This is a genomic window from Curtobacterium sp. MWU13-2055 (genome assembly GCF_023242305.1).
Classification (GTDB): domain Bacteria; phylum Actinomycetota; class Actinomycetes; order Actinomycetales; family Microbacteriaceae; genus Curtobacterium.
The window spans coordinates 114,982-172,652 of sequence record NZ_JALLIO010000006.1 but is presented as its reverse complement, the minus strand read 5'-3'; the positions used below and the strand labels follow the sequence as shown (position 1 = coordinate 172,652).

53 protein-coding genes (2 of these 53 only partly in view) are annotated in these 57,671 nt (G+C 71.7%); 22 read left to right on the top strand and 31 right to left on the bottom strand.

The annotated features are described in order from the left end of the window. Together M4960_RS13640 and M4960_RS13635 are read right to left on the bottom strand one after the other, a co-directional pair. Positions 1-1,462: the 5' portion of a hypothetical protein gene (locus tag M4960_RS13640; protein ID WP_248704519.1), read on the bottom strand. 1,088 nt of this gene lie to the left of the window's left edge; only the first 1,462 of its 2,550 coding nucleotides appear in the window; it begins with the start codon at positions 1,460-1,462; the stop codon falls past the left edge of the window. After that, the gene (locus tag M4960_RS13635) at positions 1,462-2,055 is read right to left on the bottom strand and encodes a hypothetical protein (protein WP_248704518.1); all 594 of its coding nucleotides are present in this window, start codon (positions 2,053-2,055) and stop codon (positions 1,462-1,464) included. Before M4960_RS13635 ends, M4960_RS13640 begins: the two co-directional genes overlap by 1 nt. Positions 2,056-2,245: 190 nt before the next feature. On the opposite strand from M4960_RS13635, the gene M4960_RS13630 reads away from it, so the two are divergent. The 6 genes from M4960_RS13630 (at position 2,246) to M4960_RS13605 (ending at position 8,145) form a co-directional block, all read left to right on the top strand. Next, positions 2,246-3,148, top strand: a complete 903-nt coding sequence (locus M4960_RS13630) for an ABC transporter permease (RefSeq protein ID WP_123292227.1) — start codon at positions 2,246-2,248, stop codon at positions 3,146-3,148. A 3-nt stretch (positions 3,149-3,151) separates the two neighbouring features. Next, the gene (locus tag M4960_RS13625; RefSeq protein WP_123292226.1) at positions 3,152-4,381 is read left to right on the top strand and encodes an ABC transporter ATP-binding protein; all 1,230 of its coding nucleotides are present in this window, start codon (positions 3,152-3,154) and stop codon (positions 4,379-4,381) included. Next, a complete protein-coding gene (locus M4960_RS13620; protein ID WP_132100121.1) occupies positions 4,300-5,439 on the top strand; it encodes a glycosyltransferase family 2 protein in 1,140 nt (379 codons plus the stop codon). Before M4960_RS13625 ends, M4960_RS13620 begins: the two co-directional genes overlap by 82 nt. Positions 5,440-5,513: 74 nt before the next feature. Beyond that, positions 5,514-6,704: a glycosyltransferase family 1 protein gene (locus tag M4960_RS13615; RefSeq protein WP_248704517.1), complete on the top strand. Its 1,191-nt coding sequence runs from the start codon at positions 5,514-5,516 to the stop codon at positions 6,702-6,704. After that, a complete protein-coding gene (locus M4960_RS13610) occupies positions 6,701-7,555 on the top strand; it encodes a glycosyltransferase family 2 protein (protein WP_248704516.1) in 855 nt (284 codons plus the stop codon). Before M4960_RS13615 ends, M4960_RS13610 begins: the two co-directional genes overlap by 4 nt. Before the next feature lie 50 nt (positions 7,556-7,605). After that, the gene (locus M4960_RS13605) at positions 7,606-8,145 is read left to right on the top strand and encodes a DUF805 domain-containing protein (RefSeq protein ID WP_248704515.1); all 540 of its coding nucleotides are present in this window, start codon (positions 7,606-7,608) and stop codon (positions 8,143-8,145) included. A gap of 127 nt (positions 8,146-8,272) precedes the next feature. On the opposite strand, the gene M4960_RS13600 is transcribed toward M4960_RS13605, so the two are convergent. Genes M4960_RS13600 through M4960_RS13590 form a run of 3 tightly spaced genes read right to left on the bottom strand, consistent with a single transcriptional unit; the run spans position 8,273 to position 11,595 of the window. Then, positions 8,273-10,093: a glycosyltransferase gene (locus tag M4960_RS13600; protein WP_248704514.1), complete on the bottom strand. Its 1,821-nt coding sequence runs from the start codon at positions 10,091-10,093 to the stop codon at positions 8,273-8,275. 8 nt (positions 10,094-10,101) lie between these two features. Beyond that, on the bottom strand, positions 10,102-10,965 hold the full coding sequence (gene rfbA, locus M4960_RS13595; protein WP_248704513.1) for a glucose-1-phosphate thymidylyltransferase RfbA: 864 nt from the start codon (positions 10,963-10,965) through the stop codon (positions 10,102-10,104). A gap of 21 nt (positions 10,966-10,986) precedes the next feature. Beyond that, positions 10,987-11,595: a dTDP-4-dehydrorhamnose 3,5-epimerase family protein gene (locus tag M4960_RS13590; RefSeq protein WP_248704512.1), complete on the bottom strand. Its 609-nt coding sequence runs from the start codon at positions 11,593-11,595 to the stop codon at positions 10,987-10,989. Positions 11,596-11,693: 98 nt separating this feature from the next. On the opposite strand from M4960_RS13590, the gene M4960_RS13585 reads away from it, so the two are divergent. From M4960_RS13585 to M4960_RS13560, 6 genes are all read left to right on the top strand, one after another. After that, complete coding sequence (locus M4960_RS13585) at positions 11,694-12,635, top strand: glycosyltransferase family 2 protein (RefSeq protein ID WP_111086000.1); 942 nt, start codon at positions 11,694-11,696, stop codon at positions 12,633-12,635. Beyond that, positions 12,625-14,184: a glycosyltransferase family 39 protein gene (locus M4960_RS13580; protein ID WP_248704511.1), complete on the top strand. Its 1,560-nt coding sequence runs from the start codon at positions 12,625-12,627 to the stop codon at positions 14,182-14,184. The genes M4960_RS13585 and M4960_RS13580 overlap by 11 nt, the downstream gene beginning before the upstream one ends. Beyond that, positions 14,181-15,791 carry a glycosyltransferase family 39 protein gene (locus M4960_RS13575; protein ID WP_248704510.1) on the top strand — a complete coding sequence of 537 codons (1,611 nt, stop codon included), beginning with the start codon at positions 14,181-14,183 and terminating at the stop codon, positions 15,789-15,791. Before M4960_RS13580 ends, M4960_RS13575 begins: the two co-directional genes overlap by 4 nt. Beyond that, positions 15,788-16,774 (top strand): dTDP-glucose 4,6-dehydratase, encoded by a 987-nt coding sequence (gene rfbB / locus M4960_RS13570; RefSeq protein WP_111086003.1) that lies wholly within the window; start codon positions 15,788-15,790, stop codon positions 16,772-16,774. The genes M4960_RS13575 and rfbB overlap by 4 nt, the downstream gene beginning before the upstream one ends. Further along, on the top strand, positions 16,771-17,622 hold the full coding sequence (gene rfbD / locus M4960_RS13565; protein ID WP_248704509.1) for a dTDP-4-dehydrorhamnose reductase: 852 nt from the start codon (positions 16,771-16,773) through the stop codon (positions 17,620-17,622). The genes rfbB and rfbD overlap by 4 nt, the downstream gene beginning before the upstream one ends. 179 nt (positions 17,623-17,801) lie before the next feature. Then, positions 17,802-18,944 (top strand): glycosyltransferase family 1 protein, encoded by a 1,143-nt coding sequence (locus tag M4960_RS13560; RefSeq protein WP_123292216.1) that lies wholly within the window; start codon positions 17,802-17,804, stop codon positions 18,942-18,944. Positions 18,945-18,982: 38 nt separating this feature from the next. Here M4960_RS13560 and M4960_RS13555 read toward each other — a convergent pair whose 3' ends face one another. Both M4960_RS13555 and M4960_RS13550 read right to left on the bottom strand, forming a co-directional pair. Beyond that, the gene (locus M4960_RS13555) at positions 18,983-19,738 is read right to left on the bottom strand and encodes a glycoside hydrolase family 16 protein (RefSeq protein WP_123292215.1); all 756 of its coding nucleotides are present in this window, start codon (positions 19,736-19,738) and stop codon (positions 18,983-18,985) included. Positions 19,739-19,988: 250 nt separating this feature from the next. Then, on the bottom strand, positions 19,989-20,276 hold the full coding sequence (locus M4960_RS13550; protein WP_248704508.1) for a hypothetical protein: 288 nt from the start codon (positions 20,274-20,276) through the stop codon (positions 19,989-19,991). 18 nt (positions 20,277-20,294) lie between these two features. Here M4960_RS13550 and M4960_RS13545 point away from each other — a divergent pair, with 18 nt between their 5' ends. Then, complete coding sequence (locus tag M4960_RS13545) at positions 20,295-20,492, top strand: hypothetical protein (RefSeq protein ID WP_173169394.1); 198 nt, start codon at positions 20,295-20,297, stop codon at positions 20,490-20,492. Here the strand turns inward: M4960_RS13545 and purE are convergent. From purE to M4960_RS13525, 4 genes are all read right to left on the bottom strand, one after another. After that, the gene (gene purE, locus M4960_RS13540) at positions 20,489-20,956 is read right to left on the bottom strand and encodes a 5-(carboxyamino)imidazole ribonucleotide mutase (protein WP_216834593.1); all 468 of its coding nucleotides are present in this window, start codon (positions 20,954-20,956) and stop codon (positions 20,489-20,491) included. The two genes, M4960_RS13545 and purE, sit on opposite strands and share 4 nt — an antisense overlap. A 54-nt stretch (positions 20,957-21,010) precedes the next feature. Beyond that, entirely contained in the window at positions 21,011-22,108 is a 1,098-nt protein-coding gene (locus M4960_RS13535; RefSeq protein ID WP_248704507.1) for a hypothetical protein, read from the bottom strand. A 90-nt stretch (positions 22,109-22,198) separates the two neighbouring features. Beyond that, complete coding sequence (locus M4960_RS13530; RefSeq protein ID WP_248704506.1) at positions 22,199-23,869, bottom strand: glycoside hydrolase family 6 protein; 1,671 nt, start codon at positions 23,867-23,869, stop codon at positions 22,199-22,201. 123 nt (positions 23,870-23,992) lie between these two features. Beyond that, positions 23,993-25,129, bottom strand: a complete 1,137-nt coding sequence (locus M4960_RS13525) for a 5-(carboxyamino)imidazole ribonucleotide synthase (protein WP_248704505.1) — start codon at positions 25,127-25,129, stop codon at positions 23,993-23,995. A 113-nt stretch (positions 25,130-25,242) separates the two neighbouring features. Here M4960_RS13525 and M4960_RS13520 point away from each other — a divergent pair, with 113 nt between their 5' ends. Further along, positions 25,243-25,728, top strand: coding sequence for a GtrA family protein (locus M4960_RS13520; RefSeq protein ID WP_131881413.1), 486 nt, complete (start codon positions 25,243-25,245; stop codon positions 25,726-25,728). After that, the gene (locus M4960_RS13515) at positions 25,725-27,278 is read left to right on the top strand and encodes a DUF2142 domain-containing protein (RefSeq protein ID WP_248704504.1); all 1,554 of its coding nucleotides are present in this window, start codon (positions 25,725-25,727) and stop codon (positions 27,276-27,278) included. Before M4960_RS13520 ends, M4960_RS13515 begins: the two co-directional genes overlap by 4 nt. Before the next feature lie 179 nt (positions 27,279-27,457). On the opposite strand, the gene M4960_RS13510 is transcribed toward M4960_RS13515, so the two are convergent. Continuing rightward, entirely contained in the window at positions 27,458-28,489 is a 1,032-nt protein-coding gene (locus M4960_RS13510; RefSeq protein WP_248704503.1) for a lysylphosphatidylglycerol synthase domain-containing protein, read from the bottom strand. A gap of 72 nt (positions 28,490-28,561) precedes the next feature. Continuing rightward, the gene (locus M4960_RS13505) at positions 28,562-30,433 is read right to left on the bottom strand and encodes a glycosyltransferase family 39 protein (protein ID WP_248704502.1); all 1,872 of its coding nucleotides are present in this window, start codon (positions 30,431-30,433) and stop codon (positions 28,562-28,564) included. Positions 30,434-30,540: 107 nt separating this feature from the next. Between M4960_RS13505 and M4960_RS13500 the strand changes: the two genes are divergently transcribed. Together M4960_RS13500 and M4960_RS13495 are read left to right on the top strand one after the other, a co-directional pair. Next, complete coding sequence (locus M4960_RS13500; RefSeq protein ID WP_165918799.1) at positions 30,541-31,833, top strand: acyltransferase; 1,293 nt, start codon at positions 30,541-30,543, stop codon at positions 31,831-31,833. Between the two features lie 143 nt (positions 31,834-31,976). Continuing rightward, positions 31,977-32,999, top strand: coding sequence for a GH25 family lysozyme (locus tag M4960_RS13495; protein ID WP_248704501.1), 1,023 nt, complete (start codon positions 31,977-31,979; stop codon positions 32,997-32,999). Positions 33,000-33,296: 297 nt separating this feature from the next. Here M4960_RS13495 and M4960_RS13490 read toward each other — a convergent pair whose 3' ends face one another. Continuing rightward, positions 33,297-34,520, bottom strand: coding sequence for a polysaccharide pyruvyl transferase family protein (locus M4960_RS13490; RefSeq protein ID WP_165932442.1), 1,224 nt, complete (start codon positions 34,518-34,520; stop codon positions 33,297-33,299). A 48-nt stretch (positions 34,521-34,568) separates the two neighbouring features. Here M4960_RS13490 and M4960_RS13485 point away from each other — a divergent pair, with 48 nt between their 5' ends. Beyond that, the gene (locus M4960_RS13485; protein ID WP_123292203.1) at positions 34,569-35,756 is read left to right on the top strand and encodes a glycosyltransferase; all 1,188 of its coding nucleotides are present in this window, start codon (positions 34,569-34,571) and stop codon (positions 35,754-35,756) included. Here M4960_RS13485 and M4960_RS13480 read toward each other — a convergent pair. The 4 genes from M4960_RS13480 to M4960_RS13465 form a co-directional block, all read right to left on the bottom strand. After that, complete coding sequence (locus tag M4960_RS13480) at positions 35,723-37,057, bottom strand: hypothetical protein (protein ID WP_248704500.1); 1,335 nt, start codon at positions 37,055-37,057, stop codon at positions 35,723-35,725. The genes M4960_RS13485 and M4960_RS13480 overlap by 34 nt on opposite strands. 92 nt (positions 37,058-37,149) lie before the next feature. Beyond that, complete coding sequence (locus M4960_RS13475; protein WP_134195058.1) at positions 37,150-38,457, bottom strand: UDP-glucose/GDP-mannose dehydrogenase family protein; 1,308 nt, start codon at positions 38,455-38,457, stop codon at positions 37,150-37,152. Between the two features lie 66 nt (positions 38,458-38,523). Next, on the bottom strand, positions 38,524-39,072 hold the full coding sequence (locus M4960_RS13470; protein ID WP_123292200.1) for a PH domain-containing protein: 549 nt from the start codon (positions 39,070-39,072) through the stop codon (positions 38,524-38,526). A 4-nt stretch (positions 39,073-39,076) separates the two neighbouring features. Next, positions 39,077-39,877 carry a biotin--[acetyl-CoA-carboxylase] ligase gene (locus tag M4960_RS13465; RefSeq protein WP_248704499.1) on the bottom strand — a complete coding sequence of 267 codons (801 nt, stop codon included), beginning with the start codon at positions 39,875-39,877 and terminating at the stop codon, positions 39,077-39,079. Between the two features lie 74 nt (positions 39,878-39,951). On the opposite strand from M4960_RS13465, the gene M4960_RS13460 reads away from it, so the two are divergent. Further along, positions 39,952-41,547 (top strand): acyl-CoA carboxylase subunit beta, encoded by a 1,596-nt coding sequence (locus tag M4960_RS13460; protein ID WP_123292198.1) that lies wholly within the window; start codon positions 39,952-39,954, stop codon positions 41,545-41,547. 13 nt (positions 41,548-41,560) lie between these two features. Continuing rightward, positions 41,561-41,815, top strand: coding sequence for an acyl-CoA carboxylase subunit epsilon (locus tag M4960_RS13455; protein ID WP_248704498.1), 255 nt, complete (start codon positions 41,561-41,563; stop codon positions 41,813-41,815). Between the two features lie 770 nt (positions 41,816-42,585). Here M4960_RS13455 and M4960_RS13450 read toward each other — a convergent pair. The 4 genes from M4960_RS13450 to M4960_RS13435 all read right to left on the bottom strand — a co-directional run bounded on the left by M4960_RS13450 (position 42,586) and on the right by M4960_RS13435 (position 47,157). Continuing rightward, complete coding sequence (locus M4960_RS13450; RefSeq protein ID WP_123292196.1) at positions 42,586-43,635, bottom strand: hypothetical protein; 1,050 nt, start codon at positions 43,633-43,635, stop codon at positions 42,586-42,588. Continuing rightward, positions 43,632-45,044: a sensor histidine kinase gene (locus M4960_RS13445; protein WP_248704497.1), complete on the bottom strand. Its 1,413-nt coding sequence runs from the start codon at positions 45,042-45,044 to the stop codon at positions 43,632-43,634. The genes M4960_RS13450 and M4960_RS13445 overlap by 4 nt, the downstream gene beginning before the upstream one ends. A gap of 5 nt (positions 45,045-45,049) precedes the next feature. Continuing rightward, entirely contained in the window at positions 45,050-45,766 is a 717-nt protein-coding gene (locus M4960_RS13440) for a response regulator transcription factor (RefSeq protein ID WP_248704496.1), read from the bottom strand. Between the two features lie 131 nt (positions 45,767-45,897). Beyond that, entirely contained in the window at positions 45,898-47,157 is a 1,260-nt protein-coding gene (locus M4960_RS13435) for a class I SAM-dependent RNA methyltransferase (RefSeq protein WP_248704495.1), read from the bottom strand. 14 nt (positions 47,158-47,171) lie between these two features. Between M4960_RS13435 and M4960_RS13430 the strand changes: the two genes are divergently transcribed. After that, positions 47,172-47,966, top strand: coding sequence for a nucleoside triphosphate pyrophosphatase (locus M4960_RS13430; protein WP_248704494.1), 795 nt, complete (start codon positions 47,172-47,174; stop codon positions 47,964-47,966). 79 nt (positions 47,967-48,045) lie between these two features. Further along, the gene (locus tag M4960_RS13425; RefSeq protein WP_248704493.1) at positions 48,046-49,827 is read left to right on the top strand and encodes a biotin carboxylase N-terminal domain-containing protein; all 1,782 of its coding nucleotides are present in this window, start codon (positions 48,046-48,048) and stop codon (positions 49,825-49,827) included. A gap of 135 nt (positions 49,828-49,962) precedes the next feature. Here the strand turns inward: M4960_RS13425 and M4960_RS13420 are convergent, their stop codons facing one another. The 9 genes from M4960_RS13420 to M4960_RS13380 all read right to left on the bottom strand — a co-directional run. Next, positions 49,963-50,916 carry a hypothetical protein gene (locus M4960_RS13420; RefSeq protein ID WP_248704492.1) on the bottom strand — a complete coding sequence of 318 codons (954 nt, stop codon included), beginning with the start codon at positions 50,914-50,916 and terminating at the stop codon, positions 49,963-49,965. 195 nt (positions 50,917-51,111) lie between these two features. After that, on the bottom strand, positions 51,112-52,788 hold the full coding sequence (locus M4960_RS13415; RefSeq protein ID WP_248704491.1) for a phospho-sugar mutase: 1,677 nt from the start codon (positions 52,786-52,788) through the stop codon (positions 51,112-51,114). After that, a complete protein-coding gene (locus tag M4960_RS13410; RefSeq protein ID WP_248704490.1) occupies positions 52,785-53,627 on the bottom strand; it encodes a purine-nucleoside phosphorylase in 843 nt (280 codons plus the stop codon). Before M4960_RS13410 ends, M4960_RS13415 begins: the two co-directional genes overlap by 4 nt. Positions 53,628-53,692: 65 nt before the next feature. Beyond that, on the bottom strand, positions 53,693-53,971 hold the full coding sequence (locus M4960_RS13405) for a PTS sugar transporter subunit IIB (protein ID WP_123292189.1): 279 nt from the start codon (positions 53,969-53,971) through the stop codon (positions 53,693-53,695). Beyond that, positions 53,968-54,414 carry a PTS sugar transporter subunit IIA gene (locus M4960_RS13400; protein WP_248704489.1) on the bottom strand — a complete coding sequence of 149 codons (447 nt, stop codon included), beginning with the start codon at positions 54,412-54,414 and terminating at the stop codon, positions 53,968-53,970. Before M4960_RS13400 ends, M4960_RS13405 begins: the two co-directional genes overlap by 4 nt. 3 nt (positions 54,415-54,417) lie before the next feature. Continuing rightward, positions 54,418-55,530: an adenosine deaminase gene (locus M4960_RS13395; protein ID WP_111086617.1), complete on the bottom strand. Its 1,113-nt coding sequence runs from the start codon at positions 55,528-55,530 to the stop codon at positions 54,418-54,420. 178 nt (positions 55,531-55,708) lie between these two features. After that, complete coding sequence (locus M4960_RS13390; RefSeq protein WP_248704488.1) at positions 55,709-57,007, bottom strand: thymidine phosphorylase; 1,299 nt, start codon at positions 57,005-57,007, stop codon at positions 55,709-55,711. A 5-nt stretch (positions 57,008-57,012) separates the two neighbouring features. Further along, complete coding sequence (locus M4960_RS13385) at positions 57,013-57,411, bottom strand: cytidine deaminase (protein WP_123292351.1); 399 nt, start codon at positions 57,409-57,411, stop codon at positions 57,013-57,015. Between the two features lie 166 nt (positions 57,412-57,577). Beyond that, positions 57,578-57,671, bottom strand: the end of a protein-coding gene (locus M4960_RS13380; RefSeq protein ID WP_123338926.1) for an ABC transporter permease. It continues 1,196 nt past the right edge of the window; only the last 94 of its 1,290 coding nucleotides appear in the window; its start codon lies beyond the right edge, outside the window — the gene reads right to left on this strand; the stop codon is at positions 57,578-57,580.

Genomic DNA, 57,671 nt, shown 5'->3' with positions numbered 1-57,671 from the left:
TGACGTAGTCGGTGCCGGGCTTGTCCTGCGTGTACAGCGCCACGGTGCGGGTGCCCGGCGTGATGCCGCCGATCGTCTTCGAGAACCCGAGGGTGCTGCCGACGCCCTTGTAGACCTTGGCGACGTCGGTGCGGGTGCGGTCGGTGGTGCCGGTCGCCTTGCTGACGCCGTCGACCAGGATCTTCCACGGAGCGGGCTTCGCCGAGTCGGGGTCGAGGGCCCAGCCGGTCGCGGTGATCGTGCCGGCGCTGCCGGTGACGGTGTCGAGTGCACCCTTCGGGGCTGCGCTCACGACGGTGCGGGTGTAGCAGCCGAGCAGCGTGTTGCTGCCCTTGCCCTGGTTGATGGCGTAGGTGCACACCGAGTGCTTGCCGACGCTCAGCCCGGTCAGCTCGGTCGAGAACCCGTGCTTGAGGTTGTTCGCGCCGAGGGTGGCGGACAGGTCGGGCCGGTTCACGTTCGCGGTGACGGTCTTCGCCCCGGCGCCGTCGACGTAGAACGCGACGCGGAGCGCGCTCGTGGTGTCCGGGTCGACGGCCCAGCCGCTGACCGTGATCGACGAGGTCGAGCTCGGCGTGACCGCGTCGACGTTGCCGTACGGGTTGCCGCCGCCGGTCGCCGAGCCGAACCAGTCGGTGTACATGCGCCAGAAGTTGCGGTTGCCGTACGCCGAGCAGCCGTCGCCGGTGCCGTAGAGGTTCGACATCGCGGCGGTGTTCGGGGTGTACGGGGTGTAGATGTACAGCCCCGCGGTCGCCTGGTTCTGGATGTAGACGGACTTGCGACCGCAGGCCGCGTTCGGGTTGAGGAGGATCGAGTTGGTCCGACCCGCCTGGTACGCCCACGAGGTCGGCGACGACTGGTAGCGCTTGAACTGGAGCGCGGCGGCGTAGACCTGCTGACCGAAGCCGAAGTACGCCGGGTCGCACGGGGCGGTGTCCGGGCACGCGAAGCCGGTGGCGTGCAGGTACATGTAGGACGTCGGCGAGGACGTCGTGACGATGCCCTGCTCCTTCTGCAGGAGCACGAGGAGCACCTTCTGGCTGATGCCGCACGCGGCGCCGACCTGGGCGATCATCGTCGCGGCGGACTTGGTGCCGCCGGCGATGGCGCTGCACCGGCCGGAGACGGCGCCGATCGCGCTCATCTTCTGCGAGAAGTCCTTCAGGCAGGCAGGTCCGCTCGACGACTTCCGGCAGTTCGGGGCGACGCTCGTCAGGAACGACTGCACGGACGCGGCGTTCATCGCCGAGCCGTTGTAGAAGTTGGCGTCGCTGATGATGTTGCCCGGGTCGAAGTCGCCGGCGACGGCGGCCGAGGCGGACTCGGTCGTGGTCTGCTCGGACAGGATCGTGCCGAAGGTCAGCCCGCTGACGGCGACGGCGAGTGCCGCGACGATCGCGAGGGAGGTCCGGAAGGGTCGGCGACGGCGCCCGTCCGACTCGGTCTGGATGGAACGCATCACGGCACCTCCGCCGGCATCGGGTCGGACGTCGTCGACGCGGAGCCGACGGCGTAGGTCAGGGTGACGGACCAGGTGCCGCTGGGGACCTGGGCCGCGGGGAACGCGACCTGCGCGCAGTTGACCGAGGAGGCACTCGCCTGCGCCGCGCTCGTGGCGGTGCGCGTGACGCTCCCCTTCTTCGCGGTGAACGTGCAGGTCCCGCTGGTGTCGGTGGTGCCGGAGACGAGTCCGCCGGCCTGCAGCGTCTTCGAGGCCGTGTCCCAGCCGCTGTAGGTGACGACGGCGGTCGCCGGGAAGTCCGACGGGTCGGTGTCCGGCTCGTTGGTCGAGCCGGTCCCCGGGAAGGCACCGGGGGTGTCGTCGTCCGAGGCGGTGGGGTCGTCTGTGGCCTCGGACGCGGGCGACGACGCGGTGCCGGTGGGCTCCGTGGTCGCCGAGTCGTCGGCGGTCGGGGTCGGACTCGCGGTGCGGGTCGCTGACGCGGACGGCGACGGGGTGGCGTCGTCGCCACCACCGGAACAACCGGCCAAGAGAACACTGAGGGCACCGACCACCGCGAACGCAGCGATCGGCCTGGATGCGAGGAGCATGCTGACGGGCCGTCCTGTGGATGTTGACAAGGGTCCGGGTTGCGACAACGGTAACCCCAAAGTGAAGGTTGAGGGTTGGATCGGTCCGGAATCACCCCCGCTCGGGGTGCACGACGGCCGTCGCCCATCCCTGCCGCGCGGGCCCGGTGAGTATGCTGTTCCGGTCCTGCCCCCACGAACGAAGAGACGTATGGTCGATCAAGCCCGCATGGCGGCGCTCGCGAAGGAACCCCTCGTCGTGATCGGCGCTCCGACGAGCGCCTTCCGCGGAACCTGGCGAGAGCTGCGCGACGTCTTCCGGCAGCGCGAGATGCTCGGGATGCTCATCCGACGCGACCTGAAGGCGCGGTACAAGGACTCGGCGCTCGGGTTCGTGTGGACGCTGGTGCGCCCGCTGACCCAGCTGCTCATCTACTACTTCGTCATCGGCAAGGTCCTCGGCGCCGCCAACGGCATCGACAACTTCGCGATCTACGTCTTCACCGGCCTGACCGCCTACACGCTCTTCAGCGAGATCGTCGCCGGGTCGACCGGCTCGATCGTCGGCAACTCCGGGCTGATCAAGAAGGTCTACGTCCCGCGCGAGGTCTTCCCGCTCGCCAGCGTCGGCGCGGCCCTGGTCAACTTCACCATCCAGTTCGCGATCCTGCTCGCCGCGACCGTGGTCATCGGCGTCTTCCCGTTCCACGAGGGGCTCGTCTACCTGATCCCGTCGCTTGCGGTGATCCTCGTCTACGGCGCGGCCATCGGCCTGGTGCTCTCGGCCCTCAACGTGTACCTGCGCGACGTGCAGTTCGTCATCGACGTCGGCCTGATGGTCCTCCTCTGGGCCTCGCCGATCGTGTACTCGTACTCGCGGGTGGTCGCCACCGTGAACACCGACTGGCTCATCACCGCCTACACGAACAACCCCCTGACGCTGGCCGTGCTCGGCATGCAGAACGCGATCTGGCTGCACGACCCGGCCGACGTCACGTACCCGGACCACCTGATGCTGCGCCTCGGCATCGCGTTCGTCATCGGTGTCCTCTGCCTCCTCGGCGCGCAGCGGGTGTTCTCCCGTCTGCAGGGCAACTTCGCGCAGGAGCTGTAGACCATGGCCATCAGCACCCCCGTCGCCCCGACGCCCACCGAGGGCACCGCCGAGCGCCCGGACGTCATCGTCATCGACCACGTCCGCAAGCGCTTCACGGTCCGCAAGGACAACACCCTGCGCGAGCGCATCGTCACGCTCGGTCGCGCCGGCCGCAAGCACCGCCAGGACTTCTGGGCCCTCGACGACGTCACCGTGTCGATCCAGGCCGGCTCCACGGTCGGCCTCATCGGCCAGAACGGCTCCGGCAAGTCGACCCTGCTCAAGGCCATCGGCGGCATCATCCAGCCGACCTCCGGCACGGTGGCCCGCCGCGGTCGCCTCGCTGCCCTGCTCGAGCTCGGCGCCGGCTTCCACCCCGACCTGTCCGGGCGCGAGAACGTCTACCTCAACGCGTCGTTGCTCGGGCTGAGCCGCAAGCAGACCGACGAGAAGTTCGACGACATCCTGGCGTTCTCGGGGATCGGCGACTTCATCGACACCCAGGTGAAGTTCTACTCATCCGGCATGTACGTGCGACTCGCCTTCGCCGTGGCCGTGCACACCGACCCCGACGTCTTGCTCGTCGACGAGGTGCTGGCCGTCGGCGACGAGGCGTTCCAGCGCAAGTGCCTCGACCGCATCCGCACCTTCCAAGAGGCGGGCAAGACGATCATCATCGTCACGCACTCGCTCAGCCAGGTGCAGGAGATGTGCGACCGGGTGGTGCTGCTCAACAAGGGCAAGGTGCTGCACGACGGCGATCCCGTCCAGGCCGTGAGCATGTTCCGCGAGGTCCTCGAGGAACGCCGCCAGGGCGAGCTCAGCACCGACGTCGCCGTCGGCCGCGGCAAGGTCCTCGGCGCGAGCGTGCACGTCGACGGCAAGGAGCCCCGCGCCGAGGTCATGCCCGGCGACGACCTCGTCGTGGACATGGAGTTCGAGCACCTGGACGGCATCGCCGACTGGGAGGCCGCGGTGCAGATCAACAACGCCGGCGGCCAGGTCGTGTACGGCACCACCACCGGCATCATGGGCCTCGAACTGCAGCCGCTGCACGGTCGCCGGAAGCTCCGCCTGCGGATCGCCGACACCGCGTTCGGCACCGGCAAGTACTTCATCAACGTGTCGATGATGGACTCCGCCGGCCGCCACCTGCACGACATGCCGGAGTGCGACTCGTTCGAGGTGCCCGGGTTCGAGAACGCCGTGGGCACGGTCTACGCGCAGCCCTCGATCGAGGAGCTGGACTGAGCCCGACCGACGACGGCACCGACGTCCGGACCCCGGGCGTCCCGCGCACCGCGGTCGTCGTCGTCAACTGGGAACGCGCCGACCTGACGACCGCGGCCGTCCGCGCCGTGCTCGCCGAGGGCGCGGCCGACCAGGTGGTGGTCGTCGACAACGGCTCGTCGGACGACTCCGTCGCCGTCCTCCGCCGCGACCTGCCCGACGTCGACGTGGTCGCGCGGGAGCACAACGGTGGGTTCGCGGCCGGCGCGAACACCGGCATCCGGCACGCGGACGCCGACGTCGTCGTGCTGCTCAACAACGACGCGGTCCCCGCGCCGGGCTTCGTCGCGGCGCTCCGCGACCACCTGGCGCAGGCGCGGCCCGAGGTCGCGGCCGTGACGGGCCGCATCGTGCTCGCCGGACGCTGGACGGGCCTCCCGGTCGGCGCGACACCAGCACCCGGCCAGCGCGTGCTGCAGGGCCACGACGGCCGTCTGTGGACGCCGTCGCCCGACGGCGAGGTGCGCCTCAACTCGACCGGCGTGCGCATCGACCGCGACGGCAACGGCATGGACCGCGACTGGTTCGCGCCCGTCGACCGCGTCGCGGACGTCGACGTCTTCGGGTTCTCCGGTGGGGCCTCCGCCCTGCGGCGGAGCGCGCTGGACGACGTCGGCCTGCTCGACGAGTCGCTCTTCATGTACTACGAGGACACCGAGCTCGCGTGGCGACTCCGCCGACGCGGCTGGCGCGTGGAACACGCGGCCGACGCGGTCGTCGAGCACGACCACTCGGCGTCGTCCGGGGTGCAGAGCGACCTGTTCCTCTTCCGCAACGCGCGGAACCGGATGGTCGTCGCGCTCTGGCACGCGCCGTGGGGCACCGTCCTGCGGGCGAGCGCCCGGACCCTCTTCCGCGGCCTGCGCGGACTGCTCACTGCTCCCACCCGACGGGAGGCCCGGCTCGTCCTGGCAGCGTTCGCGGACGTCGTCGGGGCGCTCCCGTCGCACCTCGCGCGGCGGCTCCGCGAGTCGCGGCGCGCGTCCGTCCCGCGCCGCAGCGTGGACCCGGGCGCATGAGCGCGGAGGGCTATCCTGGTCACTCCCCCGCCGACGGACCCGACCGTGGCGCCCCCGTTCGGAAGGACCCTCGCGTGCCGCAGCTCACCGTCCTCGTCGACGGGACCGCGGTACCGCGTGCACTCGGCGGTGTGGGCCGCTACGTCGAGGGGGTCGTGTCGCACCTGACCGACCCGGCGCTCGACGTCCACCTGGTGGTCCGACCCGTGCACGCTCCGCACTTCGCCGCCGTCGCGCCGCACGCGACCGTGCACACCGCGCCGGGCTGGACCGACTCGGTGCCGCTCCGGTTCCTGTGGGAGCAGACCGGGCTGCCGGCACTCGGCCGACGACTCGGCGCGCAGGTGCTGCACTCCCCGCACTACACGTTCCCGTTCGCCTGGCGCGGCGGATCCGTCGTCACCCTGCACGACGCCACGTTCTTCTCGAACCCCGAGTGGCACTCCCGCCTGAAGCGCACGTTCTTCACCTGGTGGAGCCGTCGGTCCCTGCGCTCCCGCCCGGTCGTCATCGTGCCGAGCGCGGCCACCGCGACCGAGGCCGCACGGGTCGTGACCGGCATCCGCGCCGACGTCCGGGTCGCACCGCTCGGCGTCGACCGTGCCGTGTTCCACGAGCCGTCCACCGCCGAGGTCGAGGACGCCCGGATCGCCGCGACGCTGCCCGAGGGTGCGCCGTGGATCGCGTTCCTCGGCACGATCGAACCGCGGAAGAACGTCACCGCGCTGCTCGACGCCTACGCCGCGGTGCGTTCCGCGCGAGCGGACGCCGGCTCGGACGGTGGCTCGGCTGGTGGCTCCGACGTCCCGTGGCTGGTGCTCTCCGGGGCCCGCGGGTGGGACGAGTCCGCGATCGCCCGGCTCGACGCGCTGCAGCCGGACGACCACGTGATCGAGGCCGGCTACCTACCCCTCGAGGACCTGGCGGGCTACCTCGGCGGCGCGGAGTTCGTCGTCTACCCGTCGCTCGGCGAGGGCTTCGGGCTGCCGGTGGTCGAGGCGATGGCCTCCGGCGCCTGCGTCCTGACCACCCGGCGGCTGTCGCTGCCCGAGGTCGGCGGTGACGCAGCGGTGTACACCGAGCCGTCCGCCTCCGCACTGGCGTCCGCGATGACGCGGCTGCTCGACGACCCGTCGCTCGTCGCGTCGCACCGGGCGGCCGCGCTGGCCCGGGCCGCCTCGTTCACGTGGGAGGCCACGGCAGCCGTGCACGTCGAGGCCTACTCGGCCGTGGCCCGGGACGCTCGGGCCGGGGGTACCCGGTGATCCGCGTCGCCGTGCTGACGGTCACCTACAACACCGGCGAGACCATCCGGCCGTTCCTGGCGAGCGTCGCGGCGGCGTCCTCGGAGCAGGTCGCCGTCGTGATCGCCGACAACGGGTCCGCCGACATCGACGCACTGCGGGCGATCGGTGAGTCCTACGGTGCCGTCGTGGTGTCATCCGGGGGCAACCGTGGCTACGGCGGGGGCATCGACGCCGCACTGAGCGCCCTCGACGACGTCCTGCCCGACGTCCGGCCCGAGTTCCTGCTCGTCACGAACCCCGACGTCGTGCTCGCACCCGGCTCGATCGACGAACTCGTGCGCGCCGCCGACCGGCTGCCGTCCGGCGGGTCGTTCGGGCCGCGGATCCTCGACGAGCAGGGCGAGACGTACCCGTCCGCGCGCCAGCTGCCGTCGCTCCGGACCGGGCTCGGCCACGCGGCGTTCTCGCGGTTCTGGCCCGCCAACCCGTGGAGCCAGCGGTACTGGTCCACCACGCAGGTCGTCGAGCGCGAGGCCGGCTGGCTGTCCGGCGCGTGCTTCCTCATCCGGACGTCGGTGTTCCGCGAGCTCGGCGGGTTCGACGAGTCGTACTTCATGTACTTCGAGGACGTCGACCTGGGCCAGCGTGTCGGTCGCTCCGGTCGCGCGAACGTGTACGTGCCGACGGCCGTGGTCACCCACACCGGGGCGCACTCGACGTCGTCCAACCGGCGCCGGATGGAGATCGAGCACCACCGCAGCGCGTACCGGTTCCTGTCGCGGAAGTACCGGGCGTGGTGGCTCTGGCCGCTGCGGGTCGCCCTGCACGCGGGCCTCTCCGCCCGCGCCCGCTGGGTCACACGCAAGTAGCCCGGTCGGGGGCCTGCAGGGCCGTGCGCGACCCCACTAGGCTCAGCGTCGTGCACCGCGACCCGGAACCCTGGCTCGGCTGCGGCCCGATCGACGCCGCCCGCCGCTACTGGACGGGGGCGTTCACGTTCCGCCGTGCCCGTGCGAGCCGGGCCGAGTTCTGGTGGGCACGCGCCGTCGACGTGCTCGTGGTCTGGCTCGTCGTGACGTTCGTGCCGATGGCCACCGGGATCCCGGACGCCGACGACTCGATGTCGACCTTCCAGAACACCCCGGGGTTCCTCGGGATCGGGCAGTCCGTCCTGAGCCTCAACGGCAGCCCCGACGGCTGGCACGTCGTCGCCCAGGGGCCGCCGTCGCAGTGGGTGCTGTTCGTGTGGTGCGTGCTGACGGCCATCCCGAACCTGGCACTCGGCGCGCGACGACTCCGTGACATCGGGTCGCCGGCGTGGATCGCGCTGTTCGGCGGCTTCCCGATCCTGGACCTGTTCCTGCTGCTCGGTGCCCTGCGCCGCAGTTGGCGCCCGACGCTCCCGTCGGACCCGGACCCGTCCGGCGCCGAACTCCCCGTCGCCCACCGCGCCGCCTGACCCGGTTCAGAGCCTCTCCGCACAACCAAAGCGCGTTCGCGCCGTGGCATGCCGCGGTTCGGATGCACTTTGGTTGTGCGCCGGGCAGTGCGGGCGGCGGGACCGGCAAGCGGAGGCGGAGCGGGGATCAGGAGCGGAGGCGGGCGCGTTCGGTTCGGGCCGCCTCGAGCAGCACGGCGGCTCGGGCGTCGAAGGAGTGCTCCGCGGCGATGCGCGACGCCACCGCCGCCCGCTCGGCAGCGGTTGGCCAGGCGTACGACGGGTCGAGGAGCGCGGCGAGCTCGTCACGGGAACGCGCGACCGCGAGCGTCGGGACGTCGAGCACCTCGGTCAGCCCGGCGACCTCGTCGGTGACGACGACTCCCCCGGACGCCAGCACGTCGAACACCCGGTTCGACACGAAGCCACCGGCCGCCATGTCCGCCCAGTGGTCGTTGAGCACCACGCGCGCCGAGGCGTAGGCCGTGGCGACCTCGGCCCGGCTCAGCGACGGTTCGCCGAGCGCTGCGTCGGGGACCACGCCCTGCCACCCCGGGCCGTGCACGCGCAGGTCGGCTCCGAGCGCCACGGCATCGGCGACCACCGGGCGCGCGGCGCCGCGGGTCGAGCCGACGAACACCACCCGGTCGGCATCGGGGCTCGTCGTCGCCCGCGCGCCCGGGTGGAACACCGCGGGGTCGGTCGCCTGCAGCAGCGTGCGGACCGGGACCCCCGACCGCGCTGCTGCCGCAGCAGCCCAGACCGGCCCGGCAGCGAACGCCGCGTCGAACGACCGGAGCTCGGTGTCGGAGACGTCGTCGGGATGACTGATCACCCAGAGGAGGTTCACCGACGCGGGGTTCGGCGGCACCCGGTCGAGGCCGCGGATCACGAGCGTCACGTCGTCCGAGGCATCGTCGTCCCGCACGTGGGCGTCACGGCGGTCGATCCGGACGCGCTGCCCGAGCCGCTCGAGTGCCCCGGCCAGCTCGGCGGCGAAGTGCACGTCGCCCCAGCCGTCACCCTCGGGCGCGGCGGGAGCGGCGATCTTCAGCGACCAGGTGAGCGGGTCGGTGGCGCTGCTGGTCGTCCGGCGGACCGGTGTCACCGGTCGCGCTCCCCACGGCGGCAGCGGCGGCCCGGCCACGACGTCACGTGTCGCTGGCCCACGGTCCCGCCATGCGCTGAACGCGTCGACGGTCGCGGCGTCGACCGTGCGGCCGGCCTCGACCGAGCGGGTCGCCGCACCGACGACGCGCACCGGTCCGCCGTGGACATCGGCGACGGCGCGGGTCCAGGCAGTCAGGGTCATGCGTTCGTCCGGGAGGCACGGTGCCGGCACCAGCGCCGCCCCCGGCATCGAGAGCACTGGTTGGTCCGCCGCGAACACGGCGTCGGCGTCCTCGGCGGCGCCTCCGGGAACGGCGTCGTCGGACCAGGGCAGCGCCCCGGGACGGAGGAGCCGGGCGCCGGAGCGGAGTGCGCCGTCCGGCAGGCGGACCCGTGCCTGTGCCACCGCGTCGGCCGCGGCGAGTGCCCGGAGACCGGCGGCATCGATCGTCACCGAGGTGTCGACGAGCACGAGGACCCGTCCGACCCCGGCGGCGAGGCCGGCGTTGATCGCGGACCCCAGGCCGTCGACCGGCACGGTCCGCACCCACGGCAGGCGACGACCGAACGGATCGCGCGGCGAGGCGTCGGCGACGTAGCTCACGGCGCGGACGTCAGCGCCACGGCCGAAGGCCTCGCGGGCGACGGCGACGAGGCGCGCGACCTCGGCGTGCCGGTCCGACCGGGTCGTGACGAGGACCGTGACGTCCTGGTCCAGGTGCGGCAGGGGGCCGTCGAAGCCGGCCACGCGGACGACGTCAGTCGTCGCTGCGGGCGTGGGACGGGCCTCCCGGTCGGGGTGGTCGGCAGCCGTCGTGTCGCGACGACGGCGACCGAACCACCCAGAACCGGACGCCACGGGCGGTGCTAGGCGCCGAGGAGCCGCTGGAGGTAGACGCCGTAGCCGCCCTTGACGAGCGGTGCGGCGAGCTCGGCGAGCTGCGCGTCGTCGATCCAGCCGTTGCGCCAGGCGATCTCCTCGATGCACCCGATCTTGAAGCCCTGACGGTCCTCGATGACCTTGACGTACTCGGACGCCTGCATCATCGACTCGAACGTGCCGGTGTCGAGCCACGCGGTGCCACGGTCGAGGACCTGGACGCCGAGTTCACCGGCCTCGAGGTAGCGCTCGTTGACCGTCGAGATCTCGAGCTCGCCACGGGCGCTCGGCTCGATCGTCTTCGCGATCTCGATGACCTTGTTGTCGTAGAAGTACAGGCCGGGGACGGCGTAGTTCGACTTCGGCTCGGCCGGCTTCTCCTCGATGGAGACGGCCGTGAAGTCGTCGTCGAACTCCACGACGCCGTAGGCCTTCGGGTCGGCCACGTGGTACGCGAAGATCGTCGCACCGTCGACCTCGGTGTTCTTCCGCAGGTTCGTCCCGAGGCCGGTGCCGTGGAAGATGTTGTCGCCGAGGACGAGTGCGACGCTGTCGTCGCCGATGAAGTCCTCGCCGATGACGAAGGCCTGCGCGAGCCCGTCCGGGGACGGCTGCACGGAGTACTGGATCTCCATGCCGAAGGCGGAGCCGTCGCCGAGCAGGGCCTTGAACTGCTCGTTGTACTCCGGCGTCGTGATGACGAGCACTTCGCGGATGCCGGCCATCATCAGGGTCGACAGGGGGTAGTAGACCATCGGCTTGTCGTAGATCGGCATGAGCTGCTTGCTGATGCCCTTGGTGATCGGCCAGAGGCGCGTGCCGGATCCACCGGCGAGGATGATGCCCTTCATCGGGATCGCTTCCTTACTTCGTTACTTCGTCGTGCGGAGGGACTCGGTGTAGGCCACGCACTCCTCGTGCGTCGGCAGCAGACCGGCGGCGGCGGCCGCTTCGAGCGTCGGGGCGCTCGTGTCCTTCTCGGAGAGCACCGGCTCACCGATGCCGTCCGGCAGTTCGAGCCCGACGGTCGGGTCGAGGATCGTGATCCCCTTCTCACGCTCGGGGTCGTAGTGCGCGCTGACCAGGTAGTTCACCGTGGAGTGGTCCTCGAGCGCGACGATCGCATGGCCGAGGCCCTCGGACAGGTACACGGCCTTGCGGTCGACGTCGTCGATGCGGACCGAGTCCCACTGCCCGAACGTCGGCGAACCGACGCGGATGTCGACGATGTAGTCGATGAAGGCGCCTCGGACGGCGGTGACGTACTTCGCCTGGCTCGGGGCGACGAGGGCGTAGTGGATGCCCCGCGCGACGCCGGCCGACGAGATCGACATGTTCACCTGGCGGAGGTCCAGCGGGTGACCGACCGTCTCTTCGAGGACGTCGGCCCGGTACGCCTCGAGGAATGCTCCTCGTGCGTCGCCGTGCTGGACGGGCGTGAACTCCCACGCGCCGGGGATCTTCAGTTCGCGGATCTGCACCGGGGAATCCTAGCAAGGTGGCGCATCGCATAGGCTGTCCTGGTTCTGTGCCCCGCGCCCCGCGCGCTGCGACTCCCGAAACGAGACCAAGCGAGCCCGTGAAGCTATTCGTCCAGATCCCCTGCCTCAACGAGGAGAACACCCTCGCCAGCGTCATCGACTCGATCCCGCGTGAGATCGACGGCATCGACGAGATCGAGATCCTGGTCATCAACGACGGCAGCACCGACCGCACCGTCGAGGTCGCCAAGGAACACGGCGTCAAGCACTTCGTGCACCACACGACCAACATGGGGCTCGCCCGGTCGTTCCGCGACGGCGTCGACTACGCCCTGCTGCACGGTGCCGACATCGTCGTCAACACCGACGGCGACAACCAGTACCCGCAGGCGCAGATCGCCGAGCTCGTCCAGCCGATCCTGCGCAAGGAAGCCGAGATCGTCATCGGCGACCGGCAGACCCGCACGATCGAGCACTTCTCCGGCTTCAAGAAGCTCATGCAGCGCTTCGGGTCGTGGGTCGCCAGCCGCGCCGCCGGGCTCGACCTGCCCGACGCCGCGAGCGGGTTCCGCGCGTACTCGAAGTACTCGCTGATCCGCCTGAACATCGTCACGCGCTTCAGCTACTGCATGGAGACCATCGTGCAGGCCGGCTACAAGCGCCTGGCGATCGCGTCCGTGCCGATCACGACGAACCCGAAGACCCGCGAGTCCCGGCTGTTCAGCAACATCTTCCAGCACATGTTCGAGTCCGGCTCCGCGATCGCCCGGGTCTACCTGATGTACCGGCCGATGGCGCTCTTCGCCTGGGTCAGCGTGATCCTGGGCGGGCTCGGGCTCTGGCCGCTCGTCCGCTACCTGGTGCTGCTCGCGATGCAGACCCCCGGCAACCACCTGCAGTCGATCATCCTCGGTGTGGTGCTGCTCATCACGGCGCTGCTCTCCATCGTGATCGGCGTCGTCGCCGACCTCACCCGCCTCAACCGCACGCTGGCCGAGGAGCAGCTCGACCTGCAGAAACTGCAGCGGTATGGCGACTGACACGGCCCCGGCCGTGTCGGGCACCGTCGCCCGCCCACGGGTCGACCGTGCCGAGCGCGTCGTCGTCATCGCCCTGACGGTCGCGTTCGCCGCCGTCCTGGCGGTCTGGGCGATCGTGACGACCACCTACAAGGCGCCGGACGAGCCGACGCACGTCGACGCCGTCCTGCACCTGGCGATCGGTGACGCCTGGCCGGAGCCGGGCGCGATGCACTACCTCAACGCCACGCACGACACGCAGATCAGCAACCTGCGACAGCCGGCGTCCGACAACGCGACGTGGGGCGAGCTGCTGCGGGAGTTCCCCGGGGTGCACCCGACGAGCATCGACCAGATGTCGCAGCACCCGCCCACGTACTACGCGCTGGCCGCCGGGGTCCTCCACCTGGTGCACTTCGAGGACCTGCGGTGGGACCACGCCGTGATGGCCCTGCGGCTGTTCGACGCCCTGCTCGTGCTGCCCCTGCCGTTCCTGGCGTGGGCCACGGTGCGTCGGCTGACCCGCTCGCCCCGGGCTGCCGTGGTCGGCGGGGCGGCGATCCTGGCCGTCCCCGAGGTCGCGTCGATCGGTACCTCGGTGACGAACGACGCCCTGATGCTGCCCCTCGCGGGTGCGCTGGTGTACTCCGTCGTCCGGCTGCTGACGGGCGACCAGCGGGTGCGGACCACGGTGTGGATCGGCCTGCTGCTCGGCGCGATGCTGCTGACCAAGGGAACTGCCCTGCCCGCCGTCCCCTTCGTCGGGATCGCGGTGATGGCGGCGGGCTGCACCCGCGCGACCGTCTGGCGGAACGTGCTGCGCACCACCTGGACGCTGGGGATCGCCGGTGTCGTCGGTGGGTGGTGGTGGCTGCGGAACATCCTCGTGTACCACGCGATCCAGCCCGACGGCATGGCCTACGCCCGTCCGTCGATGCCGTTCCCGGACGACACCGCCGCCAGTCCGGAGGTATTCCTGCGCGACTACTGGAACGGCGTGACCCGCACGTTCTGGGGCAGCGTCGGCGGCCTGACGCAGTTCCAGTTCGCCCAGTTCCTGATCGACGGCCTGACCATCGTGTCGATCGCCGGCATCGTCATCTGGGCGTTCCGCCGCGGCCCGTCGCTGCGACCCGCGATCGTCCTGGCGTCGTACCCCGTCATCCTGATCGCCCTGCACATGCAGAGCGGGTGGGGCGGCTACGTGCGGAACACGATCGTCGCCGGCACCCAGGGCCGCTACTACTACCCCACCCTCATCGCCCTGATCGCCCTGAGCGCCCTGGCCTGGCGGCGCGTGACCGTCACCGCGGCCGGCGCCACACGACTGGCCGTCGGCATGTCCGTCGCGGCGACGGCCATCGCCCTCTACGGCGTCGTCTACGCGCTCCGGGCGTTCGGCCGTGACGCCGCGTTCTGGATCGACGAGTTCTCGATCGTCAAGTTCGACCAGTACGGCATGCTCGCTGCCGGCGGGAACTTCACGCTGGCCACCGTGGCAGCGGTCGCGCTGATCGCCACGGCGGTCCTGCTGGTGCGTTTCGTGCGCCGAACGGCGGTGACGGCGTGACCGCCCGCCGCGAGTGGGTCGTGCTCGGTACGATCACCGTCGCGTGGCTGGGCCTGCTGCTCGGCTTCGCGCTGCTCACCCCCGCGTTCGGCGCCCCCGACGAGCCCGCGCACGTCGACGCCGCGTTCCGGCTGGCGCTCGGCCTCGGGTGGCCGCACGGCGGCGAGATGCACTACCTCGCCGCGATCCGGCAGATCGTGGAGCACCCGGTGCCCGCCGTCGACCGCCCCACCGTCGACGCGCTCCTGGCAGCGGTCCCCGGCGACTCCCCCGCGATCGACCCGATGTCGCAGAACCCGCCGACGTACTGGCTCGTCGCCGCGGGCATCCTGCGCCTGATCCGCTTCGGGGCGCACGACTGGGCCACCTCAGTGCTCGTCCTGCGCCTGTTCGACGTCGTGCTCGTGACCGCGCTGCCCGTGCTCGTGTGGGCGACCGTCCGCCGGGTGACGCGGTCGCCACGGACCGCCCTGGTCGCACCGCTGCTGCTCTTCGCGGTGCCGCAGCTCGCGCAGGTCGCCGCCGGCGTGACGTCGTGGGCGCCGATGATCCTGCTCGGCGCCGTGCTCGTGTGGCTGAGCGTGCGGGTGCTCACCGGTGACCGGTCGTGGTGGACCACGGCCGGGTTGGCCGTGGCGGTGACCGGCCTGGCGGCGATCAGCGCACTCGGTCTGCTGGCGGTGCCGTTCGTCGTGCTCGTGTTCGCGTTGGCCCGCGACGAGCGCGGCGAGCGCGGCGACCGCGACCGCGACCGCGACCAGCGCACCGCACGTCCGTGGCGCCGTGCGGCCCTGCACGCCGGCGTGGTCATCGTCGCTGCCGCCGCCGTGTCCGGCTGGTGGTGGGTCCGCACGCTGCTCGTCAGCGGGACCCTGCTGCCGGACGCCCTGCGCGGCGTGACCACGGTGCAGCCGTACCCGTCGGGCGGCGCGAACCCCGGCGCGTTCGCCGGTCGGCAGTGGGACGGCCTGACCGCCTCGTTCTTCGGGGACTTCGGCGCGAACCAGTGGCCGCTGCCGCCCATGGTCGTCGACGCCCTGGCGATCATCGGTCTCGTCGCCCTCGGCTGGTCGTACGCGCGTCGCGGCGCCGGACGCCGGGTGATGACCATCGCCCTGGTCTGGCCGGCGCTCGTCGTCGTCGCGACCCTTGCCTACAACTGGCGGAACTACCTCGGCACGCACCAGGGCAACGGGCTGCAGGGCCGGTTCCTGTTCGTGGCCGTCGTCGCCCTCGTGCTGTCGCAGGCCGTGGCGTGGCGTGCCCTGGTCGTCCGTCCGGAACTGCGCCGCCGGCTCGCCCGGATCGCCGCCGTCGGCTCGTTCGCCATCGCCCTGTACGGCATCGGTATCGCGTACCGCGGCGCGTGGGAGAACGTCCAGTTCCGGGTCACCCCCGGCGGCCTGTCGGCGATGGCCGGTGGCTCGCTCGCCGGGCCGCTCCCGATCGCACTGGCCGGCGCGCTGTTCCTCGCCGCCGCCGTCGCAGCCGCCGCGTTCGTCTGGCGCGCGGCCGCCGTGCCGAGCACCACGACCACCCCCGTCACCGGGCTCCCGCTAGAATCGCCGCCGACCCACGAACCGACCGTCAGGAAAGAGAACTCGTGAAGATCCTCGTCACCGGAGGGGCCGGCTTCATCGGCTCGAACTTCGTCCGCCGCACCCTGGAGGACGCGTACCCCGGCCTCGAGGGCGCCGAGGTCGTCGTCTACGACGCGCTGACCTACTCCGGCAACGAAGCGAACCTCGCACCGGTCGCCGACTCCCCCCGCTACACCTTCGTGCACGGCGACATCCGTGACGCCGCGAAGCTCGACGAGGTCGTCCCGACGGTCGACGCGATCGTGCACTTCGCCGCCGAGTCCCACGTCGACCGGTCGGTCCGTGACTCCGGCATCTTCGTCGAGACGAACGTCGTCGGCACCCAGCGCCTGCTCGACGCTGCGCTCCGCCACGGCACCGAGCGCTTCGTGCACGTCTCCACCGACGAGGTCTACGGCTCCATCAGCGAGGGATCGTGGGACGAGGAACGACCGCTCGAGCCGAACTCCCCGTACTCGGCGTCGAAGGCCGGCAGCGACCTGCTCGCCCGCAGCTACCACCGCACCCACGGGCTGAACCTCTCGATCACGCGCTGCTCGAACAACTACGGGCCGTACCACTTCCCCGAGAAGGTCATCCCGCTCTTCGTCACGAACCTCATCGACGACGTGCACGTCCCGCTGTACGGCGAGGGCAACAACATCCGCGACTGGCTGCACGTCGACGACCACACCCGCGGCATCGCGATGGTCCTGACCCGCGGCCGCGCCGGCGAGATCTACAACATCGGCGGCGGCACCGAGCTCACCAACAAGGAGCTCACGCAGCTGCTCCTCGACGCCACCGGCAAGGACTGGTCGTACGTCGACCGCGTCGCCGACCGCCTCGGGCACGACCTGCGCTACTCGGTCGACATCTCGAAGATCCAGGCCGAGCTCGGCTACGAGCCGCAGGTCCCCTTCGAGCAGGGCCTGGCCGACGTCGTGCAGTGGTACCGCGACAACCGTTCGTGGTGGGAGCCGCTCAAGGAGCGCGCAGCGATCGCATGACCAGGTACCTCATCACCGGCGCCGCCGGCATGCTCGGCCGTGACCTCCAGGCCGCGCTCGCCGGCCGCGACGTCACGGCACTCTCGCGCGCCGAGCTCGACATCACCGACCCGGCCGCGGTGGACGCCGCCGTCGCCGGACACGACGTCGTGATCAACTCCGCCGCGTACACGAAGGTCGACGACGCAGAAGGCCACGAGGACGACGCCTTCGCCGTCAACGCGACCGGCCCGAAGCTCCTGGCCGAGGCCGCGGTCCGCCACGGCGCGAAGCTCGTCACCGTGTCGACGGACTACGTCTTCGACGGCAACGGCACCGCCCCGTACGCCGAGGACGCCCCGACCGACCCGATCAACGCCTACGGCCGCACCAAGGCCGCGGGCGAGGCGTTCGTGCGCGAGATCGCCCCGGACACGTCGTACGTCGTCCGCACCGCCTGGATCTACGGCGCGCACGGACCGAACTTCGCCGCGACGATGCTCCGGCTGGCCGGCTCGCACGACACCGTGAGCGTCGTCACCGACCAGGTCGGTCAGCCGACGTGGACCGGCGACCTCGCCGCGCGGATCGTCGAGCTCGTCGACGGCGACGCCCCCGCGGGCGTCTACCACGGCACCAACGCCGGGCAGGGGTCGTGGTTCGACTTCACCCGCGCCATCTACACCGAGCTCGGGCTCGACCCCGAGCGCGTCCTGCCGACCGACAGCGCCGCGTTCGTCCGGCCGGCGCCGCGCCCGGCGTACAGCGTGCTCGGCCACGACGGCTGGTCGCGCGCCGGCCTCGCGCCGATGCGCGACTGGCGCGAGGCGCTGCGCGCTGCGGTGGCCGCAGGAGCGTTGACGAAGTAAGCACGGCAGTCGACCGGGAGGCCCGGATCACGTCCGCCGCGTCGCGAACGTGATCCGGGCCTCCCGTCCAGGTCTCCTGCCGCGGCTTCCAGGGGGCGGCCCACCTGCCCTGGTAGGGTCGGGCAGCCGGGCGCCGGGCCGGTCCTCGGCCCCATCACCACGACGAGGAGAGCAGCACCATGACCACCCTCCACGTCCTCGTCGACCAGGTCGTCGCACCCGTTCCGGGTGGCATCGGGCGGTACGCCGAAGAGCTCGCCCGGCACCTCGTGGCGAACGCGCCGAGCGGCTGCGACGTCGCCGGGGTCGTGTCCGCGGTCAGCTCCGACGAGATGGCCCACCTGCGCACCCTGCTGCCCGGTCTGTCCGACCTGCAGCGTCTTCCGCTGGCCCGTCGTGAACTCTCGCTCGCGTGGCAGGGCGGCTTCGTCGGTGGCATCGCGAAGGGCATGGTGCACGCGCCGAGCGTCCTCGCTCCCCTGGTCAAGCACGACCGGTTCCAGGACCCGGGCCGCCAGACCGTCGTCACCGTGCACGACACCGTGCCGTGGACGAACCCCGAGACCCTGACGCCCCGCGGCGTCCACTTCCACAAGGCGATGGTGAAGCGCGCGTGGAAGCACGCCGACGCCGTCGTCGTGCCCACCCACGCGGTCGCGAGCGCACTGAACGAGATCCACCGGTTCGACGACCGACTGCGCGTCATCGGCGGAGCTCCGAGCGGTCGGCTGCGGCTGCCCGTGGACGCCGACCTGCGCGCCGAGCGTCTCGGCCTGCCGGACCGCTACGTGCTGGCCGTCGGCACGCTCGAACCACGCAAGGCGCTCGGGTCCCTGATCGAGGCGCTCGCGCACCCCGACGCCCCCGCCGACATCCCGCTCGTGATCTCCGGCCCGGACGGCTGGGGTGACGTCGACGTGTACGGCACCGCCGAGCGCGCCGGGCTCGCCCGCGACCGGGTGAAGGTGCTCGGGCGGATCGACGACGCCGACCTCGCCGTGGTCTACGACCGGGCGACGGTGTTCGTGTTCCCGAGCTTCGCCGAGGGCTTCGGCCTGCCCGTGATCGAGGCGATGAGCTTCGGTACCCCGGTCATCCACTCCGACGACCCCGCGGTGGCCGAGGTCGCGTCCGACGCCGGGGTGACCGTCGCCCGGAACCCGCGGGACTCCTACCCGGAGCGGATCGCGCAGGCGGTGTACCAGGTGGTCAACGACCCGTTGCTCGCCGGACAGCTCGCCGTCGCCGGGCCGGACCGTGCCCGGATGTACGACTGGAGCGACTCCGCCGCCGAGACCTGGCAGCTGCACGCCGACCTCTGAGCCGGCGCGGCCGTCACGTCACTTCTCGGAGGTCCACGTCACTTCTTGTACGTGTACGTACTGACCCAGTCGATGTACAGGTGGCCGGTGGCGCCCCAGTTGCCCACCTGGAACATGTACCGGTGCGCGGTCTTCGGCACGTGCTTCGTGATCGTCTTGATCACCTTGCCGTCGAGGCGGTAGCGCACCGACTTCCCCGGGATCCACTCGATCGAGTACGTGTGCCACGAGCGCCACGAGACGCCGGTGCTCAGGCTCGTCGCGTTGACCTCCTGGCCGGGGGTCATCGAGTGGTGGTGCAGCATCGGCTGCTGCTCGAAGTTCGCCTCGGGGTAGTCGATCTCGCCGTCCGACCACTTGTCGGATGACGGCCAGAGCATGAACGCGGCGCCGTTCCCGTCGCCGCCGGTCGCCTTGGCGCGGACGATGAACTTGCCGCCCTTGTGCCCCCATGCACCCGACGGGGTGCCGAAGGTGCCGGCAGCGCCGTGCTTGCCGTCCAGCTTGACGTCCATGTACCCGTTGTGCGAGCTGATCTGGGCGCCCGAGTAGTACATGCCCCCGGTGCCGTCCGGGTAGGGCTGCCACGACTTCGCGTAGGTCTTGGCGAACTTCCCCTTGGCCGCCGCCGCCGTGCTGAAGTTCTCGCGGAAGGTCTGCTTGAAGTTCCCGACGTTGCCGATCGGTGCCGAGCTGGCGGACGCTGCGGTTCCCGTGCCGAGCGGTCCTGCGACGAGTGCGGCACTGAGGAGCACGACGGTGAGTGCGGCCCGCTTGGTTGCACGTTTCTGCATGAGCTGTCACTCCCTGACGTGACGGTTCGCACCCGTTCCCGTGGGTGCCGGGCGGCCGGATCTCGACCACCCGCCGTTCACCGTAGTTGCGAAATGCAGCCCGCGCGCGGGGTTGACAGAACCGATTTATCCCCAGTACGCGGGGGTTGCAGAACGTTCCGTCTACGTCGAAGAAGTGCTGATCAGCGCCGTGTTGCGTCCCCCGTTCTGGGGCTGCCGGCGGCTCGTGGGCTCCGGCAGGCGGTGGTGTTCAGACCCGCGTGCGACGGCGGCGGGACGACACGACGGCGGTGACGACCGCGGCGAGGACAGCGACGATCGCGACCACCGCTGCGACCTCGGCCACGTGCGACGCCAGGAGCCACGAGTCGAACTGTGACTTCGTCGCGACGACGTGCTCGTCCGTGTCTCGGATCCACCAGGACACCGGGTTCATCGGGCCCGCACCGCGTGCGGCGACGGCGCACACCACGGCTGCGACGACCGCGACACCGACCAGGACGAGGGCGGCGGTGTGGCGACGGAGACGAGCGGGCATGGCGGTACCGTAGCGCGCATGACCCGATCCGAGGAATGCGGCCGACCGATCACCGGCGAGGTCGTCCGGACAGCGACGCGGACGCTCGACCGTGCCTGCGCCGACCGGACGAACGCGATCGCGTACGGCGTCCTGAACGGCGGGAACCCGTTCGACGGTCCCGGGGCCACCCGCGCGGAACGCTCGAGGGAGTCGCGCAGGCGCGCGGAACGCTAGAGGGAGTCGCGCAGGCGCGCGGCCTTCTCCTCGACCAGTCGCTCGAGGCCGTCGGCGTACTCGGTCAGACGAGCCGCGACCGCGGGCTCCGAGGTGCCGATGATCCGCGCAGCGAGGAGTCCGGCGTTCGCGGCACCGTTGATCGCCATCGTCGCCACCGGGATGCCGGCCGGCATCTGCACGATCGACAGCAGCGAGTCGAGGCCGTCGAGGCGTGCGAGCTGCACCGGGACACCGATGACGGGCAGCGTCGTCATCGAGGCCACCATGCCCGGCAGGTGCGCGGCGCCACCGGCACCGGCGATCACGACGCGGATGCCACGCTCGGCGGCGCCGCGGGCGAACCGGGTCATCTTGTCGGGCGTGCGGTGCGCCGACACGACGTCCGCCTCGAACGGGATGCCGAGCTCGGCCAGGATGTCGGCCGCAGCGCGCATCGTCGGCCAGTCGGAGTCCGACCCCATGATGATCGAGACGAGCGGCTGGACGGGTGCGTCGGTGTCGGTCACGCGACGAGCCTAGCCGAGCAGCACGCGGCGCCAGGCGTCGTCGTCACGGCCGATCGTGCGCTCCCCCGCGACCCACCGGACCGCCCGTTCGTCGGCCGTCCCGCGCTCGACAGCGGCGCGCACCGCACCACGCCAGGCCCCGACGTCGTCCGGTACCGCGACGGCCCCGTGGACCCGTGCCACGGCGTAGGAGGGCCGGTCCGAGACCACTGCGGGCAGACCGAGTGCGGTGTACTCGAGGAACTTCAGGTCGCTCTTCGCGCGGTTGAACTCCTCGTCACGAAGGGGCGCGACACCGGCACGCCAGCGCTCCCGGTGCGCCACGAGCCAGCGGGAGAACGCCGGGTAGTGGCCGTCCGGCACCTCGACGCGGCGGAACCAGTCGGCGCCGCCCTCGTCGGTCACACCGATGACCTCGAGCCGGATCGGCGTGCCGTCGGTGGTCGTCAGGTCGGTGAAGACGTCGCGCAGGAGTTCGAGGTCGGCGGCGTGGGTGAGCGTGCCCATGTAGAGCACCCGGTGCTCTGCTCCGGGGCGATCGTCGTCGTCCTCCGTCGCGCCGGCGGTCCACAGCCCAGGGTCGAGGGCGTTCGGCACGACCGTGACGTCGCGGGCGACCGGGCGCACGACCTCGGCCAGCTCCGGTGTGCTCACGACGACCGTGTCGGCACCGCGGACCAGTGCGTCGATCGAGGCGAGGCGGTCCGGGTCGTACTCGGCGCGGGCGAGGCGCTGGCGGCCGGACTCGGTGAAGAAGTCGTCGTCGACCTCGCCGACGACGCGGACGCCGCGGGCCGCAGCCGCCGCGAGGAAGGGCTGCACGGCGTCGCGCGGCAGGATGTCGCGCTGCACCAGGACGGCGGCGTACGACGTCGTGTCGGTCCCGTCGACGAACGCGACGGGGTCGACTTGACGGACCTCGGCCGTGCCGCTGGCCGCCAGGTGCTCGCTGCGCCGGACGACGCGCACGTGGGCGGATGCGGGGTGGGCGCCGTCACCGCCCGCGACGACGTAGCCGAGGACCGGCAGCGGAGCGGGCACGGGGGGCGTCCCGGCGACGACCCGGCGGAGTCGACGAGCGGCCCGGCGGACGAGATCACGCGGCATGTGCCCATCCTCTCGCACCGGGCGACCGGGCTCACACGCAGCACCGCACCTCGCACGGTGCGGGGTTGCCGGCGGAACGGCCCCGAGCGGTCAGCGCCGCGCCACCGTCACCGTCCGGCAGGGGCTCGACTTCCGGTCCTTCCCGGTGCCGGTGTTCCGCGCGACCGCGCAGACGGTCCGCTTGCCGGCATTGAGCGCGACGGTGCCGGCGAAGCCGTGCTTCGTGCCAGAGCCCCACGTCCGGTCGACGTCGGCGCGCACGCGTCCCGCCGACAACGACGTCACCCGCTTACCGTCGACCGTGATCGCGACCGTGCTGGCGGAGGACACGGCGTCACCGTCGAAGGCCCAGCCACGGACGCTGATGCCGCCCTTCTTCCCCGTCACCGACTCGAGCGCGACGTAGGGGTCGTGCCGGTAGGCGCGGACGGTGGCGCACCCGAGCGTGGTGTCCGACCCGGCGCCGATGTTCACCGCGGTCACACAGACCCGGCGCGCGCCGGCGGCAGTCGGGACGACGGCCTCGAAGCCGTGGGTCGCCCCGACGCCCGCGGCGGCGTCGACGTCGGCGCGGCGGAGTCCGGCGGTCACGGCTCCCGCGGCGACGCCGTCGACGGTGGCACGGACCCGGACGGGCTGCGTGGGGTCGTCCTCGTCGAAGGCCCAGCCCCGGACCCGGACGCCGCCACCGGTGCCGGCGACGACCTCGAGCGAACCCTGCGGCGCGAGGTCGGCCGCGGGGACCCCGAGCCGGGCGTTCGCGACGAGGGCCTGGGCGTAGGAGGACCACCACTTGCCCGCGGCGGGGGCGCCGCTGCAGGTGCCGTCGCTCGCGCCCGGGGTCTTCACCCACAGCAGGGCGTCGAGCGCGGTGCCGTCGGTGGCGACCCGGGGCGAGGTGCCGAGTCCGGCGCCAGGACCGTTGCACCAGGTCCCCCGCCAGCCCTGCCCGTTCCGCGAGGTGTCGATCACGTAGTGCGATCCCCCGGTAGCACCGGAGACCTTCTGCGCGTAGGCCTGTTCCTGCGCGGTCGGGTAGTAGTTCGCGACGTTCGTGAAGAACCCGCGGGCCTGCTGCACGCCGGCACTGTTCAGCCGTGCGGCCATCGTCGCGGGCGGCACCCAGTTCGAGTTGCCGGCGTCGAGGTAGGCGGGCACCCCGGCGGCGGTGAGCCCGGCGACGGTGCGGGACAGGATCCGGTAGCGCTGGTCGTCGAGCGTGGTGCTGCACTTCGCGTTGCTGAGCATCGCGAGGGAGTCCGGCTCGACGATCACGGCGGCGCGGTGTCCGGCGAGCGCCGCGGTGACCTGGTCGACCCAGGCGTCGTAGGAGGCCTCGGAGAACCCTCCGGCGGAGTACCCGCCGCAGTCCCGGTCCGGGATCGCGTACAGCACGAACACCGGGGTGGTGCCGGACTGCTCGGCCCCCGAGACCGCCGTGCTGATCGTCTTGGTCAGCTGGGTCCCCTGCGTCCACTCGCCGAGCCACGTCGCGACGGAGTACCGGGCGATGGTCGACGCCGCGGCGGCACCAGCGGGGTCCGAGGCGGCGAGCGCGGTGGCCGCCTTCGCTGCCTCGCTCGTGGGCGACCGGTACGGACCGGCACCGTACAGCGACGCAGCCGATGCGGAGCGGATGGTCGTCGCGGACGTCGCGGCGGTGGCGCTCGACCCGAACGCGACGGGCAGCAGCCCGCCGACGAGGGCGGTGAGTGCGACGGCGGCGCTGCAGACGACGACACGGCGCGGACGGCGGCGCATGGACACTCCCCTGGACGATCGGACCCCTGACCCGTCCATGGCACCATGCGCCCGCAGTGGCGGCCAGCCGCCAGTGCGGGTGGCACCCGAGCGGGTGTCGGCAACAGTGCCGACACTCGATCGTCAGTCGTCGAAGTGCGCCGCGGCCGCGCGTGCCCGGTAGACGACGTCGTCGACGTCCTCACCGATCACGGTGACGTGCCCGATCTTCCGGCCCGGCCGGGGGGCCTTGCCGTAGAAGTGGTACTTCGCCTCGGGGAACGCCTCGAGCGCGGCCGGGTACCGGGCGGCGAGGTCGCCGTCGGCCGGTCCGCCGAGCACGTTGATCATCACGGCGGCCGGGGCGAACGACCCGGTGGCACCGAGCGGCAGGTCGAGGACGGCACGCAGGTGCTGCTCGAACTGGCTCGTCGTCGCACCGTCGATCGTCCAGTGACCGGTGTTGTGCGGTCGCATCGCGAGTTCGTTGATGAGGATGCGCTCGTCGGCGGTCTGGAACAGTTCGACGGCCAGGACCCCGGTGACCCCGAGCTCCTCGGCGATCCGGACCGCGATCGATTCCGTCACGTCGGCGATGCGTCCGGCGCTGTCGGGCGCGGGGGCGATGACCTCGGCGCAGACCCCGTCGCGCTGCACGGTCTCGACCAGCGGCCACGCGACGACCTGGCCGGAGGGGCGGCGGGCCACGGACTGCGCGAGTTCGCGGGTGAACGGGACGAGCTCCTCGGCGAGCAGGGCCTGCCCGCCGCCGGCCTCGGCGACGGCGATGAACCAGTCGTCGACGTCCGACGGGTCGGACACGACCCGGACGCCCTTGCCGTCGTAGCCACCGCGGGGCGTCTTCACGACCGCGCGGCCGCCGTGCTCGTCGAGGAAGGCCCGGAGCTCGTCGGGGTCGTGCACCGCGGCCCAGTCCGGCACCGGCAGGCCGAGCTCGGAGAGCTTCGTGCGCATCGTGATCTTGTCCTGGGCGACGGCCAGCGGACCGGGTCCGGGGCGGACGGCCACGCCGGCGTCGACCAGGGCGCGCAGGACGTCCTGGGGCACGTGCTCGTGGTCGAACGTCACCACGTCGACGTTGCGGGCGAACGCCAGCACCGTCGCGGCGTCGTGGTAGTCGCCCTCGGCCGTGGCGGCGATGGCGGCCGACATGCCCGGCCCCTCGGCGAGGACCCGGATGTCGATCCCCAGCTCGACGGCCGCCGGCACCATCATCCGTGCCAGCTGTCCCCCACCGATGACCCCGACGCGCAACGCCATGCTGTGTGATCCTTCCGGCGTTCGCACCATCGAGGGTGAACGCGTTGTCTACAATCGCTGTTCGGGTCGCGTTGTGCACGGCCCGCGACAACTCTACGGATCCTGGAGGGCACGTGCGGCGCCTCATTGCCCAACTGGCACGCTTCGGCGTGGTCGGTGCCGTCGGCTTCGTCGTGGACACCACGGTGTTCAACGTGCTGCGCATCACCGTCCTGAACCCCGACGAGGTGCACTCCGGGCCGTTCTGGGCGAAGGTGATCTCCACCGTCATCGCCATCTTCGTCAACTGGATGGGCAACCGGTACTGGACGTTCCGCGAGCAGCGCCGTGCCGTCGCCACCCGCGAGGGCATCGAGTTCGTCGTCGTCTCGCTCGGCGGCATGGTCATCGCGCTCGCGTGCCTCGGGGTGTCCCACTACGTGATGGGACTGACCTCGGTCTTCGCCGACAACGTCGCGAACATCGTCGGCCTGGTGCTCGGCACGGTGTTCCGCTTCTGGCTCTACAAGGTGTGGGTGTACCACCCCGAGCGGACCGGCTCCGAGCCCGCCGCCGCGGACGTCGCACCCGAGGGGCGCGCCCTAGACTCGACCGGGTGACGGCCCACGAGACCACCACCAGCACCACCGCACCACCCCGCACCGCCCGCTGGGAGCGTGTGGCGATCGCCGTCGTCACGGCGACCTTCGGCCTGTGGCTCGTCGCCTGGGCGCTGATCGTCCCGGTCTTCGAGGCCCCGGACGAGACGGCGCACATCGACGCCGCCGTGCACGTCGCGCTCGGAGACGCCTGGGCCGCCCCGGGCGACCTGTACGTCACCAACGCGGTGCAGGCCGCGAAGGTCGAGCAGGCGACGAAGCCGTCCAGCGAGTGGTCGACCGTCAGCGAGCTGCTGCAGAACGCCCCCGGGCCGTCGTCGACCGTCAACCAGATGACCCAGCACCCGCCGACCGCCTACCTCGCCGGTGCCGCCGTGCTCCGTGCCGTGGACTTCGGTGACCTGCGGTGGGACCGGGCGTTCACCGCGCTGCGGCTCGCCGACGTCCTCGCCGTCACCGCACTGCCGCTGCTGGCGTGGGCGTCCGTCCGCCGGGTGACCCGGTCGCCGCGGGCCGCGCTCGTCGGTGGGCTCGCCGTGTTCGCGACGCCCGAGCTCGCGTCCATCGGTTCCTCGTTCTCGAACGACGCCCCCGTCCTGCTCGTCGCCGGGATCGTCGTGTGGCTCGCCACCCGGCTGCTCACCGGTGACACCCGGTGGCGCACCACCATCGCGCTCGCGGTGGTGCTCGGCGCCCTGGTCTGGATCAAGGGCACTGGACTGCCCGCCGTGCCGTTCGTGGCGGTGGTCGTGCTCTTCGCCGGCGCCGGGGTGCTGTCGCTGCGGCAACGGGTGGTCCGCACCGTGGTGACGATGGCCGTATCCGGCGGCATCGGGGCGTGGTGGTGGGTGCACAACTGGTTCGCCTACGGCCGGATCCAGCCGAACGGCTACACGGCGATGCGTCCGCCGAAGGACTTCCCGCCCGGCGAGCACCCGACGCTCGGGCACTTCCTCGACGTCAGCTGGGGCACGCTCGCGCGCACGTTCTGGGGCAGCTTCGGCGGTCGGGCACAGGTCAGCATGGGCGACCTGCTCACGGCCGTCCTGACGGTCATCGCGCTCGTCGTGCTCGTCGGCTGGGCGTTCCGGCGCGGCCCCGACCTGCGGGTGGCCCTGTGCCTGGCGGTGTTCCCGGCGCTCCTCATCGGCATCCAGAACCGGACGAGCGCGCACTCGTACCTCACCACCACCGAGGTCGCCGCGACCCAGGGGCGCTACTACTTCCCCGCGATCGTCTGCCTGATCGTGCTGAGCGCCCTGGCCTGGCGTCGGCTGGTGCCCGCCGGACGCGCACGCTCGTGGGTCGCGGTGGCGCTGGCCGTCCTGCTGCCCGCCGTGGGCGTGTACGGGTTCGCGGTGGCGTCGGCGTGGTTCTGGAACGCCGCCCTGTTCCCGGTGACGGGGCGCGGGCTGCTCCGCTACACGGAGATCGGGCCGGTGCCGCCCGCAGTGCTCGTGGTCGTGGTCGCGCTGGTGGCCGTCGGCCTGGTCGCGTCGGTCGTCCAGGTCGCCCGTGCCGACCGTCGAGTGGACGCCCCCGCGTCCTGACCACACGTCGGGCGTGCGGCTGACGGGGTGGACGCCCCACCAGACGGACGGGAGGCCCGGTGCCAGCTGGCACCGGGCCTCCCGTCGGTCGGCACGCGCGTCGCGTGCCCCCGGATGGTGAGCAGGAATGGTCGGGTCGCGCACCGCGGACCCGACCGTTCCTGCTCACGAAGTGCGCGTCAGGCGGCGGGGGCGCTGCCCTCGACGGCCGACGGGTCGTCGGTCGGACGACCACGGCGGAACCAGGTCGGTGCTGCGGCGCAGAGCAGGAACAGGCCGTCGACCGCCAGGCTCCACACGCGGGTGACGACGACCACGACCAGGGCGATCCCCGGCGGCATGACGAGGGTGAGGAGCAGGGCCTGCACGCCCTCGCGGACGCCGAGGCCGCCGGGGGCGAACACGGCCAGCATGCTGATCGCCGAGGCCATGCTCGCGGCACCGATGACGAACGCCGCGTCGCTGAGCTTGAGCGACGGGTACACCCCGAGGGTGATGAAGTAGTACGCCGTGCCCGACAGGATCGCACCGGCCACGTACAGGCCGGCGCCGCCGAGGACGGTGCCGAGGTTCGGGCGGACGTCGGCCTCGAGCGGCTTGCGGCGCAGGATCTTCAGCGCGATGCCGATCAGGAACACGAAGACCCGCGGGATCAGGCACACGACGCAGGCGATGAACGCCGCGATCATCAACGCGATGAGCCACGGGCTGAGCGCGTGCGTGCGGGGGTCGATGAGCAGCAGGACGAGCGCCAGGGCGAGGGTGGCGGCGATCTGCAGCGCGCCCTCGAGCAGGCCGCTGACGCCGAGCCGGGCCTTCGAGACGCCGTGCTTCGAGGCGAAGTAGACCTTGCCGATGATCCAGGTCGCGGCCCCGGGGATGTATCGGCCCATCCAGGACTTCGCGTACACGTAGGTCAGCGTGACGCCGCTGCCCTTGAGGCCGGTCGCGCCGAGCCGCCGCAGCAGGTAGAACCAGATGCCGACGCCCCAGTACCGGAAGCCCAGGCTGATCACGGTCGCCAGGATCACCCAGCCCCACTGCCAGTCCAGCCCGGCGAGCTGCCCCCAGTCGACGCTCCGCACGTACAGCACGAGGAAGACCGCGAGCAGCACGTAGAAGACGATGGGGATCGCCTTGCCGAGGAACCGTCGCCAGGTCGGCGGACGCTTCCCCTCGGGCGCGGGGGTGTCGCTGGTGGTTCCTGACAAACGTGGTCTCCTGCCGGGCTTCGGGACCAGGTCATCGTAGACGCTGGTGTGGCGCGCTCCCTGGAGCGGCGGCTACTTCGCGAACTTGACGATCTGGACGCGGCAGGGGATCTCGGGATCCGTGGACCGGTCGGCGCTGCACGAGATCGTCGCGTTGTACGTGCCGACGAGCTTCCCGGCCATCGAGTAGTCGCGTGCCGGCGCGTTGGCGGGGTCGAACTGCACGAAGTACTGCACGCCCTCGTCGATGAACAGCTTGCGCATCGCGTCCGAGTGGTACGTGTAGCCCTGACCTGAACGACCGTACACACGCGTGTCGGTCAGGAACGCCAATGAGGACAGCGACCGGTAGTTCGAGCCGATGACGGTGGCGTCCTCGGGCAGGGCACCACTCGCCCGGATCTGGTCGGCGAGCCGCACGATCTCGGGGACGTCGGTCGGGCCGGTGACGCGAAGCGCCTCGGTGCGGTTCACCGACGGGTAGAAGGGTGCCGGCGACCCGATCCAGTTCTGCGTGAACGACGCCACGGGGACGACGGCGATCGCGACGCACGCCACGATCGTCCGGACCACGCCGCGTCGTCGGACCAACCGCCAGACGGCTGGCAGCATGAGCGCGCCGATCATCGCCGTCAGGTAGAACAGCGGCCAGTAGTAGCGCGCGTTCCCGCCACCGCTCGACGACGACGTGATCATGCCGTAGCCGACGAAGTAGACGAGGGTCGTCGCCGCGACGATGCAGGTGAACGCGTACCGGCGGAACCGGACCACGCCGATCACCAGGGCGGCGGCGAAGAGCAGGGCGATCGGTGCCGCGAAGGGGGCGAACGTGCTGATCTTCTGCAGGTAGTACGGCAGCGCGAGCATGCGCTCGTGCAGGTAGTAGCCGGCGCGGGCCGCGATGCCGGAGTCCTTCGTGACCTTCGGCGCGGTGTCCTCGGTGGTCGACTCGGTCGTCGGCGGCACCACGGACGGGTCCGGGTTCTCCATCGGGCCCTGCTTGTAGACCGACGGGGTGAAGTCCTCGTTCGGGGAGAACGCGTGCGAGTTCGGCGGCACGGGCAGGAACGGCCAGTCGGTCGCACGCCCGCCGTCGTCGAACTTCGAGCCGATGTTCACCGAGAGCGACGAGCCCAGGGTCGGCGACCCGTACTTCATGGTCAGGGCACCGACCCACGGTGCGATGACGACGGCGAAGACCACGATCGTGGCCACGGGCGACGTCCACCAGTGCAGCACCGGCTCACGACGGCGTCGTGCGGACCAGACCCGGAGCAGCAGCCACAGGATCACCGCGCCGACCGCCACCGGCAGCAGGAAGAGCTTCACGAAGTACCCGATGGCCGCGACCGCGCCGAGCACCCCGCCGGAGACCAACCGGGCCCGCGTCGATCCGTGCAACGCCTGGTCGGCCCACCGGAGTGCCCACAGGTAGCCGACGACCCACGCGACGACGAGCAGGTCGGGGGTCTGCACCGACACCGCGCTCATCAGTGCCGGGATCGCGGTGACCATGAAGAGGACGGCCGGCACGATGCGGTGGTTCTGCGACCACACCAGCCAGCCGCCGACGCCGAGCACGACGGCGACCGCGAAGCAGTTCACGACCGCGAAGGCCGTCTGCATGCCGAGGCCGGCCGCGATGAACGGCGCCATCATCCAGGACACCATCGGCGACCAGTAGGCGTTGATCGCGTCGGGCAGCCAGCCGTTCGCGTACTCGCGGGCGATGCCCATGTAGGAGATGCCGTCGACGTTCGTCACGCCGAGGCGGTTGTGGTACGCCACGGCGGCGCTGAGCGCGACGCCCACGACGACGAGCACCGCCAGGATGACCGGCGCGACGACGTGCTTGTACCGACTCGGAACCGCCCCCGAACGCCGGTGGACGGGCTCGTGGGTGATCTGCGTTGCGGCTGCGCTCGTCGAGGTCACGTGCTTCATCATGACATCCGAACCGAAACACCAGGCACAGGGTGCCTGATCGCGGCGCCGGGTCGGCGTGTGGGAGACTGCCTGCGACCCCGCTCCGACCACCACGAGGACGATCGTTGGCCACCGAAACCCGCGCCGCAGTACCCGCAGCCGACTCCGCTGCCCCCGCGCCCCGCGCCGGCGGCCGACTCGAGTTCCCCTACCTGGACGGACTCCGGGGGTTGGCCGCACTCGCGGTGGTCTTCTACCACGCGTACCTCTTCACCGGGACGACCGGCACCGGCCCGACCGAGCTGCCCTGGCTGCGCCCGATCATCGGCTGGGGCTACCTCGGCGTCCCGCTCTTCATCGTGCTGTCCGGCTACGTGCTCATGCTGCCGGTGCTGACCCGGTTCGACCGCTACCGTCTGCCCGGCGGGTTCTGGAAGTTCGTCTGGCGTCGCGCCCGCCGCATCATCCCGCCGTACTGGGCGTCGCTCGTGCTGTTCGCCCTGCTGATCCTGTTCGTCCCCGTGCTCGGTCAGCCCGGCGGCACGCAGTGGGACACGAAGTTGCCGATGGGCTGGGGCACGTTCCTGACGCACTTCTTCCTGGTGCACGACTTCTTCCCGCAGTACATCGGCAAGATCAACGGCCCGATGTGGACGGTCGCGGTCGAGTGGCAGATCTACTTCCTGATGCCGCTGCTGATCCTGCCGCTGTGGCGGGTCTTCGGCGGGTGGGCGACGGCGTCGAGCCTGGTCCTGATCGGCATGTGGATGGGCGCCGAGAGCCGTTACTCGTTCATGCACCCGTGGTTCGTCGGCCTGTTCGCGGTGGGGATGCTCGCCGCCGAACTGACCGTGAAGGCGCGCGACGAGCACCTGTCCGGCGTGGTCCGCGAGCGCTCGAAGCTCGGTGGCCCGCGGTGGGCGAGCGGCGCGTTCGTCGGCGCCATGGCTCTCGGGACCCTGCTCGTGTTCTTCCGCAACCGCGACTACTGGCAGCACCAGACCTGGCCGTCCGAGGTCGTCACCGGCATCCTCGCCGGCATCCTGCTCACCTGGATGGGACGCCAGGCGGTCACCGGCAACCACACCTGGCTCGCGCGCTTCTTCGCGTGGAAGCCGTTCGTGCTCGCCGGTCTGGTGTCGTACTCGATCTACCTGTTCCACAGCCCGCTGCTGGGCCTCGGCAACCTGCTGCTCCTCCCCCTCGGCCTGTACCCGAAGTACCAGTTCCTGATGATGGTGTTCGTCGTGATCCCGGTCGTGATCGGCATCTGCATCGGCTTCTGGTGGCTCGTCGAGCGCAACTTCATGAACCGCCGGCAGAAGCACGCCACGGCCGAGGTCTCGCACCGCGGCCGCCTGCCCGAGGTCGAGAGCGACGACGCCGCCACCGACGCGAGCAGCCGCACCGCGCGCTGACGCACCCGCGGCGTACCGCAGCACGTCCTGCGCCGACGTCCTGCGCGTGGCGGACAGCACGGTCGCTCGCCAGGTAGCATCGCTCGGACCGCGGCGTGGGTGATCAGGGGCCCACGGCATCTCGACAGGGAAGACGAGACCACATGCGCGCACCGATCACCAAGATCCTCGGACTCGGCACCGCTGCCGCCGTCGCCGGGGCCATCACCTTCGGCAGCGGGACGGCGGTCGCCGAGACCGCCCCGGCCACGCCGGCACCGACTGCGACGACGACAGCGGCGGCGACCCCAGCCCCCACTGCGTCTGCTGCACCCGCTGCACCTGCTGCACCCGCACCCGCTGCCGAGCAGCTCTCCATCGCCGAGATGGACCGCACCGGGAACCACACCATGGGGGCCGGCATCGCCGCCCACGCCGGAGAGTCACACGTCACGGTCTCCGCGCCGGACAGCGCCGCCGGTGGCGTGAGCGCCCAGTCGCTGAGCACCTCCTCCGCCGCCACCGCGTCCGGCCCACCACCGGGACGCGTCCAGGGGTTCGACATCAGCGCGTGGCAGCCGAGCGTCAACTTCCTGCAGGCGTACCGCAACGGCGCCCGGTTCGCCTACGTCAAGGCGACCGAGGGCACCTCGTACGTCAGTTCGACCTACAAGCAGCAGTACGCCACCGCCAAGCAGCGGAACCTGTACCGCGGCGGCTACGTGTACGCGCAGCCGAGCCAGGCGAGCGGCGCCGCGACGGCGAACTACTTCTTCGCGCACGGCGGGCAGTGGAACAAGGACGGCAAGACCCTGCCGCCCCTGCTCGACATCGAGTACGGCAGCGCGGCCCAGGGCACCTGCTACGGCAAGACCTGGGGCCAGATGCGCAGCTGGATCAAGGACTTCTCGAACACCGTCTACAAGAAGATCCACCGCTACCCCGCGATCTACACGACCACCGACTGGTGGAAGCGCTGCACGAACAACAGCAACCAGTTCTCGCAGAACCCGCTGTTCGTCGCGATCTACCCGGTCAAGGACTTCACCACGCCGGGCACGCTCGGGCGGAGCTGGTCGAAGTGGACGTTCTGGCAGTGGGCGTCCAGCGGGGTGCTCCCCGGTGACCAGGACGTCTACCGGAACAACATCACCTACCTGAAGCGCTTCGCGGCCAAGACCGAGTGACGCGCGTCACGCCCTGAGCGGGTGCGGATGACGGACGGGAGGCCCGTGGCGGAGTCGCCACGGGCCTCCCGTCCGTCGCACGGAGCGGACTCCGACACCTGGTGCGCCGTTGCACGCCCCGTGCCGACACACAAACACGCACCAAGCGGGCAAGCCCGCACCGGACGACGACGCACGCACGATGCGCAGCCCACGCACCACGCGCCGGCGAGCTTCGCCCGGACGGACGGGAGGCCCGTGGCGGTGTCGCCACGGGCCTCCCGTCCGTCATCGGCTCACGATCGCGAGCCGCTGGTGTCAGCGGACGTCGCGGGTCGCTTCGGCGAAGTCGGCGTCGAGCGCGGTCGCCATCCGGGCCACGCCCTCGGCGAGCTGCGCGCGGACCGCGTCGCGGTCGGCGTCGAGCCGCTCCAGCTGCGCCGTCACGTCGTCGACGAACGTCGGCTCGAGTGCTGCTTCGATCGGCTTCGAGAACTCCTGCTGGCCCATCTGCTCGAAGAACAACCGGCCCTTGTCGACGTAGTAGAGCACCGCGGCGGGGACGCCGGCGATGGTCGCGACGATCGCGGAGTGCAGCCGGCTCGCCAGGAACAGGCGGCTGCAGGACATCAGGCCCGCGTACTCGGACGGTGAGAACTCGTCGGCCTCGACCACGTGGGTGCGGTCCGCGTGCCGCATGAGGGCGATGACCTCGCGGGCGAAGGCGGCGTCGCCCTCGGACGCCTCCATGTGCATCGGGTAGAACACGACGTCGGCGTCCCAACGGTCGATGACGCGGTCGGCCAGGTCGGCGACGGCCTGGCGGTAGGTGACGAGCTTGTCGCTGTCGACGCCGGTCTGCCGGAAGCGCTTCGGCAGGAAGCGGAACGGGATCCAGCCGCTGCGCTTGTAGTGGAACCAGCGGCGGACGCCGAAGCCGATCGAGCCCTCGAGACGCTCGGCGGTAAGTCCGGTGGTGCGCTCGAGCCGTTCGAGCACATCGGCGTCGGGCGTCGTGACGGTCCCGACGACGGCCGGGTCGAACGACGACACGATCGGCGTGCGGACGCCCCACGCCAGGAGCTTCTCGCGGGACTCGTCGTCGCGGACGGCGAACGAGCGGCACAGGTCGACGGTGGCGCGGATCAGGCGCTTGCTGACGCCGGCGGTGGTCGGACCGATACCCTGGAAGGCTCCGATCAGGTTCTTGTTCACCGCGCGGACGAGCAGCATCTTGCCGAACCAGTACACGAGGCCGAGCTTGTTCGTGTAGTCCTTGAGGATCTCGCCGCCGCCCCACAGGACGACGTCGGCGCTGCGCGCGGCACGCAGCAGGGCGAACAGGTCGCCGATGCCGGTGCTGTACGGCGAGACCGGCAGGAACCGGATCCCGAACCACGCGGCGTCCCGCTCGGGGTACTGCGACAGGGAGACGATCTCAGCGTCCGGCCACCGCCTGCGGACCAGCTCGACGTTGCCGGCGAGGATCGCCCGGTCCCCGCGGTTGTGGGGCGAATCGCTATTGTGGATCAGAACGCGCACGGGTGGAGAGCCTACCGGACCGTCCCCCGCGACCCCCGGAAAGGCACGATGTCCCGCCCCACCCCCTCTGCCCGTCCCCGCCTGCTCGTCCTCGGCTCGACGTTCCCGGCCCGTCCGGACGACGGCGTGCCGGCGTTCGTGCTCGACCTCGCGCACCAAGAGGCGCTCGAGTTCGACACGATGGTGCTCACGCCGCGGGTCCCGGGCGGTGCCACCACCGAACGCATCGGCGACGTCGGCGTCCGGCGGTTCCCGTACTTCCCGAAGGCGTTCGAGGACCTGGCCGACGGCGCGATCCTCGACAACCTCAAGGAACGCCGGTCGCGCATCGTGCAGGTGCCGGCCCTGGTGCTCGCGCAGTGGTTCGCGATCCGCCGCGTGGTCCGCTCCGCGAAGCCCGACGTCATCCACGCGCACTGGGCGATCCCGCAGGCGCTCGTCGCGACGCTGGCGGCCCCTGGCGTCCCCATCGTCGTCACGACGCACGGCGGGGACATCTACGCCCTCCGTGCCGCTCCCCTGGTCCGCCTGAAGCGATGGGTCTTCGGCCGCTCCGCCCACGTCACCACCGTGAACTCCGAGATGCGCGAGCGGCTGACCGAGTGGGGCGTGCCCGAGGCCCGGTCGACCGTGATCCCGATGGGCGTCGACCTCGGCCCGGCCCGTGACACCCGCGCCCGCGTCCCCGCGCAGGAGCACCACGTCGTGGCGGTCGGCCGGCTCGTCGAGAAGAAGGGCTTCGGCAACCTGATCGAGGCGCTCCGCGGCCTCGGCGACGACGTGCCGTGGCGACTCACCGTCGTCGGCGACGGCCCGTACCGGGCACAGCTCGAGCAGCAGGCCGCCGGACTGCCCGTGACGTTCCTGGGCCAGCGCGGGCGCACCGAGGTGCTCGAGACCCTGGCTGCGGCCACCGTCGTGGCGGTGCCGTCGATCCCCGCGGCGAACGGCGACCAAGAGGGACTGCCCGTCACCCTGCTCGAGGCCGCTGCCGTCGGTGCCGCGATCGTCGCGAGCGACCTGCCCGGCATCCGCGACGTCGTGCAGGACGACGTGTCCGGGGTCCTCGTGCCCCCCGGTGACGTCCCAGCGCTGCGGACAGCACTGCAGCGCGTGCTCACCGACGACGCCGCACGGGCGCGCTACCAGGAGCAGGCCGTGGTGTCGGCGGCGGAGTTCTCCACCGAACGGATCGGCGAGCGCTACCGGGCGGTGCTGCGCGCGGCCATCGCGTAGGCCACCAGCATCCCGGCGGCGCAGACGACCGCCGCCGCGAACGCGACCACGACGACGGCGCCGGAGTGCCCGACGAGCTCGGAGCCCTCGAACCGGACGAGCGACCAGGTCGGCACGACGGCCGCGGCACCCCACACCAGCACGAGCCACGTCGCCGCACGACGCCAGGCGAGGAAGCCCGCCGCCATCGCGAACGCGATCGGCAGCAGCACCGTGAGCGTGTACCGGTTGAGCGGTGCGCCGCCCCCGGCGGTGTAGCGGATCTCGACGACGACGAACAGCAGCGTGACCACAACGAGCATCGCGACGACGAGGCGGCGCGGCCACCGGTCGTCGTCGGCAGGTGCCCAGGGGCGCAGGCGCCGCAGCACGAGGGCCGCGACGAACAGCAGCACCGGGACGAGCAGGAGCACCCACGGCAGCGGGCTCGCGATCGGCAACGAGCCGCGGTACAGGGCGAAGAGCTGCCGCCAGAAGCCGAGCATCGAGACCACCTCGGCCTCGGAGTAGTGCGGCCGCGGGGTGTACCCGGGCCAGGCGGTCGGCCGGCCGCTGAACGAGCCGGTCAGGGCCTGGTTCCGCAGCCAGAACCACCCGGAGGCGGCTGCGGCGGCGAACACCGGGACCGCCACGACGACGACGCGGGCCCAGACACCGCGGAGCCTGCCGAACCGGACCGTGCGGGCCAGTGCGAACGCGACGACGATCGCCACGAGCCACAGGGCGAACGACAGGCGGGTGGTCGTGCCGGCCGCCGCCACGAGCGCTCCCCCGACGGCGAGCCCCGGTCCCACGCCGGACCGCAGCGCTGCTCCGGCGACGCCGCACGCCAGCGCACAGGTCAACGCTGCGAGCGAGTCGTTGTACACGACACCGCCCTGCACCACGAGGACGCTCGTCGACGCGGTCACGACGGCCACGGTGCCCGGGAGCCGCACGACCCCGGGGAAGCACCTGGCCGCAGCCCACGCGGCGACCGGCACGATCGCGGCGACGAACACGGCGTTCGCCAGACGGCCGAGCACCACGGCCTGCACCGGGTGCCCGGCGTCGACGAGCGGGCCCATCACCGGGGCGAGCAGCAGGTAGTAGAGCGGCGGGTGCTGTGCGACCCACTGGACGGGCGGTGTCCCGCCGAAGCCCGGACGGAACCGGATGCCGTCGGACAGGACCGGCAGCTGGCCGTGCCAGACGCGCAGGACGTAGTCGACGTGGGCCGACTCGTCGACGCTCGCGAGCGGCATCGACGAGAACGTCCGCGCCACCGAGGCCGTCAGGACGAGCAGGGTGGCGGCGAGCACGACCGGGGTCGCCCAGTCGCGCCCGCGGAGTCTCCCGGCGGGACGCAGCACCCCGGAGGACAGCCGCCGGAGCCGGTCCGCGACGATCGGCGTCAGCGCCCCATGCCGCGGTACGTGAAGCCGGCGGCGGTCCAGGCGTCGCGGTCGAGGCAGTTGCGGCCGTCGATGACGACCGGGCTCGACACCAGGGACGCCACCGTGGTCGCGTCGAGCTCGCGGAACTCGGTCCACTCGGTCAGCACCAGGACCAGGTCGGCGCCGGACAGCGCGTCCGCCGCCGTCTCGACGAAGTCGAGCTCCGGGTGCACGCGACGGGCGGTGACGACGGCCTCGGGGTCGTAGGCGGACACCGTGGCACCGAGCTCGTGCAGGCGCGCAGCGATGTCGAGGGCGGGCGAGTCACGGACGTCGTCCGAGTTCGGCTTGAAGGCCAGACCGAGGACCGCGACGCGCTTGCCGCTGACGACCCCGCCGAGCAGCTCCTGCGCCAGCTCCACGACGTGCGCACGACGACGCAGGTTCGTGGCGTCGACGTCGGCCAGGAACGCCAGGGACTCCCCGACGCCGAGCTCGTTCGCCCGGGCCTGGAACGCCCGGATGTCCTTGGGCAGGCACCCGCCGCCGAAGCCGAGGCCGGCGTTGAGGAACTTGCGGCCGATGCGGGCGTCGTGGCCGATGGCGTCGGCGAGCGCGGTGACGTCGGCGCCGGCGACCTCGGCGATCTCGGCCATCGAGTTGATGAACGAGATCTTCGTGGCGAGGAACGCGTTCGCGCTGATCTTGACGAGCTCGGCGGTGGGCAGGTTGACGACGAGCCGGGGGGTGCCGGACGCGAGCGCCTCGGCGTAGACCTCGTCGAGGGCGTCGACGGCGGCCTGCCCGGCGTCACCGTCCGGCACACCGTAGACGAAGCGGTCCGGGCTGATGGTGTCCTGCACGGCGAAGCCCTCACGCAGGAACTCGGGGTTCCAGACGAGCGTCGCCCCGGGCACGGCCTCGGACACCTCGGCGGCGAGGCGTGCGGCGGTGCCGACCGGGACGGTCGACTTGCCGACGACGAACTCGCCGGCGGACAGGTACGGGGTGAGCGCGGCGACCGCGGCGTTCACGTAGGTCATGTCCGCGGCACCGGTCGGGCTCTGCGGGGTTCCGACGGCGAGGAAGTGCACGCGGGCACCGGCGACCTCGGCCATGTCGGTGGTGAAGCGGATCCGGCCGGACGCGAGCGCCTCGGTCAGGATCTCCGGGAGCCCGGGTTCGAAGAAGGGGGCTTCGCCGGCAGCGAGCCGCTCGATCTTCGCCGGGTCGACGTCGACGGCGACGACCTCGTGTCCGAGCTTGGCCATGGAGGCGGCGTGCACGGCACCGAGGTACCCGCAGCCGATGACAGAGATACGCACGACGAAGAAGGTACCGGTTTCTCGTGGGAGTTCCAGCACCCCGGCACCCACGGTGTCGCGGCGGCGTCAGGCGCGGACGTCGCCCCACGGCGGTCGGTCCGGGCCGCCGACGATCTCGTCCCAGTCCGGCTCGCGGTGCCGCCGCCGGGCCTCGTACGCCTCGACCAGGTCGTGCAGGACGGCCACCACGAGGTCGGCGTGCGGGACATCCGCGAGCACCACGGCGGGGTCGTCGCCTGGGAACACCAGGACGTCACCGGAGCGGAACACGCCCTGGAGCCCACGCCGGCGCACCGTCACGTCGTACCCGCGGGAGTGCAGGAGCTCCTGCCGGGTCCGGGTGCCGAGCCCGTGCACGACGACGAGCCGCCGGGTCGTGACGACGTACCGCTCGGACATCCAGCGGAACAGCGGCACGGCGCCGCCGAACACCACGAGCACCACGACGAGTCCTGCGACGACGGCGTTCAGCCACGCCAGCTGCGCCTGGAACACCCCGAACCCGAACCCGCCGGCGACCACGACCAGCACGACGAACACCGCCGGGCGCACGAGCCGACGAGCGTGCGGTCGCAGGCGAGCGACGACGCGTTCGGGCGGCGGCTCGGCGGTCATGCCGTCATGCATACCGCAGGTGGGTGACGTCCCCCACGGCGACGCCCCTGGAGTCACCCGCTCGATCCCGGATCGTGATGCGGCCCTCGTCGTCGATGCCGGTGGCGTCGGCCTCTTCCACGGTGCCGTCGGGCAGCTCGAGGCGGATGCGGCGACCGATCGTGCCGCACGCGGCGCGGACGTGGGACCGGACCGACTCAGCGGCGGGACCACCGGCGACCAGGCCGGCCACGGCCTCCAGGACGGCTGCCCGGAAGGCGGACAGGACCGCGTCGGCCAACGCGGGGGCGTCGTCGACCGCGCCCGCCACGAGCAGGGACGTCGACGTCGGGGTCGGCAGGCGGTCGGCGGGCATCGTGAGGTTCACGCCGGCGCCGACCACGATGCTGCCGTCGGAGGCGACCTGGCAGAGGATGCCGCACACCTTGTCGCCCGCGACCTGGACGTCGTTCGGCCACTTGACGGCGACGTCGGCGCCGGCGGGCAGCACCCGTGCGATCGCGTCACGCATGGCGGCGCCGGCGACGAGGGGCAGCCAGCCGCGGTCGTGGTCGGCGAGGTCGGCGCGCACGAGCAGGCTCGCGGCCAGCGCCTCGCCCGCCGGTGCGCTCCACGTGCGGTCGAGGCGTCCTCGGCCCGCGGTCTGGTGGAGCGTCGCGACCACGCTGCCGTGCTGCTGCTCGGGTGCCACGGCGAGCAGGTCGGCGTTGGTCGAGCCGGTCTCGTCGGGGACGGTGAGGGTCGCGCCCGCCGACCGGACCGCCTCGCTGGTGGCGGGGAACGACGACGACGGGGATGTGGACATGCACGCAAATGTACGGGCAGGAACCGTGGGGGTCCTCCAACCGGCCCCGACGTCGCCGCCGGTAGGGTGAGCGGGTGACTTCAGGAGACACCCCCGATCTCTCGACGACGGCAGGCCGGCTGGCCGACCTCCGCGAGCGGTACCACGAGGCCGTGACCGCTGCGGGCGAGTCCGCGATCGCCAAGCAGCACGCCAAGGGCAAGGGCACCGCGCGCGAACGCATCGAGCAGCTGCTCGACGAGAACTCCTTCGTGGAGTTCGACGAGTTCGTCCGCCACCGCACCACCTCGTTCGGCATGGACGCCAAGCGCCCCTACGGCGACGCGGTCGTCACCGGCGTCGGCACGATCCACGGCCGCAACGTCGCCGTGTACGCGCAGGACTTCACCGTCTTCGGCGGCTCGCTCGGCGAGGTCGCCGGCGAGAAGATCATCAAGGTGATGCAGCACGCGCTGAAGACGGGCGTGCCGATCATCGGCATCCTCGACTCCGGCGGGGCCCGGATCCAGGAAGGCGTGGTCGCGCTCGGCAAGTACGGCGAGATCTTCCGCCTCAACACCCAGGCGTCCGGCGTCATCCCGCAGCTGTCGATCATCATGGGCCCGGCGGCCGGCGGCGCGGTGTACTCACCCGCCCTCACCGACTTCGTGATCATGGTCGACAAGACCAGCCACATGTTCGTCACCGGCCCCGACGTCATCAAGACCGTCACCGGCGAGGACGTCGGCTTCGAGGAGCTCGGCGGCGCACAGACCCACAACGCGGTCTCCGGCGTGGCCCACTACCTGGCCGAGGACGAGACCGACGCGCTCGACTACGCCCGCTCGCTCATCGGGTTCCTGCCGGACAACAACCTGTCCGACGCCCCCGCCTACGACGTCGCCCCGGAGCTCGAGACCACCGACGCCGACCACGAGCTCGACCTCGTGATCCCGGACTCGACGAACCAGCCGTACGACGTCACGACGATCATCGAGCACGTCGTCGACGACGGCGAGTTCCTCGAGGTCCAGCCGCTCTTCGCGCCGAACATCCTGATCGGCTTCGGCCGGGTCGAGGGCCGCACCGTCGGCATCATCGCGAACCAGCCGCAGGCCATGGCCGGCACCCTGAACATCGACGCCGGTGAGAAGGCAGCCCGCTTCGTGCGGTTCTGCGACGCGTTCGGCATCCCGATCCTGACCCTGGTCGACGTGCCCGGCTACCTGCCCGGCACCGACCAGGAGTGGACCGGCGTCATCCGCCGCGGCGCGAAGCTCCTGTACGCCTACGCCGAGGCCACCGTCCCGCTCGTCACCGTCATCACGCGCAAGGCCTACGGCGGCGCGTACATCGTGATGGGGTCGAAGCAGCTCGGCGCGGACATCAACCTGGCATGGCCGACCGCCGAGATCGCCGTCATGGGTGGTCAGGGCGCCGTCAACATCCTGTACCGCGCCGAGATCAAGCGCGCCGAGGAGTCCGGCGAGGACGTCGCTGCGGTCCGCACGAAGCTCGCGAACGAGTACACCTACAACGTCGCGTCGCCGTACCTGGCGGCCGAGCGCGGTGAGCTCGACGGCATCATCCAGCCGCACGCCACCCGCGTCTCGGTCATCAAGGCCCTGCGTGCCCTGCGCGGCAAGCGTGCGACGCTGCCGCCCAAGAAGCACGGGAACATCCCCCTCTGATGGGTGCGCACTGATGGGTCGTCACGCAGCACCGGTCCCCTCGGACGAGCCCGCCTCGGTGGCCGACGTCCGGGTGGTCTCCGGTGAGCCCACCCCCGAGGAGCTCGCAGCGGTCGTCGCCGTGCTGCAGCGCCAGGCCGACGAGGCCGCAGCAGCCGGTCGCGCCGAGGTCGTCGACGAGCCGCGCACCGGGTGGCAGGCCTCGGCCCGCGGCCGGCGTCGCCCGCTCGACCACGGTCCCGGCGCTTGGGGCCGTTCGCTCCGCTGACGGACCTTGGCCTCCCTGTACCCCTGGTGTCCCCGACCCGGCGGACGTTGCAGGCTGCACTTCCCGGTCGGTATCCCCTCGCACGGGGGACACGAATCGCCGAAGAGGACCGGAAATGCCGAATTTGTCCCCCATAATGACGACTGACACAGGGGTTGTGGGTTGGCATAGTTACTGGTGTTCGGTGTCCTTCAACGAAGAACATCGCAGGTCGGTGGCCGACTAGGGTACGACGCCACCGCCCGCTGCGAGGCAGGGCGACATTCGGGTTGTCGCTCAGCCTCGGGTCGTGAACGGGCCGGTCGGATACGACCGGCCCGTTCCCCGTTTCCAGGGGCGTTCGCGCCGGCCGTCGTCGATGCGGAACGACATCCTCGACGTCGTGCGGCGTCCAGAGTGTCGTCCCCCGGCGCCTGCAACAGTTGCACGCGCGCACGAGCGACATCCCCGGCGTCGTACGACGTCCGTGTTGTCGCGTCAGCCGTCGGCGCCAGCCCGGCGCGACCACGGTGCGGCCGGGAGGCCCGTGGCGGCGCCGCCACGGGCCTCCCGGCCGGCACGTGTCCTGTCCACCGCCGCGCGCGCGTCCCGCGGACCCGGAACGACGTCGTCGACGTCGTACGACGTCGACGTAGTCGTCCGCACGCGGACACAACAGTCGCGCGCGCGCACGAGCGACACCCTCGATGTCGTACGACATCGAGGGTGTCGCTTCCGTCTCGCCGCGCGCGACGCCGAACACGACCACGCGTGGGCGGGCGCAGCGCGCCTCAGGCGGGCTCGTGCCGCGGGATCTCGAGCCAGAGGGCCACGGAGTCGTCCTCGTCGCCGTCGTCGTCCTCCATGCCCGCTCCGAGGGCGGCGGACTCGCTCGCGGCCGTGTCGAGCTTGAGCCCGACGACCGTCACCGCGGAGTCGGACCCCTCGCTGACGGTGCGGACGATGACGTTGTCGGCCTCGCGGGCCTGGCGGAGCGCCTCGGCGATGCGGGCGTGGATGCGGCGGACGTCGTCGACCTCGAGCTCGTCGAGACCGCCGTCGTCGTGCAGCTGCACCGTCGCACCCCGGCGGCGCAGGCGCATGACCTCGTCGCGGACGTCCTCGGACAGCAGGGAGCGGCCGCGGATCTCGTCGCGGATGGCCTGCTCGAGGTGCAGGCACTCGGCCCGGTCCGCGTCGTCGAGGTCACCGCACGAGTCGATGATCCGCTGCAGCATCGGCAGGGCCATCCGCGTGGTCTGGCTCAGGCGGAACTGCCGCTCGAAGACGTGGGCGTCCTGCGCCGCCTGCCAGTCGGCGGTCTCCTGTTCAGCGCGCATGAGCTCGCGGGTGTTCCGGATGGCGCGGTTCATGGCGATGGCGAACACCGTGGCGATCGCGACCCAGGCCACGCTGCCGAGCACCCCGAGTGTGCCGAGCGCATCGAGACCGGCCCAGGCGACCGTGTACACGGCGAGGAACAGGACCCCGGCCCAGGCGAACGGGCCGCGTCCCCGCACGACGAGCACGACCATCAGGGTGCCGACGGCGGCGATCCACCACGTGGCGGACCCCGGGCCCTTCGCCAGGTCGACGACCGGCGCCGCGACGAGCGGCATCATGATCGCGGTTGCGAGCGAGAAGCACGCCGTCCAGACCGGCAGGACCTTGCCGGGCACGAACAACGCGGTGCCGGTGGCCGCGGCGTAGAGGACCATGCAGGCGATCACCGGGCCGACGTCGTGCACGCGCTGCAGTGACGCGACGGCGAGGACCAGGTGGTAGACGGAGAACAGCGACGCCAGGCCGAGCGCGATGCTCGCGGGCAGGGAGACCTTCACGCTGCGGCTCCCGTCGTCGTGGGCGTGGACGGCGTGGTCGGCGACCAGCTCAGCTCTATTCGCGTGCCCTCGCCCGGGGCGGTGTGCACCTCTGCACGGCCGTCGACGGAGGCGACGCGCTCGATGATCGACCGCCGCACCCCGAGTCGTTCGGACGGGATCGTCGCGACGTCGAACCCGCGACCGTCGTCACCGACCTCGATGTGCACGCCGTCGTCGTGCTGCTCGACGCGGACCCACCGGGCGACGTCGGGCCCACCGGCGTGCTGGACGCTGTTGACCGCCGCCTGCAGTGCTGCTGACGCGAGGGCGTCGGCGACCGACGCCGGCAGCCGGACCGACCCGGACGGGGCCGGGACGAGCCGGACGGGCGCCGCGAGGGCACCGATCGCCTCGCCGATGCGGGTGCGGAGGTCGGCGAGCGTGACCGGGGTGTCGTCGTCCGGGCCGTCGGCCGCTGCGGCCTCGAGGTGGTCGATGGCGTTCCGTGCCATGCGGGCGGCGAGGGTCTTCGCCTCGAGCGTGTCGGCCCGTGCGGCGGAGAGCAGCGTCGTCAGCACACTGTCGTGCACGATCGCGTCGACCTGCACGCGCTCCACCTCGACCGCGTGCTCGCGGATGGCGAGCGAGTACCGGCGGACCGCGGTCGACTGCGCCGTGTCGACCGACGAAGCGGCACGGCGCAGGACCACGGCGATGACGAGCACCGCACCGCTGAGCAGCGCCGTGTAGACGCCGTCGAGCAGCGCACGGACGAGCCCGGCGTCGCCGCCGACCGGGGTGAGCCGGAGGACGACGTAGATCGCCGGCACCAGTGCGGTGTAGATCGTGGCCCGCCAGGTGGCGAAGCCCATGGCCGCCGCGGTCGAGCCGACGGTGCAGAACCACCACGGCCACGGCTGCTGCGTGGACGGGATCGAGTCCTGCACCGTGAGCGGCCACGTGGTCAACGCGACCAGGAAGAGCAGCGCGCACAGGATCTGCGCGAACTGCGCCACCCGTGGCACGAACGCCGAGACCCCGACCAGGACGAACGACGCCCCGAGCGCGATCGCGACGACCGGGCCCCAGAACGGGTCGAGGTACGGCAACTGGGCGAGGACCGCCGGGGTGTCGACGATGCCGAGGCCGACCGCGGTCATCGCCAGCAGGATCGCGAAGGCACGCTCCACCGACGCCTGCGTGATCGACGCGCGGACGCTGCGTGACGGGTCGGCGCCGAACGGCGCGCCGTCCCCGAAGCCGACCGGGTCGCCACCGGGAGCACGGCTCGAGCCTGCTGGGACGCGGCCGGCATGGCCGGACGCCGCACCAGCGCCGCCCGACCCGCGGCCGAACCACCGACCGGTCCCCCGACCGGTCCCCGGGCCGCTCCCCCGGCGCGACGCCGGCTCAGCCGCGCTCGCCATCGTGTTCAGCGACCGTCACCGTCGGGGTCGATGCCCGAGTCGAGCCCGGGGAGGATGCCGTCCTCGACCGCCCGCCGCAGGAGGTCGACCTTCGTCGGGGCCGGGCGACCGACCTCGACGTACTTCACGCGGATGCGGTCGAGGTACTCACGAGCCGTGGAGTACCCGATGCCGAGTTGCTGCGCCGCCAGCTTGAGCGGCAGGCCCGAGGCGTACAGGTGCAGGATCTCGCGCTCGCGCCGACCGAGCTGGGCCTTCGCGAAGTCGCGGTCGGCGTCGATGGCGCTCGCCCACTCGAGGTTGTTCAGCACGTCACCACGCGCGACGGTGGCGACCGCTGCCATCACCGTCTTCGTGGCGGACGACTTCGGGATGACACCGGCAGCCCCTGCTGCGAGTGCCTCACGGACGTTGGCGACGCGGTCCGCGATGGAGTGCACGAGCACGGCGGAGCCGGTCCCCTGCACGCCCTTGACGTTCTCGGTGACGGTCGAGCCGTCACCGAGGGACAGGTCGAGGACGACGACGTCGACCTCGCGCCCGTCGAGGTCCTGGACGTACTCGGGCACGCTCGCGGCGGTGAGCACCACCTCGAAGCCCTCGTTCTGGCACGCCGCCTGGATCCCGAGTCGCACGGACTCGTGGTCGTCCACGATCGCGACCCGGACCGGCCTGGTGGCCGTGCCCGACGTCTCGGCTGCGGTTGTCGTTCCTGCTCCCACTGTGGCCTCTCGTTCCGATGTGCGTCCCCGGCCCCTGAAACCGGACCGCCATCAGCGCCCAGGATACCCAGGCTGGACTCAGGTCCGGGGAAACCGGACGCGCCACGCGGACGAAACCGCCCGGTTGCCCGTCAGCGCGCGGGCGTCAGGCGCGCCACGGCCTCCATGTGGTGGGTGTGCGGGAACAGGTCGAACGCCCGCAGCGCCTCGAGCTTGTACCCCAGGTCGGCGAACGTCGCGACGTCGCGGGCGAGCGCGACCGGGTCACAGGCGACGTAGACGACCTGCGACGGGTGCAGGGCCGCGATCTGCTCGACGACCTGACGACCGGCACCGGCGCGCGGCGGGTCGAGGACGATCGTGCCGGCGCGGAACCGGTCCTTCTCGGCGCGCGAGGCGTTCGCCACCGTGTTCGCGAGCCAGCGGTCGACCCGGCCGGTCTCGGCGCGCGCGCCGAGCCACTCGGCGAGGTTCTCCTGCGCGTGCTCGGTCGCGCGTGCGGCGCTCTCGACGCTCGTGAGGCGCGCCTTCGGCCCGACGAGGTCGCCGAGTGCGGCGGCGAGCAGGCCGACGCCGCCGTACAGGTCCAGGTGGGTGCCCTCGGGGTCGAGTCGGTCGCGGTCGACCAGGTCCTGCACGGCCTCGGTGAGCACCGACGCCGCGGCACGGTGCACCTGCCAGAAGCCGTTGTCGTCCACCGCGAAGGTGCGCTCCCCGACGACCTCGGTCACCACGGTGGGCTTCTGCTCGTCGATGACGAGGCGCGCCCCCTCGGAGCCGCTCGGTGCCAGCACGTCGATGACCGACGAGCCGGGCATCACGCCACGGCCGAGCGGCGCGCTCTCCTGCACGGCGTCGTTCGCGAGCGGCAGGCTGGTGACGGGGATGACCGAGTGCGAGCGCGCGGCGAACGGGCCGGCGGTGCCGTGCTCGTCGACGTGCAGCCGGACCCGGGTGCGCCAGCCGAGGCCGTTCGCGGCGTCGTCACCGGGTGCGGCCTCGACGACGACGTCCGAGCCGAGCACCGATGCCAGGTCCGTGTGCGCGAACCGCGAGAACGAGTCGACGAGCACGTCGTGCTTCAGCGTGCGCTGGTGTGCGAGGGCGATGTGGCCGAACTCGGCACCGCCCGGGCGCGTCTCGGGGTCGCGGTCGAGCGCGGCCTCGGCCCAGACGTGGTCGACGCGGTGCTCGCTCGCGGTGACGACACTGACGGTGTCGGCGCGCCAGAACGACTTCTTCCGGTCCTCGGTCACCCGGGCGACGACGCGCTCCCCGGGGATCGCGTCCGTGACGAAGACCACCCGGCCTTCGTGCCGTGCCACCGAGATGCCGCCGTGGGCGATCCCGGTGACGTCGAGTTCGAGCAGCGTTCCGACGGATTCACCCATGGTTCGATGGTCCCATGCGTCTGTACCTCGCGAGTACATCCCCCGCCCGCCGAGCACTCCTCGCCCAGTCCGGGATCGAGCCCGTGCTCGTGTCGCCCGGGGTCGACGAGGACGCCGCGGCGTCCGCGGCCGCCGCCGCGCTCGGCCGTGACCTCACCGGCCCGGAGCTCGTGTCGCTGCTGGCCGTCGCCAAGGCGTCAGCCGTCGCGGACGCCGACGTCGCCGGGTCGCCGGTCGACGGCTTCGTGTTCGGCGGCGACTCCGCCTTCGAGGTCGACGGGCGCCTGTACGGCAAGCCGCACGACCCGTCGGTGGCCCGGGAGCGCTGGCGGCAGATGCTCGCCGCCGGCGGCGGGACGCTGTGGAGTGGACACTGCGTGATCGATCGACGACGCGACGACCGGCGCCGCGACCTGGACCCGGCCACGGGACGGACGGGAGGCCCGGATGCGGCCCGCCCCGTGCCTCCCGTCCGCAGCCTGGTGACGTCTCCTGCCGGCGTGCCGGAGCTGGGGGACGTCGCGCCCGGCGGGTCGGCCCTGGCCGCCGGTGGTGACCGCGTGGTCGCCGTGGACAGCGCCGTGCTGACGTTCGCCGACGACCTGTCCGCCGAGGAGATCGACGCGTACGTGGCGACGGGCGAGCCGCTCGAGGTCGCGGGGGCGTTCACCATCGACGGGCGGGCGGCGGCGTACATCTCGCGCATCGACGGGGCACCGTCGGCGGTGGTCGGGCTGTCCCTGCCGGTGCTGCGGTCGATGCTGCTCCGCGGCTTCGGCGTCCGCTGGCACGAGTTCTGGTCACTGTAGACATCCGCACTTGTTCGGGACGGTTCTTTGTGGGTGCCAGTCAATTCGTGCTCCCGTTGCACGAATACGCTGATGTCTCATGCCCCGTATCAGCAAGGTCCTCATCGCGAACCGCGGCGAGATCGCCGTCCGCATCATCCGCGCGGCCCGCGACGCAGGCAAGGCATCGGTCGCCGTCTACGCCGACCAGGACCGTGACGCCCTGCACGCCCGCCTCGCCGACGAGGCCTACGCGCTGAACGGCACCACGAGCGCCGACACCTACCTCGTCATCGACAAGATCATCTCGGTCGCCCGACGGTCCGGCGCAGACGCCGTGCACCCGGGCTACGGGTTCCTTGCCGAGAACGCCGACTTCGCCCGTGCCGTCATCGACGCCGGACTGACCTGGATCGGCCCGTCGCCCGACTCCATCGAGCGCCTCGGTGACAAGGTCTCCGCACGCCACGTGGCCGAGAAGGTCGGCGCGCCGCTCGCGCCCGGCACCATCGAGCCCGTCAAGGACGCCTCCGAGGTCATCGCGTTCGCCGACGAGGTCGGCCTGCCGGTCGCCATCAAGGCGGCCTTCGGCGGTGGTGGCCGTGGCCTGAAGGTCGCACGGACGCGCGACGAGGTCGCCTCGCAGTTCGAGTCGGCGACGCGTGAAGCCATCGCGGCGTTCGGTCGGGGCGAGTGCTTCGTCGAGAAGTACCTCGACAAGCCGCGCCACGTCGAGACCCAGTGCCTCGCCGACCAGCACGGCAACGTCGTCGTCGTGTCGACGCGCGACTGCTCGCTGCAGCGCCGGCACCAGAAGCTCGTCGAGGAAGCACCCGCGCCCTACCTGACGGACGCGCAGCAGGAGCGACTGTACGAGTCGTCGAAGGCGATCCTGCGCGAGGTCGGCTACGTCGGTGCCGGCACGTGCGAGTTCCTGATCGGCGCCGACGGCACGGTGTCGTTCCTCGAGGTCAACACCCGCCTGCAGGTCGAGCACTGCGTGTCCGAAGAGGTCACCGGCATCGACCTGGTGCGCGAGCAGTTCCGCATCGCCGAGGGCGGCGTGCTCGACTACTCCGACCCTGTGGCGCGCGGTCACTCGTTCGAGTTCCGCATCAACGGCGAGGACCCGGGCCGCAACTTCTTCCCCGCGCCCGGCCCCGTGCACGCCTTCAACGCGCCGTCCGGCCCCGGCGTCCGCGTCGACTCGGGAGTCGTGAGCGGCGACGTCGTGTCCGGTTCGTTCGACTCCATGCTCGCGAAGCTCATCGTCACCGGAGCGACCCGTGCCGAGGCGTTGGAGCGCTCGCGTCGTGCACTGGCCGAGTTCGAGGTCACCGGCCTGCCGACCGTGCTGCCCTTCCACCGTGCGGTCGTGTCGGACCCGGCGTTCGCGACGGACGACTCCTCGCCGTTCTCCGTGTACACGCAGTGGATCGAGACCGAATTCGTCAACGAGATCCCGGCGTGGAGCGGTTCGCCTGAAGAACTGCCGGCACCGGCTCCGCGCGACTCGGTCGTCGTCGAGGTGCAGGGCAAGCGCATCGAGGTCACCATGCCGTCGATCGTCGGTGGCGGTGCCGCCGGTGTCGCCGGTCGTCGTCCGGCCGGTCCCTCCGCTCCCCCGAAGCGCCGCTCGTCGGCGGTCAAGGGCGGCATCGCGAAGTCCGGCGGGTCCGTCGCGTCGCCGATGCAGGCGACCGTCGTGAAGCTCGCGGTCGCCGAGGGTGACACCGTGGTGAAGGGCGATCTGCTCGTCGTGCTCGAGGCCATGAAGATGGAGCAGCCCGTGCAGGCCCACAAGGACGGCGTCGTCACCGGCCTGAACGCCCCGGTCGGCCAGACGGTCTCGTCCGGTCACGTGCTGCTCGAGCTGGCGTAGCGCGCGCGGCGGGGCTTCCCTCCCCGGGCCGTTCGTCCGGCGCACTTCCGCTGCGCACAACCAAAGTCACCTCGAACCGGGTAATCGCACGGTTCGAGGTGACTTTGGTTGTGCAGACAGTTCTGGCGCGGCTGTTCATCGGACGTGGTGGTACGAGCGGGACACCATCGGGAGCCCTGTCGCGCGCAACACTGCACGCAGGGACTCGGCGTCGTTCGTCTCACGCGCCCCGAACCTGCCGACCGCGCGGACATCCGGATGTCGTCGGAGACGGTCCTCCCGACGCTTCTCCGCCACGACGACGTCGGCCGACGACCGGCCCGCTGCCCGGAGCGCCGGATCCACGTACTTCGATCGACCGTCGAACTCGAGGACCACGCCGTGCTCCGGGAACCAGAAGTCCACACGTCCGATCAGACCGGCGCCGTCGCGGAACTCCTGCTGGAGCACCGGTCGCGGAGCCCCGACCTCGTCGAGCGCGACCCTGGCGACGGATTCACCAGCCGAACCACTGTCGGCGTCCGCGAGGTCGATCGCAACACCCGCCCGGTGTCGACCGTGCACCGCGCTCCGACTCGCCAGTTCGTCACGGATCGCACGCTTCGACACACCGCACTGCAGCGCCACGTCGAGAGCGGGCACCGCGATCCGGAGCTCGTGCGAGATCGCCACGTCGACGACGGTGCTGACCAGGTCGGTGAGTCGCCGGCCGTTCGCGACCATGGTCTGCGTGCGCAGTCGTCGTCCCCTGCCAGGGCGCTTCCGCACGTGGGTCAGCGCCTGCGAGGTCGCGCGGAGTGGATCGATCACCTCGACCACGTCCGGGAACTCGCCCTTCCACGGCAATCCGTGCAGCGCGGCTGCCGAAGCGTGCGAGACGACGAGCCGGTCGGCGATCCCGTCGTGCACCGCCTTGATGCGGGCGATGTGGCGCTCGCCTGGAGTCGCCCGACGCCAGTCGTCCGCATCGACGAACCGGCCGGGGACCAGGCGGACCAACTGACCGGCGTCTGCCGCCGAGCGCTGAGCCCGTCCCGTTCGGCCGCTCGTGTCGGCCGAGCCACCGCGGATGATCGTGAGTCGTGTCATCCCGGCAGGATCCCGCGTCTGTGCGCGGCGCATTCGGTCGCGCGGTCTGCCTGTGGAGAGCGGACGGCCCGGAGGCGCTCGGGAGGAGGGCGGCGCCGTTCAGCCCTGCACGACCAAAGTGCCCTCGAGCCGCGCTTTCAGGCGGTTCGAGGGCACTTTGGTTGTGCGCAGGCCCCGGGGCGGCGGACGGCGGCCTTACGAGACCAAGGGGCGGACGGACTCCGCGAGGGCGTCGACGAGGCGCTGGGCCTCGGCGGGGGTCTCGGCGACGGTGTCGATGTAGACCTTGACCTTGGGCTCGGTGCCGCTCGGTCGGACGATCACGCGCGCGTCACCGGTCAGGTCGTACCGCAGGATGTCCGACGGCGGGAAGCCCTCCACCCCGTCGACGTAGTCCGTCACGGTGCGGACGTCCAGCCCGCCGAGCGACGACGGCGGCGCGGACCGCAGCGAGGCCATGATCTCGCCGATGCGGGACAGGTCGTCCACGCGGGTCGCGACCTGCCCCGACGCGAACGCCCCGAACTCGGCGGCGAAGGCGTCGAGCTGCCCGGCGATCGACGATCCGGCAGCGGCCAGGTCCGACGCCAACGACAGCAGCGACAGGGCCGCCGAGATGCCGTCCTTGTCGCGGACGACCGACGGGTCCACCAGGTAGCCGAGAGCTTCTTCGTACCCGAAGAGCAGCCCGGGGACCCGCGAGACCCACTTGAAGCCGGTCAGGGTGTCGCGGTACTCCAGACCGTGGCGGGCGGCGACGCGGGCCAGCGCCGGCGACGAGACGATCGACGCTGAGAGGGTGCCCGTGGCGCCGGTCTCCGACGCACGGACGGCAGCCTGCCACCCGAGTAGCCACCCGACCTCGTTGCCGGACAGGCGGCGGTAGGTCGGGTCCCCGGAGTCGGAGACCGCCGGGATCGCGAGCGCGAGCCGGTCGGCGTCGGGGTCGTTCGCGATGACGAGGTCAGCGCCGACGGCGAGCCCGCGGGCGATCGCCAGGTCCATCGCGCCGGGTTCCTCGGGGTTCGGGAACGACACGGTCGGGAACGCACCGTCCGGCTCGATCTGCTCCGGCACGACCGCGGGCGACGCGAACCCGGCGGCGGCGAACACCGCGCGTGCGGTCTCCCACCCGACACCGTGCATCGCCGTGTAGACGACCTTCGGCTGCTCCTGCGGCGCCAGGGTCGGGGTCGGCACGATGGCGGCGGTGGCGGCCACGTAGGCGTCGAGCAGCGCCGACGACGCGACGGTGTAGTCGGTGCCCCGGGGCAGGTCCGTGATCGACCCGGCAGCGACGGCTTCGATGGCCGCAGCGATCGAGCCGTCGACCGGCGGCACGATCTGCGACCCGTCGTCGTCCTGTCCGAGGTAGACCTTGTACCCGTTGTCGCGGGGCGGGTTGTGGCTCGCGGTGACCATCACCCCGGCGCCGACGTCGAGGTGCCGCACAGCGAACGCGAGCACCGGTGTGGGCAGGGCGACCGGCAGCAGCGTGACCTCGAGCCCGAGGCCACGCATGACCTCTGCGGAGTCGCGCGCGAAGACGTCGGAGTTCACCCGGCCGTCGTAGCCGATCACGACGCTGCGCGACCGGCCCGTGTCGATCAGGAAGCGTGCGAGACCGGCAGCGGCCTGCGACACGACGACCCGGTTCATGCGGAGCGGGCCGTAGCCGAGCTCGGCGCGGAGTCCGGCAGTACCGAACTGCAGCCGGCCGCCGAACCGCGCGGCCAGGGCCTGCACGGCCGGACCGGAGCCGTCGGACGCGGCGTCGATCGCGGCGGTCAGCTCGTCGCGGGTCTGCGGATCCGGGTCCTGCGCGAGCCAGGACCGAGCGGTCCCGAGCACGTGGTCGAGGTCGATCTTCACGACGCCGACTGCCCGAGGGCGGTCACCACGCGGGCGAGCAGGTCCGCGATCGCGGGCTCGGCCTGCTTGCCGGCCTCGAGCACCTCGGTGTGCGACAGCGGCGTCTTCTGGATGCCGGCGGCGAGGTTCGTGATGAGGGAGAACCCGAGGACCTCCATGCCGGCCTGGCGAGCGGCGATGGCCTCGAGCGCGGTGGACATGCCGACGATGTGCCCACCGATGGCCTTGGCCATCTGGACCTCTGCCGGGGTCTCGTAGTGCGGGCCACGGAACTGCGTGTAGACGCCCTCGTCCAGGGACGGGTCGACCGACCGCGCCACGTCACGCAGCCGGGACGAGTACAGGTCGGTGAGGTCGATGAACGTCGCGCCCTCGAGCGGGCTGTCGGCGGTCAGGTTGATGTGGTCGCTGATGAGCACGGGCGTACCGGGCGTCCAGTGCTCCTTGATGCCACCGGCACCGTTCGTCAGCACCATGACCGTGGCACCCGTGGCCGCGGCGGTGCGGACGCTGTGCACGACCCGGCGGACGCCGTGGCCCTCGTAGTAGTGCGTGCGTGCGCCGATGACGAGCGCGTGGCGGCCGTCGGCGAGGCGGATCGACCGGATGGTGCCGGAGTGTCCGGGCACGGCCGAGGCGCTGAACCCGGGGACCTGGTCCGCCGGGATCTCGGACACGGTCTCACCGATGATGTCGGCGGCCTTGCCCCAGCCCGAGCCGAGGGTCAGGGCGATGTCGTGCCGCTCGATGCCGGACTTCGCGGCGATGACGGCGGCGGCGTCCCGCGCGACCTCGAACGGGTCGGCAGCGGGGTCGTTCAGCGGGTTCTCGGTGCTCATGACCCAACTCTAAAGGGCCGACGCCCGCCGCAGCGGCCGCCGCCGCAGCCGCCGCCGCTCCCGCCTCAGTGCTCGCCGAGCGCCCGGTCCACCGCCGCCGTGATCTCACCCTGGTCGAAGTGGTTCCGGATCACGATGACCTCGGCGTAGGTGTCGCCGATCGCCTCGACGAACTCCTGGCTGGTGAGGATCACGTTGGCGTCGTCGGACACGTCGCGCACCGAGGCCACGTCGGCTGCGACGACCGATGCCTGCAGGCCAAGGGCGGACAACGCCTTCTCGGCGTTCACCTTGAGGATCCCGCTCGAGCCGATGCCCGCGCCGCAGATGGTCACGATCTTCACGCGGACACCCCCATGATCGTGCGGACCTCGTCCGCCGTCGTCGCGTCGGCGATCCGCCCCGTGACGGCCTGGTCGTTGAACAGGTTCGCGATCTCGCCGATGGACTCGAGGTGCGTGCCGACCCCGGCGACCGCGAGCCCCAGGACCACGCGGACCGGGTCGTTGTGCGGGTGGCCGAACGCGACCGGCGCTTCGAGGGTCACGACGGCGAGCCCGTCGCGCAGGACCGCGCCACCCGGTCGGGCGTGGGCGAACGCCAGGCCCGGCGAGATCACGATGTACGGCCCGTGTTCCTCGACCATGCCGATCATGGCGTCCGTGTACTCGTCGGTCGCGGCTCCGGACGCGACGAGCGCGCCGCCGGCCAGGCGCATCGCGTCACGCCAGGTGGGCGCGGTGGCCCCGAGGAGCACGGCGGCGTCCGGCAGCGGCGGCAGTCCCATGCGTCAGGCCTCCGAGTACCCGGAGGTGATGGTCGCGATGATCTCCTCGCGGTCCTCGAGCGGCAGGAAGGAGCCGAGCGCCGCGTTGATCTGGAACGCCGCCAGGTCGTCGAGGTCGTAGCCGAACGTGCCGGCGAGCAGTGCGAGCTCCTTCGACAGCGACGTCCCGCTCATCAGGCGGTTGTCGGTGTTCACCGTGACCCGGAAGCCGAGCTGGTAGAGCACGTCGAAGGGGTGGTCGGCGAGGTCGTCGCCCCAGGCCGCGATCGCACCGGTCTGCAGGTTGGAGGACGGCGAGACCTCGAGCGGGATCTCGCGGTCGCGGACCCACGACGCGACCTCGCCGAGGGAGGCCAGCGTCGAGCCGTCACCGGCGTCGGAGAGGGTGACGTCCTCGAAGATCCGGACGCCGTGCCCGAGGCGCAGCGCGCGGCCGTCGACGAGCGCGGACCGGATCGAGGCGAGACCATCCGCTTCGCCCGCGTGGACGGTGACGGGGAACAGCTCGGATGCGAGGTGGTCGAACGCGGCACGGTGGTTCGAGGCGGGGAACCCGGCTTCGGCACCGGCGATGTCGAAGCCGACGACCCCGTTGTCACGGTGCCGGACGGCGAGCTCGGCGATCTCGAGCGAGCGGTCGGCGTGGCGCATCGCGGTGACGAGCTGGCCGACGCGGATGCGCCCGCCCGCGGCGTCGACCGCTTCCTCGATGCCGGCCTGGACGGCCTCGACCGTCTCGTCGAGGGTCAGGCCGCCCTGCAGGTGCTGCTCCGGCGCCCAGCGGACCTCGCCGTACACGACGCCGTCGGCGACCAGGTCCTCGACGAACTCCTTCGCGACGCGGTGCAGCTGCGGAGCCGTCTGCATGACCGAGATGGTGACGTCGAACGTCTTCAGGTACTCGACGAGCGAGCCCGAGTTCGACTGGTCGGCGAACCACTGCCCGAGCTCGGACGGGTCGGTGGTCGGCAGCGTGACGCCCGCGGCACCGGCAAGCTCGACGATCGTCGCGGGGCGCAGGCCGCCGTCGAGGTGGTCGTGCAGCGAGACCTTCGGCAGGTCGTTGATGACCGCTCCGGCGTCGGGCAGGCGGTAGGTCGGGGCGTCGGCGCTCATGCGACCAGGCTATCGGTGGTCAGCGACCGCGCGCAGGCACCTGTGCACAACAGACCCGTGCACAGACTGGCGCATCCCACTAAACGGGATCGCGAAGCGATCCGTGGGATGCGCGGGCGAGCCTGCGAGCCCGGTCCACACGTGTGCGGAGAGCCTCCAGTCGGTCGGACGGTCGCGTTCAGCCCGCGATGCGCTCCCGCACGATCGGCCCGCGGGCCGCCACGGCAGCGTCGGACGAGCCGATCGACCACGCACCCTCGAGCGACTCGAGCGCGCGCGGGATCCGCGAGGCGTCGTCGGTGTGCAGCGTCCAGAGCGGCTGCCCCTCGGTCACGGTGTCACCGGGCTTGACGTGCAGCTCGATGCCCGCCCCGGCCTGCACCGGGTCCTGCGCGCGGGCACGACCGGCGCCGAGGCGCCAAGCCGAGACGCCGAACGGCAGGGCGTCCTGCTGCGCCAGCACACCGGACGACGGCGCCGTGACGACGTGCTGCTCGCGGGCGACCGGCAACGCGGCGGAGGGGTCACCACCCTGCGCGGAGATCATCCGGCGCCAGGTGTCCATCGCGCGACCGTCGGCCAGCGCCGCGGCGGGATCGGCGTCCGGCAGTCCAGCCAGCGTGAGCATCTCCGAGGCCAGGGCGACGATCAGCTCCACGACGTCCGACGGACCCCCGCCCTCGAGGACCGAAACCGACTCCCGCACCTCGAGCGCGTTGCCGATCGTCAGCCCGAGCGGGACCTCCATGTCGGTCAGCAGCGCCGAGGTCTTCACCCCGGCGTCGTTCCCGAGGTCGACCATCGTCTGCGCGAGCTCGCGCGACGCCTCGTACGTCGGCATGAACGCACCGGAGCCGAACTTCACGTCGAGCACGAGCGCACCGGTGCCCTCGGCGATCTTCTTCGACATGATGCTCGACGCGATGAGCGGGATGCACTCGACGGTGCCGGTGATGTCGCGCAGGGCGTACAGCTTCTTGTCGGCCGGTGCGAGACCCGAGCCGGCGGCGCAGATGACCGCACCGACGTCGGACAGGATCTCCATCATCCGGTCGTTCGACAGCGCAGCCTGCCACCCGGGGATCGACTCGAGCTTGTCGAGCGTCCCGCCGGTGTGGCCGAGGCCACGGCCGGACAGCTGCGGCACCGCGACGCCGAACGACGCCACCAGCGGTGCGAGCGGCAGCGTGATCTTGTCGCCGACCCCGCCCGTGGAGTGCTTGTCGACGGTCGTCTTGCCGAGCGACCCGAACGACATCCGCTCCCCCGACGCGATCATCGCGAGCGTGAGGTCCTTGACCTCGCGCCGCTCCATCCCGTTCAGGAAGATCGCCATCGCCATGGCGGCCATCTGCGGGTCCTCGACGTAGCCGCGCGTGTACGCGTCGACGAGCCAGTCGACCTCGGCGGTGCTCAGGGCGCCGCCGGATCGCTTCGTGCGGATGAGGTCGACGGTGTCGAACGGCTCGACGGCCATGGGGATCAGTGCTCCTGCTGGTAGGTGACGAGGGTGCGCGGCCCGAACGCGTCGGGCAGGACCTCGTCGATGGTGCGGATGCCCGAGACCGTCTCGAGGAGCATGCCCTCGGTCGAGTGCTCGAACAGCAGCTGGCGGCAGCGGCCGCACGGCATCAGGGTCGCCCCGTCGCCGTCGACGCACGTGAACGCGACGAGCTTGCCGCCGCCGGTCATGTGCAGCTGCGACACGAGCGAGCACTCCGCGCAGAGCGTCACCCCGTAGCTCGCGTTCTCGACGTTGCAGCCGGAGACGATCCGGCCGTCGTCGGTGAGCGCCGCGGCGCCCACCGGGAACGACGAGTACGGCGCGTAGGCGCGCCGCATCGCGGCCGTGGCGGCGTCCCGGAGAGCGCCCCAGTCCACGTCGTCGACCGGGAGGCCCGTGGCTGCGTCCGCCCCGTCGGCGGCGGTGTCGCCGCCTCCCGCGCGCAGGGCCGTGGCCGGGTCCGTCCAGGCGATCGCGTCGGTGGACGCGGCCGTGCCGTCGTCCGCAGCGTGCGTTTCGGTCATGTGCCGTGCCTCCTGGCCGTCAGCTCTTGATGTACGGCTTGCCGGACGCGGCGGGACCGCGCGACTGCCCGACCAGGCCGGCCACCGCGAAGATCGTCACCACGTACGGCAGC

Excerpts from the sequence above, each read along its gene's own strand:
- M4960_RS13635 (WP_248704518.1), bottom strand. The coding sequence starts at position 2,055 with ATGCTCCTCGCATCCAGGCCGATCGCTGCGTTCGCGGTGGTCGGTGCC.
- M4960_RS13630 (WP_123292227.1), top strand. The coding sequence starts at position 2,246 with ATGGTCGATCAAGCCCGCATGGCGGCGCTCGCGAAGGAACCCCTCGTC.
- M4960_RS13625 (WP_123292226.1), top strand. The coding sequence starts at position 3,152 with ATGGCCATCAGCACCCCCGTCGCCCCGACGCCCACCGAGGGCACCGCC.
- rfbA (WP_248704513.1), bottom strand. The coding sequence starts at position 10,965 with ATGAAGGGCATCATCCTCGCCGGTGGATCCGGCACGCGCCTCTGGCCG.
- M4960_RS13580 (WP_248704511.1), top strand. The coding sequence starts at position 12,625 with ATGGCGACTGACACGGCCCCGGCCGTGTCGGGCACCGTCGCCCGCCCA.
- rfbD (WP_248704509.1), top strand. The coding sequence starts at position 16,771 with ATGACCAGGTACCTCATCACCGGCGCCGCCGGCATGCTCGGCCGTGAC.
- M4960_RS13560 (WP_123292216.1), top strand. The coding sequence starts at position 17,802 with ATGACCACCCTCCACGTCCTCGTCGACCAGGTCGTCGCACCCGTTCCG.
- M4960_RS13555 (WP_123292215.1), bottom strand. The coding sequence starts at position 19,738 with ATGCAGAAACGTGCAACCAAGCGGGCCGCACTCACCGTCGTGCTCCTC.
- M4960_RS13550 (WP_248704508.1), bottom strand. The coding sequence starts at position 20,276 with ATGCCCGCTCGTCTCCGTCGCCACACCGCCGCCCTCGTCCTGGTCGGT.
- M4960_RS13545 (WP_173169394.1), top strand. The coding sequence starts at position 20,295 with ATGACCCGATCCGAGGAATGCGGCCGACCGATCACCGGCGAGGTCGTC.
- purE (WP_216834593.1), bottom strand. The coding sequence starts at position 20,956 with ATGGGGTCGGACTCCGACTGGCCGACGATGCGCGCTGCGGCCGACATC.
- M4960_RS13535 (WP_248704507.1), bottom strand. The coding sequence starts at position 22,108 with ATGCCGCGTGATCTCGTCCGCCGGGCCGCTCGTCGACTCCGCCGGGTC.
- M4960_RS13530 (WP_248704506.1), bottom strand. The coding sequence starts at position 23,869 with ATGCGCCGCCGTCCGCGCCGTGTCGTCGTCTGCAGCGCCGCCGTCGCA.
- M4960_RS13525 (WP_248704505.1), bottom strand. The coding sequence starts at position 25,129 with ATGGCGTTGCGCGTCGGGGTCATCGGTGGGGGACAGCTGGCACGGATG.
- M4960_RS13505 (WP_248704502.1), bottom strand. The coding sequence starts at position 30,433 with ATGAAGCACGTGACCTCGACGAGCGCAGCCGCAACGCAGATCACCCAC.
- M4960_RS13495 (WP_248704501.1), top strand. The coding sequence starts at position 31,977 with ATGCGCGCACCGATCACCAAGATCCTCGGACTCGGCACCGCTGCCGCC.
- M4960_RS13485 (WP_123292203.1), top strand. The coding sequence starts at position 34,569 with ATGTCCCGCCCCACCCCCTCTGCCCGTCCCCGCCTGCTCGTCCTCGGC.
- M4960_RS13470 (WP_123292200.1), bottom strand. The coding sequence starts at position 39,072 with ATGACCGCCGAGCCGCCGCCCGAACGCGTCGTCGCTCGCCTGCGACCG.
- M4960_RS13465 (WP_248704499.1), bottom strand. The coding sequence starts at position 39,877 with ATGTCCACATCCCCGTCGTCGTCGTTCCCCGCCACCAGCGAGGCGGTC.
- M4960_RS13455 (WP_248704498.1), top strand. The coding sequence starts at position 41,561 with ATGGGTCGTCACGCAGCACCGGTCCCCTCGGACGAGCCCGCCTCGGTG.
- M4960_RS13445 (WP_248704497.1), bottom strand. The coding sequence starts at position 45,044 with ATGGCGAGCGCGGCTGAGCCGGCGTCGCGCCGGGGGAGCGGCCCGGGG.
- M4960_RS13435 (WP_248704495.1), bottom strand. The coding sequence starts at position 47,157 with ATGGGTGAATCCGTCGGAACGCTGCTCGAACTCGACGTCACCGGGATC.
- M4960_RS13430 (WP_248704494.1), top strand. The coding sequence starts at position 47,172 with ATGCGTCTGTACCTCGCGAGTACATCCCCCGCCCGCCGAGCACTCCTC.
- M4960_RS13425 (WP_248704493.1), top strand. The coding sequence starts at position 48,046 with ATGCCCCGTATCAGCAAGGTCCTCATCGCGAACCGCGGCGAGATCGCC.
- M4960_RS13420 (WP_248704492.1), bottom strand. The coding sequence starts at position 50,916 with ATGACACGACTCACGATCATCCGCGGTGGCTCGGCCGACACGAGCGGC.
- M4960_RS13410 (WP_248704490.1), bottom strand. The coding sequence starts at position 53,627 with ATGAGCACCGAGAACCCGCTGAACGACCCCGCTGCCGACCCGTTCGAG.
- M4960_RS13400 (WP_248704489.1), bottom strand. The coding sequence starts at position 54,414 with ATGGGACTGCCGCCGCTGCCGGACGCCGCCGTGCTCCTCGGGGCCACC.
- M4960_RS13395 (WP_111086617.1), bottom strand. The coding sequence starts at position 55,530 with ATGAGCGCCGACGCCCCGACCTACCGCCTGCCCGACGCCGGAGCGGTC.
- M4960_RS13390 (WP_248704488.1), bottom strand. The coding sequence starts at position 57,007 with ATGGCCGTCGAGCCGTTCGACACCGTCGACCTCATCCGCACGAAGCGA.